General features: G+C 33.1%; 58 protein-coding genes (2 of these 58 only partly in view). 46 read left to right on the top strand and 12 right to left on the bottom strand.

All coding sequences use genetic code 11. The features are described from left to right. Positions 1-76, bottom strand: the 5' portion of a protein-coding gene (locus JHL15_RS14055) for an HlyD family secretion protein (RefSeq protein WP_200246709.1). It extends 971 nt beyond the left edge of the window; 76 of the gene's 1,047 nt are visible here — the first part of the coding sequence; it begins with the start codon at positions 74-76; its stop codon lies off the left edge, out of view. A gap of 3 nt (positions 77-79) precedes the next feature. Beyond that, positions 80-1,417: a TolC family protein gene (locus tag JHL15_RS14050; protein WP_234047776.1), complete on the bottom strand. Its 1,338-nt coding sequence runs from the start codon at positions 1,415-1,417 to the stop codon at positions 80-82. 137 nt (positions 1,418-1,554) lie between these two features. Here JHL15_RS14050 and JHL15_RS14045 point away from each other — a divergent pair, with 137 nt between their 5' ends. Beyond that, positions 1,555-2,355, top strand: a complete 801-nt coding sequence (locus tag JHL15_RS14045) for a helix-turn-helix domain-containing protein (protein ID WP_200246707.1) — start codon at positions 1,555-1,557, stop codon at positions 2,353-2,355. A gap of 304 nt (positions 2,356-2,659) precedes the next feature. Here JHL15_RS14045 and rplI read toward each other — a convergent pair whose 3' ends face one another. From rplI to JHL15_RS14015, 6 genes are all read right to left on the bottom strand, one after another. Further along, positions 2,660-3,166: a 50S ribosomal protein L9 gene (gene rplI, locus JHL15_RS14040; RefSeq protein WP_200246706.1), complete on the bottom strand. Its 507-nt coding sequence runs from the start codon at positions 3,164-3,166 to the stop codon at positions 2,660-2,662. Positions 3,167-3,302: 136 nt separating this feature from the next. Beyond that, complete coding sequence (gene rpsR, locus JHL15_RS14035; protein WP_007844708.1) at positions 3,303-3,605, bottom strand: 30S ribosomal protein S18; 303 nt, start codon at positions 3,603-3,605, stop codon at positions 3,303-3,305. Between the two features lie 30 nt (positions 3,606-3,635). Next, positions 3,636-3,977, bottom strand: coding sequence for a 30S ribosomal protein S6 (rpsF, locus tag JHL15_RS14030; protein ID WP_172278518.1), 342 nt, complete (start codon positions 3,975-3,977; stop codon positions 3,636-3,638). Positions 3,978-4,190: 213 nt separating this feature from the next. Further along, on the bottom strand, positions 4,191-5,540 hold the full coding sequence (locus tag JHL15_RS14025) for a chloride channel protein (RefSeq protein ID WP_200246704.1): 1,350 nt from the start codon (positions 5,538-5,540) through the stop codon (positions 4,191-4,193). Positions 5,541-5,780: 240 nt separating this feature from the next. Further along, a complete protein-coding gene (locus JHL15_RS14020) occupies positions 5,781-7,091 on the bottom strand; it encodes a dihydrolipoamide acetyltransferase family protein (RefSeq protein ID WP_200246702.1) in 1,311 nt (436 codons plus the stop codon). A 63-nt stretch (positions 7,092-7,154) separates the two neighbouring features. Beyond that, positions 7,155-7,982, bottom strand: a complete 828-nt coding sequence (locus JHL15_RS14015; protein WP_200246700.1) for an SAM hydrolase/SAM-dependent halogenase family protein — start codon at positions 7,980-7,982, stop codon at positions 7,155-7,157. A gap of 382 nt (positions 7,983-8,364) precedes the next feature. On the opposite strand from JHL15_RS14015, the gene JHL15_RS14010 reads away from it, so the two are divergent. The 4 genes from JHL15_RS14010 (at position 8,365) to JHL15_RS13995 (ending at position 11,579) form a co-directional block, all read left to right on the top strand. Beyond that, positions 8,365-9,324, top strand: a complete 960-nt coding sequence (locus JHL15_RS14010) for a PhoH family protein (protein WP_200246698.1) — start codon at positions 8,365-8,367, stop codon at positions 9,322-9,324. 142 nt (positions 9,325-9,466) lie between these two features. Next, on the top strand, positions 9,467-9,964 hold the full coding sequence (locus JHL15_RS14005; RefSeq protein WP_200246696.1) for a hypothetical protein: 498 nt from the start codon (positions 9,467-9,469) through the stop codon (positions 9,962-9,964). 212 nt (positions 9,965-10,176) lie between these two features. After that, positions 10,177-10,839 (top strand): outer membrane beta-barrel protein, encoded by a 663-nt coding sequence (locus JHL15_RS14000; protein ID WP_200246694.1) that lies wholly within the window; start codon positions 10,177-10,179, stop codon positions 10,837-10,839. Between the two features lie 83 nt (positions 10,840-10,922). Further along, entirely contained in the window at positions 10,923-11,579 is a 657-nt protein-coding gene (locus JHL15_RS13995; protein ID WP_200246692.1) for a porin family protein, read from the top strand. 61 nt (positions 11,580-11,640) lie between these two features. Here JHL15_RS13995 and ffh read toward each other — a convergent pair whose 3' ends face one another. After that, entirely contained in the window at positions 11,641-13,002 is a 1,362-nt protein-coding gene (gene ffh / locus JHL15_RS13990; protein WP_200246690.1) for a signal recognition particle protein, read from the bottom strand. Positions 13,003-13,462: 460 nt separating this feature from the next. Here ffh and atpB point away from each other — a divergent pair, with 460 nt between their 5' ends. The 37 genes from atpB to JHL15_RS13805 all read left to right on the top strand — a co-directional run bounded on the left by atpB (position 13,463) and on the right by JHL15_RS13805 (position 50,057). Further along, on the top strand, positions 13,463-14,590 hold the full coding sequence (atpB, locus tag JHL15_RS13985) for a F0F1 ATP synthase subunit A (protein ID WP_200246688.1): 1,128 nt from the start codon (positions 13,463-13,465) through the stop codon (positions 14,588-14,590). Between the two features lie 50 nt (positions 14,591-14,640). Further along, a complete protein-coding gene (locus tag JHL15_RS13980) occupies positions 14,641-14,859 on the top strand; it encodes an ATP synthase F0 subunit C (protein WP_007844726.1) in 219 nt (72 codons plus the stop codon). A 104-nt stretch (positions 14,860-14,963) separates the two neighbouring features. Beyond that, positions 14,964-15,458 (top strand): F0F1 ATP synthase subunit B, encoded by a 495-nt coding sequence (locus tag JHL15_RS13975; RefSeq protein ID WP_089026644.1) that lies wholly within the window; start codon positions 14,964-14,966, stop codon positions 15,456-15,458. Between the two features lie 2 nt (positions 15,459-15,460). Next, entirely contained in the window at positions 15,461-16,000 is a 540-nt protein-coding gene (gene atpH, locus JHL15_RS13970; RefSeq protein ID WP_200246686.1) for an ATP synthase F1 subunit delta, read from the top strand. Positions 16,001-16,018: 18 nt separating this feature from the next. Beyond that, positions 16,019-17,596 (top strand): F0F1 ATP synthase subunit alpha, encoded by a 1,578-nt coding sequence (gene atpA, locus JHL15_RS13965; protein ID WP_200246684.1) that lies wholly within the window; start codon positions 16,019-16,021, stop codon positions 17,594-17,596. 86 nt (positions 17,597-17,682) lie between these two features. Then, the gene (gene atpG, locus JHL15_RS13960) at positions 17,683-18,546 is read left to right on the top strand and encodes an ATP synthase F1 subunit gamma (protein WP_200246682.1); all 864 of its coding nucleotides are present in this window, start codon (positions 17,683-17,685) and stop codon (positions 18,544-18,546) included. A gap of 104 nt (positions 18,547-18,650) precedes the next feature. Continuing rightward, positions 18,651-20,009 carry a hemolysin family protein gene (locus JHL15_RS13955; RefSeq protein ID WP_200246680.1) on the top strand — a complete coding sequence of 453 codons (1,359 nt, stop codon included), beginning with the start codon at positions 18,651-18,653 and terminating at the stop codon, positions 20,007-20,009. A gap of 13 nt (positions 20,010-20,022) precedes the next feature. Beyond that, positions 20,023-20,328 (top strand): ATP-dependent Clp protease adaptor ClpS, encoded by a 306-nt coding sequence (locus tag JHL15_RS13950; protein WP_200246678.1) that lies wholly within the window; start codon positions 20,023-20,025, stop codon positions 20,326-20,328. A 144-nt stretch (positions 20,329-20,472) separates the two neighbouring features. Continuing rightward, the gene (locus tag JHL15_RS13945; protein ID WP_200246676.1) at positions 20,473-22,311 is read left to right on the top strand and encodes a T9SS type A sorting domain-containing protein; all 1,839 of its coding nucleotides are present in this window, start codon (positions 20,473-20,475) and stop codon (positions 22,309-22,311) included. Between the two features lie 132 nt (positions 22,312-22,443). Then, a complete protein-coding gene (udk, locus tag JHL15_RS13940; protein ID WP_072406162.1) occupies positions 22,444-23,058 on the top strand; it encodes a uridine kinase in 615 nt (204 codons plus the stop codon). Between the two features lies 1 nt (position 23,059). Then, complete coding sequence (locus JHL15_RS13935; protein ID WP_200246674.1) at positions 23,060-23,413, top strand: FtsB family cell division protein; 354 nt, start codon at positions 23,060-23,062, stop codon at positions 23,411-23,413. Between the two features lie 46 nt (positions 23,414-23,459). Next, the gene (locus JHL15_RS13930) at positions 23,460-24,623 is read left to right on the top strand and encodes a methylmalonyl-CoA mutase family protein (protein WP_200246672.1); all 1,164 of its coding nucleotides are present in this window, start codon (positions 23,460-23,462) and stop codon (positions 24,621-24,623) included. After that, on the top strand, positions 24,623-25,063 hold the full coding sequence (locus JHL15_RS13925) for a DinB family protein (protein ID WP_200246670.1): 441 nt from the start codon (positions 24,623-24,625) through the stop codon (positions 25,061-25,063). The genes JHL15_RS13930 and JHL15_RS13925 overlap by 1 nt, the downstream gene beginning before the upstream one ends. 82 nt (positions 25,064-25,145) lie before the next feature. Further along, entirely contained in the window at positions 25,146-25,529 is a 384-nt protein-coding gene (locus JHL15_RS13920) for a GxxExxY protein (protein ID WP_200246668.1), read from the top strand. Between the two features lie 111 nt (positions 25,530-25,640). Next, entirely contained in the window at positions 25,641-26,711 is a 1,071-nt protein-coding gene (locus JHL15_RS13915) for a class I SAM-dependent methyltransferase (protein WP_234047775.1), read from the top strand. 138 nt (positions 26,712-26,849) lie between these two features. Then, entirely contained in the window at positions 26,850-27,125 is a 276-nt protein-coding gene (locus tag JHL15_RS13910) for a hypothetical protein (RefSeq protein WP_200246666.1), read from the top strand. A 166-nt stretch (positions 27,126-27,291) separates the two neighbouring features. Further along, complete coding sequence (locus JHL15_RS13905; RefSeq protein ID WP_200246664.1) at positions 27,292-28,671, top strand: dipeptidase; 1,380 nt, start codon at positions 27,292-27,294, stop codon at positions 28,669-28,671. 296 nt (positions 28,672-28,967) lie between these two features. After that, positions 28,968-29,984, top strand: a complete 1,017-nt coding sequence (locus JHL15_RS13900; RefSeq protein WP_200246662.1) for a T9SS type A sorting domain-containing protein — start codon at positions 28,968-28,970, stop codon at positions 29,982-29,984. 534 nt (positions 29,985-30,518) lie between these two features. Beyond that, entirely contained in the window at positions 30,519-31,550 is a 1,032-nt protein-coding gene (locus tag JHL15_RS13895) for a T9SS type A sorting domain-containing protein (protein WP_200246660.1), read from the top strand. Positions 31,551-31,629: 79 nt separating this feature from the next. Continuing rightward, positions 31,630-32,337 carry an SDR family oxidoreductase gene (locus JHL15_RS13890; protein WP_200246658.1) on the top strand — a complete coding sequence of 236 codons (708 nt, stop codon included), beginning with the start codon at positions 31,630-31,632 and terminating at the stop codon, positions 32,335-32,337. A 150-nt stretch (positions 32,338-32,487) separates the two neighbouring features. Continuing rightward, complete coding sequence (locus tag JHL15_RS13885; RefSeq protein WP_200246656.1) at positions 32,488-33,234, top strand: electron transfer flavoprotein subunit beta/FixA family protein; 747 nt, start codon at positions 32,488-32,490, stop codon at positions 33,232-33,234. A gap of 43 nt (positions 33,235-33,277) precedes the next feature. Continuing rightward, positions 33,278-34,225 (top strand): electron transfer flavoprotein subunit alpha/FixB family protein, encoded by a 948-nt coding sequence (locus tag JHL15_RS13880; protein ID WP_200246654.1) that lies wholly within the window; start codon positions 33,278-33,280, stop codon positions 34,223-34,225. Positions 34,226-34,333: 108 nt separating this feature from the next. Then, a complete protein-coding gene (locus JHL15_RS13875; RefSeq protein ID WP_034685183.1) occupies positions 34,334-34,933 on the top strand; it encodes a bifunctional nuclease family protein in 600 nt (199 codons plus the stop codon). 22 nt (positions 34,934-34,955) lie between these two features. After that, positions 34,956-36,338 carry a nucleoside permease gene (locus JHL15_RS13870; RefSeq protein ID WP_200246652.1) on the top strand — a complete coding sequence of 461 codons (1,383 nt, stop codon included), beginning with the start codon at positions 34,956-34,958 and terminating at the stop codon, positions 36,336-36,338. A 115-nt stretch (positions 36,339-36,453) separates the two neighbouring features. After that, positions 36,454-37,008: an RNA polymerase sigma factor gene (locus tag JHL15_RS13865; protein ID WP_200246650.1), complete on the top strand. Its 555-nt coding sequence runs from the start codon at positions 36,454-36,456 to the stop codon at positions 37,006-37,008. Next, the gene (locus tag JHL15_RS13860; RefSeq protein WP_200246648.1) at positions 36,974-37,690 is read left to right on the top strand and encodes a hypothetical protein; all 717 of its coding nucleotides are present in this window, start codon (positions 36,974-36,976) and stop codon (positions 37,688-37,690) included. The genes JHL15_RS13865 and JHL15_RS13860 overlap by 35 nt, the downstream gene beginning before the upstream one ends. Positions 37,691-37,771: 81 nt before the next feature. Further along, entirely contained in the window at positions 37,772-38,866 is a 1,095-nt protein-coding gene (locus JHL15_RS13855; RefSeq protein ID WP_200246646.1) for a hypothetical protein, read from the top strand. Between the two features lie 148 nt (positions 38,867-39,014). Further along, positions 39,015-39,410, top strand: a complete 396-nt coding sequence (locus JHL15_RS13850) for a hypothetical protein (RefSeq protein WP_200246644.1) — start codon at positions 39,015-39,017, stop codon at positions 39,408-39,410. Then, positions 39,397-39,816 carry a hypothetical protein gene (locus tag JHL15_RS13845; protein ID WP_200246642.1) on the top strand — a complete coding sequence of 140 codons (420 nt, stop codon included), beginning with the start codon at positions 39,397-39,399 and terminating at the stop codon, positions 39,814-39,816. Before JHL15_RS13850 ends, JHL15_RS13845 begins: the two co-directional genes overlap by 14 nt. A gap of 68 nt (positions 39,817-39,884) precedes the next feature. After that, positions 39,885-41,063 (top strand): acetyl-CoA C-acyltransferase, encoded by a 1,179-nt coding sequence (locus JHL15_RS13840; protein ID WP_200246640.1) that lies wholly within the window; start codon positions 39,885-39,887, stop codon positions 41,061-41,063. A 168-nt stretch (positions 41,064-41,231) separates the two neighbouring features. After that, positions 41,232-41,810, top strand: a complete 579-nt coding sequence (locus JHL15_RS13835) for a Crp/Fnr family transcriptional regulator (RefSeq protein ID WP_200246638.1) — start codon at positions 41,232-41,234, stop codon at positions 41,808-41,810. A 104-nt stretch (positions 41,811-41,914) separates the two neighbouring features. After that, entirely contained in the window at positions 41,915-42,772 is an 858-nt protein-coding gene (locus JHL15_RS13830) for an SDR family oxidoreductase (protein ID WP_200246636.1), read from the top strand. A 179-nt stretch (positions 42,773-42,951) separates the two neighbouring features. After that, complete coding sequence (locus JHL15_RS13825) at positions 42,952-44,442, top strand: MFS transporter (RefSeq protein WP_200246635.1); 1,491 nt, start codon at positions 42,952-42,954, stop codon at positions 44,440-44,442. A gap of 204 nt (positions 44,443-44,646) precedes the next feature. Further along, on the top strand, positions 44,647-46,812 hold the full coding sequence (locus JHL15_RS13820; protein ID WP_200246633.1) for a M12 family metallo-peptidase: 2,166 nt from the start codon (positions 44,647-44,649) through the stop codon (positions 46,810-46,812). Positions 46,813-46,952: 140 nt separating this feature from the next. Further along, a complete protein-coding gene (locus JHL15_RS13815) occupies positions 46,953-47,879 on the top strand; it encodes a mevalonate kinase family protein (protein ID WP_200246631.1) in 927 nt (308 codons plus the stop codon). 11 nt (positions 47,880-47,890) lie between these two features. Continuing rightward, positions 47,891-48,820 (top strand): UbiA family prenyltransferase, encoded by a 930-nt coding sequence (locus JHL15_RS13810; RefSeq protein WP_200246629.1) that lies wholly within the window; start codon positions 47,891-47,893, stop codon positions 48,818-48,820. A gap of 64 nt (positions 48,821-48,884) precedes the next feature. After that, positions 48,885-50,057 carry a proline dehydrogenase family protein gene (locus JHL15_RS13805; RefSeq protein WP_200246627.1) on the top strand — a complete coding sequence of 391 codons (1,173 nt, stop codon included), beginning with the start codon at positions 48,885-48,887 and terminating at the stop codon, positions 50,055-50,057. Between the two features lie 328 nt (positions 50,058-50,385). On the opposite strand, the gene JHL15_RS13800 is transcribed toward JHL15_RS13805, so the two are convergent. Further along, complete coding sequence (locus JHL15_RS13800; protein ID WP_200246625.1) at positions 50,386-50,925, bottom strand: helix-turn-helix transcriptional regulator; 540 nt, start codon at positions 50,923-50,925, stop codon at positions 50,386-50,388. Positions 50,926-51,770: 845 nt separating this feature from the next. Here JHL15_RS13800 and JHL15_RS13795 point away from each other — a divergent pair. Then, the gene (locus JHL15_RS13795; protein ID WP_200246623.1) at positions 51,771-52,880 is read left to right on the top strand and encodes a M14 family zinc carboxypeptidase; all 1,110 of its coding nucleotides are present in this window, start codon (positions 51,771-51,773) and stop codon (positions 52,878-52,880) included. Positions 52,881-52,946: 66 nt separating this feature from the next. Here JHL15_RS13795 and JHL15_RS13790 read toward each other — a convergent pair whose 3' ends face one another. Next, positions 52,947-53,462 (bottom strand): DUF4920 domain-containing protein, encoded by a 516-nt coding sequence (locus JHL15_RS13790; RefSeq protein WP_200246621.1) that lies wholly within the window; start codon positions 53,460-53,462, stop codon positions 52,947-52,949. 144 nt (positions 53,463-53,606) lie between these two features. Here JHL15_RS13790 and JHL15_RS13785 point away from each other — a divergent pair, with 144 nt between their 5' ends. The 3 genes from JHL15_RS13785 to JHL15_RS13775 all read left to right on the top strand — a co-directional run bounded on the left by JHL15_RS13785 (position 53,607) and on the right by JHL15_RS13775 (position 57,558). After that, entirely contained in the window at positions 53,607-55,022 is a 1,416-nt protein-coding gene (locus tag JHL15_RS13785; RefSeq protein WP_200246619.1) for an APC family permease, read from the top strand. A 189-nt stretch (positions 55,023-55,211) separates the two neighbouring features. After that, on the top strand, positions 55,212-55,652 hold the full coding sequence (locus JHL15_RS13780) for a GPW/gp25 family protein (RefSeq protein ID WP_200246617.1): 441 nt from the start codon (positions 55,212-55,214) through the stop codon (positions 55,650-55,652). A gap of 22 nt (positions 55,653-55,674) precedes the next feature. Then, positions 55,675-57,558, top strand: coding sequence for a type VI secretion system baseplate subunit TssF (locus JHL15_RS13775; RefSeq protein ID WP_200246614.1), 1,884 nt, complete (start codon positions 55,675-55,677; stop codon positions 57,556-57,558). A 59-nt stretch (positions 57,559-57,617) separates the two neighbouring features. Here the strand turns inward: JHL15_RS13775 and JHL15_RS13770 are convergent, their stop codons facing one another. Then, positions 57,618-57,671 carry the final stretch of a putative quinol monooxygenase gene (locus JHL15_RS13770; protein WP_200246612.1) on the bottom strand. 246 nt of this gene lie beyond the right edge of the window, so only the last 54 of its 300 coding nucleotides appear in the window; the start codon falls outside the window, past its right edge; the stop codon is at positions 57,618-57,620.

The raw sequence follows: 57,671 nt of genomic DNA, 5'->3' as shown, positions 1-57,671 counted from the left end.
TAATGAGAATCCAGGCTAATAAAGTAATCGTTTTGTTGATCCTTTCTTCTTTTTTAGTCAATTGCTTCTTATTCATAGTTTATAAGTTCCCGATGGTATATTGAAGTTGATAGTATTTTAATTGTCTGTTGATCTTTACAGAAATAAGGTTAGATTGGGTTTCCAAGTAAGTATTATCAGCATCGATAAGTTCTGTTATAAGACTTAATTTATTAGCATATTTTGTCTTTACGATGCGGTAGTTTTCTTTAGCCTGATTAATAGCTTCTTCAGCGATTTTTACTTTTTGATCAGTCTCTTCGAGCTTTTTATAAGCTTCATATACGGAATGTTTCAATCCTTCTTCCTTTTCCTCAATCTGTAATTTTGCAAGATCTATATTTTCCTTTGCTTCTTGCATTTTGTATTTGTTCTTATACAGGCTTTCTATGGGGTAAGTGAGATTAACTCCTATCATGCCTAAGCGATAAGCATAAGGTTCCGGTGGAAAGAACATCATGTTGGGGTATTTGATAAAATATTCTCCACCTGCGGTAATTTTTGGTAAGTAATTAGCCCTTACAATTTTCTGATCTAGTTCCTTTACTGAAAGGTTCTTCTTTGTGATCTCAATATTTTCATTTTTAGCCAAAGCTGATTCTGTAAGTTCATTGATATAAGGAATTTCGGCATTATCAGAAATAAGATCTTCCGTATTGACATGCATTTCCTGATGGTCTTGAATAAAGAGAATTGTTTTTAGTTTATGTTCCGCTATCTGAATATCATTATCAAGCTCCGTCCAGCTCATTTTATGATTAGAAAGTTGGAGTGAAGTTCTCAGAACCTCGTTAAAAGTAACTACACCATTAGCCTTTAAAGATTTTACCTGCTTGATGTTTACCGAATCTTCTTTCATTTTTTGAGAAATAAGATCCTGTTGTTCTTTTAAATGATGGATTTGCAGGAAGGCAGTGATGATTTCCATTTTAAGTGTTCTTTCATCCAAATGAGTTTGCAATTTTGAAATTTCAGTATCAATAAATGCTTTTTTCTCGGTATTTTTAATTCTCCCACCCATATAAACAGGTATAGAGGCTGACAGAGTAAAATCATACATTCCATTGATTATATTATATTCGGTTGCTTTGCCAAATACGCCATTTTCATGCTGGAAAAGATTGGATACCTGAGTGTAGCTGGTGTGAAATTCAATGTCCGGTAATCTTTCCATTTTGAGATCTTTCTCTTTGGTTTCGGACATGTTTTGTTTAAGGTGGCTGATAAGGATATTCTTGTTGTTTTGCAATCCTAATTCTATAGCCTCTTGAAGACTGAGGTGTTGATAATCGATCACTTGTGAGTGTAAGAAACTGCTTATCAATAATAAGCACAACGCAATCCAGTGATACCTGCGTGTGCTAAATATCATTTTCATAAATAAATTAAAGTTTTTTTGCTAAATTGATTTTGATACTGCAAAGGTACGAGCAGCCGATACAGACATGATTTGTTAAAGCAGAAAAAGATTTGTTCATTTACGCCAAATAGAAAAATTCTCTCTACCTTTATCTCATGAATGATAGCCACTTTAAAGCAGTAGAAGAAGATGATGCAGAATTTTATGTTTATCATGTTCTCACTGGAAATATAAAAACAGATATTCATAATCATAGTTCTGCACAATTAGTATATGCAGAGGGTGGTATCGTGCATATTTTTACGGAACTCAAACATTGGTATCTTCCCGCCAGATGTTTTATGTGGATTCCCGCCGGAATTCCCCATTATATTTTTACATCAAGTCCGCAAGTTGATTTATATAATTTTTATTTTAAAAAAGAAAGTGAAGAAAATGGCTTTTTTGATGAAATTAATATCTACTCAGTGAGTCACTTACTTAGAGAGATGATTTTATATACAAAAGGGTGGGATGGGAAAATCACAAAAAATGATGGTGCTAAATATTTTTTCCTCAAAGCATTAAAGGGAATTTTGCCAGAAAAAAGAGATAAGAAACTGGCATTCCCTGTTCAGCATCCTTTTCCTAAGGATGAGACTTTATTAAAAGTAGCAAAGTACATTCACGCCAATCTCGAAAAGAACCTTACCATTGAGTCTACGGCCAAAGAATTCGGAATGAGTACCAGAACATTGTCGAGAAAATTTAAAGAGATTTTGGGGATGAATTACGTCCGTTTTTTGAGAGCTCTACGAATTACCCGTTCATTAGAATTGATGCTCGAAGGAAAGTATAATATGTATGAAATTGCCATGATGGTTGGTTACAATAGTTTGTCGTCTTTCAGTACTATTTTTAAAAAAGTAATAGGAATACCGCCTACAGAGTATCTGCAGAAGTTGAGGGGAGAGTAGATGTTAGGTAATAGGTTACAGGGTTTAGGGTTTAGGGATGCGAGATTCGGGTTTGAGAGTATGAGAGTATGAGAGTTATCTGGTTCCAGAATTGTAACCCAAGTTATTATTTTTGTCCTAACTCCTAACTCCTAACTCCTAACTTTCAACTTTCAACTAATAACTAATAAATTTATCTCATAACTCGAACCTCGTATCTCAATTCTCCTAAATTTTCAACTTCGTAGCAATTAAATATAAAGCAAAAAAAACCACTTCGAGCGAAGTGGTTTTATATGTTTGTGAGAAATAAATTCTCTTTTTATTAAGCTTCTTCTTCAGTAGTTTTAGCTTCCTCCTTTTTAGGAGCAGGAGCTACAACAGGAGCATCAGAAACAACATCAAATTCGAAGTTGTATTCTACATTTCTGTGTAATCTGATAACTGAAGTTACTTTACCAGTTCTCTTAATAGTGTTCCCTGGAATTTTGATGTATTTCTTATCTACTTCAACACCAGCTTTAGCAAGAGCTGCAGAAAGGTCAGCGTTGTTGATAGATCCGAATAATTTATCTCCAGATCCTACTTTAGCAGGAATAGAAATAGTAGTTTTCTTTAATTGATCAACTACAGCGTTAGCAGCAGAGATTAATTTAGCTTCTTCTTCTTTTCTAGCCTCTAATGTAGCTTCTAAAGTAGCCTTGTTTTTAGGTGTAGCTAAAAGTGCAAAACCTTGAGGAATCAAGAAGTTTCTAGCATAACCTGGCTTTACGTTTACTGTATCAAACTCAAGTCCTAAGTTTTCTACGTCTTTTTTTAGGATAATTTCCATTGTTGTTGTCCGTTTTAGAGTTCCGAGTTCCTGGATTTGTATTCCGGGTTACTCTTTCCTTCGTTAGAATTTATTAATTAATTCAGCAACAAAAGAAGAAGGCGAACCTCCTTCTTTTATTTATTTTTTTGTTGTCTTATTTTAATAAGTCAGCTACGTAAGGCATTAAAGCAAGGTGTCTTGCTCTTTTGATAGCAGCAGAAACTTTTCTTTGGTATTTTAAAGAAGTTCCAGTGTATCTTCTTGGTAAAATTTTACCTTGCTCGTTTACGAACTGTAATAAGAAATCAGCATCTTTATAATCTACATGCTTAATTCCAAATTTTTTGAATCTACAATATTTCTTTTCAGATTTTGTGTTGATATCAAGCGGAGTAAGGAATTTTACTTCTGATTCTCCTCCAGCTGAGGCTTGTTTAGCCATTTCATCTATTGCCATATCTTGTCTTTTTTAATAATGGGTTAATAATTAAGCTTTAGCTACTTTTACTTTAGTTCTTCTTGTTACAGCATAGTCAATAGCATGCTTATCAAGTTTTGTAGTAAGGTAACGGATTACTCTTTCGTCACGTTTGAAAGCTAATTCTAAATCAGCAACGATAGTACCTTCTCCTTTAAACTCGATTAAAGTGTAGAATCCGTTCTTTTTTAATTGGATCGGATAAGCTAATTTTTTTAATCCCCAGTTCTCTTTAGCAACGATTTCGCAGTTTTTCTCTTTTAAAAGAGTTTCAAATTTTTTCACTGCTTCCTCCACCTGTGCGTCAGATAGAACGGGAGTTAAAATGAAAACAGTTTCGTAATTGTTCATAATGTTAAATGAATTTGTTAATTATTTCGAGGTGCAAAATTAGTGAAAGTATTTTAAGTATGCAATAGATGGTGAAGATTTGTTCTTTGGAACTGAAAATTGAAAATGGAAAGTTGAAATTAAAAGTTATGAATTATGAATTATGAATTATGAATTATGAATTATGAATTATTTTTCCTAAACCCTAAACCCTAAACCCTAAACCCTACAACCTTATTCCTTCCTAATTTCATTTAAAAAATTCACTTTTATCACATCATAAAGTGAGTGTCTGCTTACGAGAATGGATGCTATGGAAGATACCATTCCTGCCAACATCAAATGAAAAATGAGTGAATGTCTGTCTGTCATCTCAAGGACAATAATAGCAGAGGTAAAAGGAGCTCTTGTGATACCTGTAAGAAAAGCAACCATCCCAGCGAGAACAACGACATTGGTTTCATTCTGGGTAAGATGGATAACTCCTGAAATTACAGATCCAATACTCGCTCCGGCTGAAAGGGCAGGGGCAAAAATTCCACCGGCACCTCCGGAAGTGAAAGATAGGGCAGGACCTAACATTCTTAAGATAGGAACATACCAATCCTCATGTTTGTTTTTGGTAAAAAGAACACGCTCCATGATTTCCTTTCCTGAACCTAAAATTTCTCTATTGATAAAGAAAGCAACTGAAGCAATAATGAGTGCACAACCAACTAAGAACAGTACATTAGCTCTATCTGTTTTGAGGTTTTTCTTTTTCCATGCATTCATTTTAAGCATCATAACAGACAGTTGACTTGCTAGAATTCCGGAAACCCCTGCGACAAGAATAATGGGGAACATAACCATTAAAGAGACATCATTTGTCTTGGGATATCCTAAATATAGATAGGAACCAGCTAATGTCTGGGCTGTTAATCCAGCAATAATGACTGCAGTAAATAAAGCTGTTTTAAAATAATTAATATGGGTTTTCGAAAGTTCTTCCACTGCAAAAACAATTCCCCCAAGGGGAGTGTTAAAAGCTGCTGCAAGTCCAGCTGCAGCTCCTGTCATAATCATATTTTTTTTGGATATTTTAGGCCACCATTCAGGAAGGTATTCATTAACCTTTCTAAATATGGAACCTGCAATTTGAATTGTTGGACCTTCACGACCTACTGCACCACCACCAATTACGAGTATTACAGAGGAGATGATTTTAAAGAAGATAATTTTAATACTTAACAAGCTTCGTATCTTTCTATGTTCTTTAGGGTTGGCTAATTCTACAGCAGCCATTACTTGGGGAATTCCACTTCCTTTAGCATTAGGCGCAAATTCTTTCACCAGCCACCATGATAATACAAAACCAATTGGAGCGATAATGAAGATCATCCATGAATGCCAGTTAAAAATAAAATGTAAAAGATTCTCTCCCCATGCAAATACCTTAGCATACATCACTGCAAAGAAACCTGTAATCACTGAGCCAATCCAAAAAGGAATAGCCTGAAGCAGATTGTACTTCAATTGTTCATTTCGGATATTATCGAAGGATTTTTTGAGACCGCTACGGATTTTAGAAAAAACTCTACGCATTTTATCTCTGGATATGAGGGGAGAAAATGTTTCGTTTATTGATCTTTTTAGAATAGATGGCCCTTGTCATAATGAGACGAACCGGGTTTTGGATAGTACTTAATTTCATCATTTAAAGTTTTTCTAAATTTAATATTATTTGGGAATAAATCCAATAATAAAAAACCTCCGAATTAACTTCGAAGGTTTTATATGGTATAATTTGTAATAAGCATAGAATACTTATTGCCAATGTATTATTTAAATTTCTGTATTCAGATCCCAGTTCTGAAGGTAGTCATGGACATGTTTAAGGAACATTCCACCTAGTGAACCATCTACCACTCTATGATCATAAGAGTGAGACATGAACATTAACTGACGGATTGCGATAACATCACCATCTTTCGTTTCAAGTACTGCAGGCTTTTTAACAATAGCTCCAATTGCTAAGATCGCAACCTGAGGCTGAGGAATAATAGGAGTTCCCATTAAGTTTCCAAAACTTCCTACATTGGAAATAGTATAGGTTGCACCCTGAGTATCTTCTGGTCTTAATTTCTTATTTCTTGCTCTGAAAGCCAAATCATTGATTGCTTTTGCTAATCCAGAAAGAGATAGTTGATCTGCATTCTTAATAACAGGAACAATAAGATTTCCATCAGGAAGAGCTGTTGCCATACCAATATTGATGTTTTTCTTTTTAATGATATTATCACCATTTACAGAAACATTAATCATTGGATAATCCTGAATTGCTTTTACAATTGCTTTTACAAAAATTGGCATGAAAGTAAGTTTTTCACCTTCACGTTTTTCGAACAGGTCTTTATGTTTATTTCTCCATTTTACTACGTTGGTAACATCTGTTTCAATGAAAGAAGTAACGTGGGGAGCAATATGTTTTGCTTTTACCATGTTTTCAGCGATGATCTTTCTCATTCTGTCCATTGGAATGATTTCATCACCTGCTGCAACTGATATAGGAGTAACAACAGGAGTCGTTGCTACTACTTGTGGAGTTGAAACAACTTGTTGAACCGGTGCAGCTTGAGGCTGGTTTCCTCTGTTACTAACGTATGCTAAAATATCTTCTTTTGTAATTCTTCCTTCTAAACCACTTCCTTTAATCGATTTTAGTTCAGATTCAGAAATGTTTTCTTGTTGTGCAATAGATTTTACAAGAGGTGATAAATAAATATCTCCTGAAAATTCAACTGCAGAATTCCCCACTTTTAATGGTTCTTCAATCGTTTTTAAGGTTTCAGTATCAGGAGCTGATACCGGAGCTTCAGTTTTAACTTCTTCTGTAGTTGTATTTCCGCCTTCTCCTTCAATTTCTAAAATAGCAATGGCTTCACCAACTTTTGCAACTTCATCCTTTTGCTTTAAGATTTTCACAATTTTTCCCGAAACTGGTGTGGGAACGTCTGAATCAACCTTATCTGTTGCAATTTCTACTACGGAATCATCCTCCTTCACCTGATCACCCTCATTGAATAACCAAGTGATAATTGTAGCTTCCATAACACCTTCTCCCATGGAAGGAAGCAATAATTTGTACTCTGCCATTTTTATTTTTTAGATTTTGACAAATATATAAAAAAAATCGGTTTTTTTACGGAATATATAATTTTACGAAAATTCTATATAAATATTCCCTCCTACATTCAGTCCAAACAAACTTCTGGCGCCATTTTTTTTGCTTCCCTTATAAATCGTAAGCTCCAATAATTGACTATCATTAAAGATAGCTGCGGATTGTCCGTGAAATTCAGTTTCTCTATTCCAGTCAGAAACAACTTCTGTATGGCTAGAGAATATCTTTGAAAGACTTAAGTTCCTGAATTTGATTGTGAAATTTTCATGCCCTTTGCCTGCAGTTTCAAAAAAATCTTTGCTAATATTTGATATTATATTTCCGAAATTATCAATGTACATTACTTCCCCGATGATCATTTTTTCATTTTCATTATAAACGGGTTTTGGGAATAAAAGTTCTTTTACATTTTTTATTTTTCTACCGATCACTTCAGGTAGGCCACCATTAGCTAAATGTACGGCTGCCGGAACAAATATATCTGTTGAAGTAAAGTTAATAACATCATCAAACCGGTTATTTAGAGTGATTTCATAAATAGCTTCTGGTTTAATATCAAAAAAGATAAGACTTAGCAGCCCGTTATCTGCTGCCAGAAAGTAAGAGCCATCGGCTTTGTATAGGATATTTCTTCGTGACTTATGATAAAAACTGTCTACAGAAACAATGTGAATCGTTCCTTTAGGAAAGTGTTTATAGGCATTTCTTACAATGTATGAAGTCTGTACAAGATTGTATGCCTGGATTTCGTGAGTAATATCAATAATGTTAACCTCAGGATTTAGAGAAAGAATCTTGCCCTTCACAGCTGAGACCCTGTAATCTAAATTTCCGAAATCCGAAGTAAGCGTAATAATTGACATTTTTGTAGTTGTGGAATGATACTAGTGATGCAAATTTATTTAAAATAAAGGAAAATTGAATGTTTATAACTCATAAAAAATAATAAAAAAAAGAACTGAAAAGTGATTTGATCCTTTATTTATTGGTTAAATTATCATATTTCTCACTATTTAGAAATATATTTATAGTAATGCAAAAACCATTATTAAGATCTTCAAAAAAGTACAATGAAGGATGAGATTTATTTTTATAATAGGTAAACTTTAATAAAAATTGTATTTTATGTGGCTAAGTGATAGGTGATTGTGAATTAAAGGTATTTAAATGAAAATTGTGGATAACAAAATGAATACAAGTTTGGAAAAAAACTTTAAATTTAGATTCTAATATAAAAATGCTTACATGTTTGAATTAACATATGATTTGGAAGATATCGATGTGAAAATCTTCTATGGAGTTAATAACCAATATTTCAATTTATTAAAATCAAGCTTCCCAACACTTAAAATTACCGGGAGAGATCATTCTGTTTTTGCAAAGGGAAATCAGGAAGCTTTAGATATACTTAAACAAAAACTTGACGATATTGTAAATTTTATTTCGAAAAATAATTCTATTGAACTTAAGGATGTAGAAAATATTCTGAATATTAAAGATGAGACTGAAAAACAGTTGATTTTTGATCAGGATATTATTGTAAAAGGAGTCAATGGTAAAATTATAAAAGCTAAAACAACCAATCTTAAAAAGCTAGTCAAAGAAACAGAGAAAAAAGATATGGTTTTTGCTATAGGACCTGCTGGAACCGGTAAAACCTACACGAGTGTGGCTTTAGCAGCAAGAGCTTTAAGAGATAAAGAAGTTAAAAGAATTGTTCTTACAAGACCTGCAGTAGAAGCAGGGGAGAGTTTAGGATTTTTACCAGGTGATCTTAAAGAAAAGCTGGATCCTTATTTACAGCCTTTATATGATGCTCTCAGAGATATGATTCCTCATGAGAAATTAGAAGGTTTTATGGAGAAAAAAGTAATCGAGGTTGCTCCTTTAGCCTTTATGAGGGGGAGAACTTTAGATGATGCTTTTGTTATCCTGGATGAAGCCCAGAACACTACTCATGCACAAATGAAAATGTTTCTAACTAGAATGGGGATGAATGCTAAGTTTATCATTACAGGAGATCCTACGCAGATTGATTTACCAAGAAATCAGCAATCAGGATTAAAAGAAGCAATGAGGATTTTGCATGGTGTCAATGAAATAGGCTTTGTTCACCTTACTGAAGAGGATGTTGTAAGGCATCCGGTTGTGAAAAAAATTATTCTTGCTTATAACGAAGAAGAGAAGAGATTGAGAAATGATTAATATCGATCTATATTGATTATTCAATATTATTAATATAAACCACTTATTTATTAAGTGGTTTTTTTTATCCGGGTTTATCCGGGTTTTAGAATAAGAAATAAATGTTAATTTTGCAGTATCAACTAAAACAAACTATTCGAAAATGAAAAAACTATTATTATTGGGCGCTTTTGCGTTTTTAGGTAGTGCAGTTCATGCACAAGAGGGTTTTAAACTAGGAGGACATATTGGGATTCCTGTTGCTGATGCTAGTGATGTGTCATCATTTACTTTAGGTGTAGATGCATCTTATATGTGGAATATTACAAAAGGGCTAGACTTAGGGGTTGCTTCTGGATACTCGCATTTCTTTGGAAAAGATAACTTTGATGATTTCGGGTTTATTCCGGTAGCTGTTTCAGGAAAGTACAAGTTTTCAGGCGCTCCTATATTTGTAGGATTAGATCTGGGATATGCGATTTCTGTAAAAGATGGACTTGATGGAGGTTTCTATGCACAACCAAAATTCGGTTATCAGATGTCTAAAGGAGAGTTGTATATAGGATACCAAAGTATTAGTAACAGACGTGATTATGGCTGGTACAGATCAAGCTGGACAATTGGAGCTGTAAATATTGGTTACAATTTCTTTCTTAAATAAAATTATTACAAATACAAAGGTTTTTGAACTCCAATTGCATAATTGGAGTTTTTTTATTCAAAAGTTTGTGAAAAAAATAATTTGATATAATCACTGCATTTTATTCTTGAAAAAAACGAGTAGAAAAGGATGATATTAATCACATTAACAAATTTTAATATTCGATAGACCCACTGTAAATTTGCTCTAAGAAAGTATTAAAATTTTTTAAAATGAAAAAATTATTATTAGCGAGTGCTATTGCACTTTTCGGTTTATCTAATGCTCAGATTGCAAAAGGAACTGCATATTTATCAGGACAAGTTGGTTACTCTCAAAATGAAAACAACAATAACGATACTAAAGTAGAGAGCTTCAAAGTTCTTCCAACTGTAGGTTATTTTGTTGGGACTAACTTAGCTGTAGGTTTAGGAGTAGGTTACAAAAATGACAAAACTACTACAACTACAACAGGTACTATTGGTGCTACAAACTTTGTTAACGAAAACAAAAATACTACATCTGCATTTGTAGTAGCTCCTTTTGTAAGAAAATATTGGACTATTGCTGATAAATTGTATATCTTCGGTCAATTAGAAGTTCCAATGGAATTTGGTCAGTACAAAACAGAAAAAGAAGCAACGACTACTACAGGTTCAACTGTAACAAGTACTTCTACTTCTGACAAATCTAACTATACTTCTATCGGTGTTAACATTAAGCCAGGTTTAGATTATTTCCTAAACAAAAACTGGTCTATTGAAGCTACTATCGGTGAGTTTGGTTACAATACTAACAAATTGAATGTTGATGGAGCTAAGAGAGTAAATGATTATAAATTCGGATTGAACTTATCTTCTGTAACTTTCGGAGTTAAATATGTTTTTGCTAAGTAATTAACAAAACATTTATAAAACAAAGGCCCTAAGAATTTATTTTTAGGGCTTTTTTTTAACAATTTATTTTAAATATAATAACTATGAAAAAGATCTTATTAGTGTCTGCATTGGCATTTTTTGCAAGCATGAACGCACAGACAAAGTTTGGAGTGAAAGCAGGATATGCTTTGTCTAAATTAAATTCTAATGAAAACAACATTGAATTTGAGGGAATCGAAGGAAGCCTGAAATCAAAATCAGGGTTTTATGTAGGAGCTTTAGTTGAACATAAATTCAACAATAAGTTTGCTGTTCAGGGAGAAGTGGAATATGCAAATTTAGGAGGGAAGGCAAAAGTGTCTCTTCCTGGCGGTGTTACAGTAACTGAAAATTTGAATTTTAATAGAATTGTAATTCCTGTATCAGCAAGATATTATGCAACTCCTGAACTAGGAATTTACGCTGGTCCGTATGTGAGCTTTAAAACCAATACGACAGCAAAAATCAAAGTAAGTGGAGCTATGGCTAATCCACAGGGGATTAAAGAGGGAGAGGAGTATCTTGAAAGAGCTTTCAATGATAATTTCAAATCTACAGATTTTGGACTTTTCTTTGGTGCTGATTATAATGTATACAAAGGATTATTTGTAGATGCGCGTTATAGTTTTGGACTAACAAATATGCTTAAGAATCCTGTACAGGATGAAAAAATGAAAATGAATTTCTTCCAGCTTGGATTGGGATATAAATTCAAATAAAAACATAAACAAAAAAACTCTCAGAATTTCTGAGAGTTTTTTATTTATTATAATTGATGGTTTATTTTCCAAACATTCCACCCATTCCAGGCATATTCGGCATTTTGCTCATCATCTGCATCATTTGTTTTCCTTGAGGCCCCTGCATCATCTTCATCATTTTACCCATTTGATCGAATTGTTTCATCAATTGATTTACATCTTCGATCTTTCTTCCTGCACCTCTTGCTATTCTTTGCTTTCTCTGAGTATTAATGATAGATGGTCTTCTTCTTTCCTCTGGTGTCATAGAATGAATAATAGCTTCAATATGTTTAAATGCATCATCACTGATTTCCACATCTTTGATTGCTTTTCCAACTCCCGGAATCATTCCCATTAGATCCTTCATGTTACCCATTTTCTTGATCTGATTGATTTGTTTTAAGAAATCATCAAAACCAAACTCATTTTTAGCAATTTTTTTATGAAGTTTTTTAGCTTCTTCTTCATCAAATTGCTCCTGAGCTCTTTCTACTAGGGAAACAACGTCTCCCATTCCTAAGATTCTGTCAGCCATCCTTTCTGGATAGAAAAGATCTAAAGCTTCCATTTTCTCACCCGTAGAAATAAACTTGATTGGTTTTTCAACTACAGAACGGATCGTTAAAGCAGCACCCCCTCTTGTATCACCATCTAATTTGGTAAGAACAACACCGTCAAAATTCAAAGCATCATTAAATGCTTTTGCTGTATTTACAGCATCCTGACCTGTCATAGAGTCTACAACAAAAAGAGTTTCTTGAGGTTTGATGAAGTAATGAACTGATTTGATCTCGTTCATCATTTGCTCATCAATAGCTAAACGCCCTGCTGTATCCACGATGACTACATCATGGTTATTTTCTTTTGCAAATTTAATTGCATTTTCAGCAATCGTAGATGGGTTGGTTGCTCCTTCTTCTGTGTAAACAGGAACTCCAATCTGACCTCCTAAAACTTTAAGCTGATCAATTGCTGCAGGACGATAAACGTCGCAGGCAACCAATAGAGGCTTTTTATTTTTCTTAGTATGTAAAAAATTCGCAAGTTTTCCGGAAAATGTAGTTTTACCAGAACCCTGAAGACCTGCAATTAGAATGACTGTCGGTTTTCCTGAAAGATTAATTCCTTCCTGGGATCCTCCCATTAGATCTACTAATTCATCATGAACAATTTTAGTCATCAATTGTCCTGGTGTAAGAGATGTAAGAACGTTTTGCCCTAAAGCTTTATCCTGTACTCTTTTTGTAAGATCTTTTGCTACTTTATAATTAACATCGGCATCTACCAATGCTCTACGAATTTCTTTTACTGTTTCCGCAACATTGATTTCCGTAATTTTTCCACGTCCGGAAATATTATGAAGCGCTTTGTCTAATTTATCCTGTAAACTATTAAACATATGTGTTATAAATTATAGTTTGCAAAAATAAGGAATTTTTAATAATATATATTATATACAACATGGAGATTTGTTTTGCTTAATAAATTATAATTCTATTTTTGCAAAATGAATATTTGGAATAGTTTCATTATTGTAATTTTAATAGTAGTCCTTAATTGTGTTGTTTATATACTATTTAAAAGATATTTGTATGGTAAGCCTGATGCAGGAATGAAGTTTCTTGTGGTAAACCTTTCCAAAGATATTGTTTGGCTTATTATTTCTTTACTGATAATTGATAAAACAAAAGCTGATTTTTTGTTTATTGTGATCTGCTTTATCATTGCTTCATTCCTTATATATTTATCTATAATAAAACTGATTAACAAATCTTGACTTTTTTGATGATAAAAATCAATTTTTAATATTGGTAAAGTTTAATAAAATCGATATATTTGCACACGATTAAAAAAGAGATATGAACAAGAAAATTTCTTCATTATTTTTCGCATTTTTATTTGTGTTTATTAGTGGTTTAGCTAATGCACAGCACGAGTCTGAAGGTGAAAAGGCAGCTGAAAAAGTAGAGCATACAGAAGCGGAGAAGGGCTTTAATGCTACCAAAATGATCATGGAACACATTGGTGATTCTAACGAATGGCATTTATGGACTACCAAAGATGATAATGGGGAAGAGCATCATGTTTCAGTTCCATTGCCAGTAATTATTAAAGATAATGAAGGATGGCATACTTTCCTTTCTAGCAATATCGCTCACGGTCACGAACATGATGGTTATACTTTAGAAGAAGGACAAGTAGTTTCTACTAAAGGAATTCAAAAAGCAACTTTATTTGCATTAATAGGAGGGAAACAAAAATCAAGTGATGTTTATTTTGATCTATCTATTACTAAGAATGCTGCATCAATGTTCTTGTCAGTGATTTTTATGCTGATTGTATTTATTAGTATGGCTAGAAACTATAAAAAATCTCAATTGCCAAAAGGTCTTGGGAAATTAATGGAGCCCGTAATTGTATTTATCAGAGACGAAGTAGCTATACCAAATATTGGATCGGTAAAATATAAAAGATATATGCCTTATTTATTGACAGCATTTTTCTTTATCTGGTTTAATAACCTTTTTGGATTAATTCCTTTCTTCCCTGGTGGATCAAACCTTACAGGAAATATAGCAATTACTGCTGTTTTGGCAATTATTACTTTGTTGATTACTTTATTCAGTGCTAATAAAGATTATTGGAAACACATATTTATGCCACCAGTGCCTCTATTGTTGTATCCAATTATGGTTCCAATTGAGATCATTGGAATCTTTACAAAGCCTTTCGCTTTAATGATGCGTCTTTTTGCTAATATTACAGCTGGACACATTATGATCTTAGCGATTATATCTTTGATATTTATCTTCAAATCTCCATTCTTAGGATTTGCATCTGTACCATTAGCATTATTTGTTTCTGTATTGGAACTATTAGTAGCTGCGTTACAAGCTTATATCTTTACTGTGTTATCAGCATTGTTTATTGGTATCGCTGTTGCGGAACATGAACATGAGCATGGACATGAAGAACACGCTCACTAATAAAGAGCTTTAATTTTAAAATAATTTTTAACTAATATAATTTATTTATTATGGATTTATCAACTGGAGCAGGATTAATTTACGTAGGAATTGGTTTAGCAGTATTAGGAGTAGGTCTTGGTATTGGTAAAATCGGTGGTCATGCAATGGATGCTATCGCTAGACAACCAGAACAAGCTGGTAAGATTCAAGGAGCAATGCTTATTGCTGCTGGTCTTATTGAAGGTGCTGGTCTTATCGCGATCATCTTTGGTGCTTTCATCAAGTAATTATCCTCAAAGAAAATATTCTTAGCAGTGAAGCGGTTGGCTGCTGCTAAGAATTTTAAAAAGATATCCATAAAATTATCACATTAAAAAAAGAATTTACAGATATGGGAATTATTGAACCTGGAATTGGACTTTTGTTTTGGATGACGCTTACTTTTGTTATCCTGTTGTTTCTTTTAGCAAAATTCGCTTGGAAACCAATTGTTAATGCAGTAAATGACAGAGAAACTTCTATTGTTGATGCATTAAATCAAGCTAAATTGGCTAAAAAAGAAATGGAAGATCTTAAAGCTGACAACGAAAGAATTATTCGTGAGGCTAAAATCGAAAGAGATGCTATCCTGAAAGAAGCAAGAGAAATTAAAGATAGAATTGTAGGAGAAGCTAAAGATGTTGCTAAATCTGAAGGAGATAAATTAATCGAAGCAGCTAAACAAACCATCGAAACTGAGAAAAATGCTGCAATGGCAGATATCAAAACTCAAATTGGTGCTTTATCTGTAAACATTGCTGAATCTATCTTAAAGCAGAAATTGGAGAACAACGAAGCGCAAAACGAATTGGTTCAAAATTATTTAAACAAATCTAATCTTAACTAATAATGCTTACATCTAAAGTAGCTAAAAGATATGCACAAGGTTTACTGGATTTTACAAATGAATCCGGCCAAACGGCTACTGTGTTTTCTGAAATGAAAGATGTAGTGAAGTTAATGTCTGAATCAACTGATTTGAACAAGTTCTTCCTTACTCCTTACATTGATGCTAAAAAGAAGACAGAAGTAGCAAATGAGATTTTCAAGAGTTTATCACTTTCTTCTCGTAATCTAATAACATTGGTTATTAAGCAGGGACGTGAAAACCAATTGAAAAATATCGCTCAGGAATTTATCAATAAAGTGGAAGACATCAATGGAGTACAAAGAATCATTCTTACTACTGCAACTGAACTTTCAAAAGAAAATATAGATCAAATTTTGAAATCTACCAACTTGGTGAGTAACACTTCAAATTTCGATTTGCAGGTAAATGTGAATCCTAAAATTTTAGGAGGATACATTTTAAGAGTAGGAGATCAACAGATCGACGCCTCTGTGAAAAGTAAACTAAATCAGGTTAAAAAAGATTTTCAATTAAATTAAGACAAAAACAACCATACAATGGCAGAAATAAATCCGGCAGAAGTATCTGCGATCTTAAAACAGCAATTGGCCAACTTCGATACTCAATCAAACGTTGAGGAAGTAGGTACAGTTTTAACCATCGGTGATGGTATTGCTCGTGTATACGGGTTAGAAAACGTACAATACGGAGAGTTGGTTAAATTTTCTAGTGATGTAGAAGGTATTGTACTAAACCTTGAAGAAGACAACGTAGGTGTTGCTCTTTTGGGAGAAAGTAAATTAGTTAGAGAAGGAGATACAGTAAGAAGAACAAATAGAATTTCTTCTATTAAAGTAGGAGAAGGAATGTTAGGAAGAGTAGTAGATACTCTTGGTAATCCAATCGATGGTAAAGGTCCTATTACTGGGGATTTATATGAAATGCCATTGGAAAGAAAAGCGCCTGGAGTTATCTTCAGACAACCAGTAACAGAACCTTTACAAACAGGTATTGTTGCGATTGACTCTATGATTCCTGTAGGAAGAGGTCAAAGAGAGCTTATCATTGGTGACAGACAAACAGGTAAAACGACTGTTGCTATTGATACGATCATCAACCAAAAAGAATTTTTTGATGCAGGAAAACCTGTATATTGTATATATGTTGCAATCGGGCAAAAAGCTTCTACAGTAGCTCAAATCGTTAAAACTCTTTCTGATAAAGGAGCTTTAGCTTATACTGTAATTGTTGCTGCTAATGCATCAGATCCAGTTCCAATGCAGGTGTATTCTGCTATGGCAGGTGCTTCTATTGGAGAGTACTTCAGAGACACTGGTAGACCAGCTCTTATCGTTTATGATGATTTATCTAAACAAGCTGTTGCTTACCGTGAGCTTTCTCTTCTATTGAGAAGACCACCGGGACGTGAGGCTTATCCTGGAGACGTTTTCTATCTTCACTCAAGATTATTGGAAAGAGCTGCAAAAGTAATTGCGGATGATAACATCGCAAGCCAGATGAATGACTTACCTGAGTCTTTAAAGCCTTTAGTAAAAGGTGGTGGTTCATTAACTGCACTTCCAATCATTGAAACTCAGGCTGGTGACGTTTCTGCATATATTCCAACTAACGTAATTTCAATTACAGACGGACAGATTTTCTTGGAATCTGACCTATTCAACTCTGGGGTTCGTCCTGCGATCAACGTAGGGATCTCTGTATCGAGAGTAGGAGGTAACGCACAGATCAAATCAATGAAAAAAGTTTCTGGTACATTAAAACTTGACCAGGCTCAATATAAAGAATTAGAAGCATTTGCTAAATTCGGTTCTGACCTTGATGCATCTACTTTAGCTGTAATCTCTAAAGGGGAAAGAAACGTGGAGCTTCTTAAGCAACCAGTTAACTCTCCACTTCCAGTGGATAGCCAGGTAGCAATGATCTATGCAGGTACTGAGAACTTATTAAGAAATGTTCCTATCAGAAAAGTAAAAGAATTCCAAACGGAATATATCGCTTTCTTAAGATCTAAGCACCCTGAAACTATGGCTGCAATTAAATCTGGAAAAATCGATAACGAAATTACAGACGTTCTTAAGCAAGCTGCTAACGATTTAGCTTCTAAATATAATTAAAAAATTAGTTGATGGTTTTTGGTTGATAGTTGACAGAAATTTCTCAAACTAGCAACCAACAACCGACAACCAACAACTAACCCAATATGGCAAACTTAAAAGAAATACGAGGAAGAATCAGTTCAATTTCATCTACGATGCAAATTACACGTGCTATGAAAATGGTTTCTGCTGCGAAACTAAAAAAAGCACAGGATGCAATCGTGATGTTAAGACCTTATTCTGAAAAACTACAAGAAATCATCCAGAATGTAAATTCTAGTTCAGATCCTGATCAGGTTTCTATTTATGCTCAAAAAAGAGAGGTTAAGAGAGTTCTTTTTATCGCTGTTACTTCAAACAGAGGTCTTGCAGGTGCTTTTAACTCGTCTATTGTAAAAGAGCTTAACAATCAGTTTCAGAATAATTCTCAATACGATATTGAAGTTCTTACAATCGGTAAAAAAGCATATGATGCTGTGAGAAGAAGCCGTACTGTATATGCTAATGAAAGTGCCGTTTTTGATAATCTAAACTTTGATGCTGTTTCTAACCTTACAGAAGGAGTAATGGATAGCTTCAAAGAAGGAAAGTTTGATGAGATTTATCTGATTTATAATAAATTCATCAATGCAGCTACTCAAGAAGTAACTAAAGAGCAGCTTCTTCCAATCTTGATGCCTGAAACTACAGAACCTCAAGTAGAAACAGATTATATTTTTGAGCCGAACAAGAATGAAATTTTGGATAATTTGATTCCAAAATCTATTAAAACTCAGGTTTTCAAAGCTGTTTTGGATTCAGTGGCATCTGAACACGGTGCGAGAATGACTGCAATGCATAAAGCAACAGACAATGCTCAGGCTTTGAAGAATGATTTAGTAATCTTCTATAACAAAGCAAGACAGGCTGCTATTACGAACGAGATCTTAGAGATCGTTTCCGGAGCAGAAGCTTTGAAAAATTCGTAAGAAAAATATTCAATAAAATACTCAAGCATCGATATACTCGATGCTTTTTTTGTTATTTTTATTTTATATATCTTTGTAAAAATAAATTTTATATAAATTTCTAAATGGACTCGGACATAGTCAGGCTTTTGTTAGCCTTGTTTCTTGTATTACTTAATGGCTTTTTTGTAGCCGCTGAATTTTCAATTGTTAAAGTTCGTTACTCGCAAATTCAAATAAAAGCCGCAGAAGGTGACTCTATGGCTAAGCAAGCAGAACACATCATAAAACATCTTGATGAGTATTTATCTGCAACACAATTAGGAATTACATTAGCTTCCCTTGCTTTGGGTTGGGTAGGAGAAAGCGCCCTGCATCATATTGTTGAGAATATTTTTGTATCAATTAATTTTGAATTGAGTGCTGCTTCAATTACTTCAATATCTTTAATTATCAGTTTTGTTCTCATTACTATTATGCATATTGTATTTGGAGAGCTTATCCCTAAATCAATTGCTATTAGGAAATCTGAGGCAACAACTATGGCTACTGCGGTTCCTTTGAGAATTTTCTATACTATTTTTAAACCATTTATCTGGTTAATGAATTCGATGTCTAACGGAGTCTTAAGGTTGATGAAAATTCACCCTGCGTCAGAACAGGAGATTCACTCAACGGAAGAGCTTCAGCTTTTGGTAAAGCAAAGTGCTGATAGTGGAGAGATTGAAGAAGAGAACTACGAGATCATTAAAAATGCATTTGATTTTACGGATCATTCTGCAAAACAGATCATGGTTCCAAGACAAAATATTACATCAATAGATTTTGAAGAAGATATAAGTGATATTATCAACAAAATAATGGATAGTGGATACTCGAGAATTCCGGTGTACATCAATTCCATTGATAATGTGATAGGTATCCTTTATACAAAAGAAATCATCAGAGAATTTGTTAAGCGAAAAGGCGAATTAAATCATGATGATCTAAAAACCTTGATGCGTGATGCATTTTTCGTAGTTGGAAGTAAGAAGATCTCGGATCTCCTGAAGATTTTCCAGCAAAAGAAACAGCATTTAGCCATCGTTATTGATGAATTTGGTGGTACTGAAGGGATCATCACATTAGAAGATATCCTTGAAGAGTTGGTAGGAGAGATTCAGGATGAAGAAGATGATGAAGATAAGATTGTAGATAAAATCGGAGATAATATTTATTGGGTACAGGCTACTCAGCCTTTAGAAGAAATCAATGAGTTTTTGCCTAAGAAACTTGCTCCTTCAGAAGAAAGTGAATACAATACTCTGGCAGGTTTTATTTTGCATGCTTTAGAGGATATTCCTGTAGAGAATCAAGAGTTTGACCTCGAAAATTATCATTTTAAGATCTTAAAAATGAATAATAAGAGTGTTGAACTTGTTGAATTGGTCTATCAGGGACCCAATGTAATTAGTGATTTAGCCGATAAATTAGGAGAAGTTTAAATAAATTTTCAAGATGATTTTTTATAACAGCATAAAAGATTACGAAAATCCCAAACGACAATATGAAGAAGAAGTTCTTGTATTGGATGAGACGGATGATGTCTATAAGTTGATCGTACATAACGATGATGTTCACACTTTTGATTATGTGATCGATAGTTTGGTAGAAATCTGTAAGCATACATTAGAACAAGCTGAACAGTGCACTATTTTGATTCATTATAAGGGTAAATGTACCGTAAAAACAGGCTCGATGGAAGTATTGAAGCCAATGCATGAAAAATTAATTTCCAGGGAATTAACAAGTGAAATAGTATAAAACAAAAAGCCGAACAGAATGTCCGGCTTTTTTTTATGATATTTTTAAAACTATTTAATTTTTTATTAAATTTTTGTTAAAATTGTGATTTCTAATTCAATAATCTTTATTATTTTAGTAAAACACAAACTTAAAAAATATCTTATGAAATTAAAAATTAGTTCTTTGGTTTTTGGTTGCTTACTGACATGCTCTGGGTTAGCAGCTCAAGAATCTTCTTTAGAAGCCTCTGCAAAAAAATGGATCAATGAAAACTCCACAAGTCTAGGAATTAAAGCTGACCAACTGACACTCAATTTTGTGAAAAAAGGAAGCTCTGGAGAAACATTGCGCTTTCAGCAGTTCGTAAAAGATGTACCTGTTTTTCAATCTGAAATTTTAGTTCATTTCAATAAGGAAGGTAAAATTACCTACACTTCTAGTGAGAATCTAAAAAAGAATATTGAGGAAATAAATACAATCCCTTCTCTTAAGGCTTCTGAAGCTCTTCAAAAAGCACATATTGCTTCAAAAACAAAAGGTAGAATTACTCTTGAAGAAAATAAACTTTTTGTTTATTCTACAAAAGCCGGTGAAACTAAACTGGTGTACAGAGTACTTACTAGTTCTCATGATAATCCTGGAAGTTGGGAAACAATTGTAGATGCGCAAAATGGAAATGTAATCAGTACAGAAGATATTGCATTCTATCATCACGACAAAGATGAAACAAAACCAGGGAAAAAAAATACAAAAAAAGAAATAAGCGCTAAAAAAGCTTTCGTAGCAGGTTCCGGATACATTTTTAACCCGGATCCCCTTTCTAAAATGCAGGTTGCTTATGGAGGACAGTATGTAGATGGAAATGATACTACTAATGCCAGCCTGGATGCTGCAAGAACATTGGTGACAATTCCTGAAGTAGATGTTGTTGCAGGTGTATACAAACTAAAGGGTTCTTATGCCGAAATTAAAGAATTAGAAACACCATCTACAGGCTTATTTACTCAGGCGACAAACCAATTCCTATTTAATAGAAATGATCAGGGATTTGAGGCTGTAAATGCATATTGGCATATAGATAATAGTTTGCGATATATCAATGAAACATTGAACATTGTATGTAAACCATTAACTAACGAAGGCATATTGTGGTATGATCCACACGGAGTAGATGGGGATGATAATTCTTATTACAGTAATGGAAGGTTGGTCTTCGGAGAAGGCTGCGTAGATGATGCTGAAGATGCAGACGTTATCTTACATGAACTTGGACACGGAGTACACGATTGGTTAACTAATGGCAATCTATCTCAAGTTCAGGGATTAAGTGAGGGGTGTGGTGATTATTGGGCGCAATCATATAGCAGAAGCCTTAATCAATGGCCTTCATCTGCACCACAATACAACTGGATGTTCAGTTGGGATGGACATAATACTTGCTGGGCAGGAAGAATTACAAATTATACTGTTCTTTACCCAGGAACAGGTGCTATTCACACAAGAGGGCAAATATGGGCATCCGCTCTGATGAGAATCTATGACCAGATAGGTAGAGCAAAAACCGATAGAGCATTCCTGGAAGGACTATCTATGACGGGAGCGAGTACTAATCAAGAACAAGCGGCTACTGCCGTTAGACAGGCTGCTATTGATATGCTTGGGCAATTTGGATTTACTTGTGGAGATATCAATATTATGACCCAAGAATTTACTGCTGCTGGATATACTTTACCTGCTTATAATTGTCAGTTAAGTGTTGACGAAGTTTCTAAAAAAGAAATTGTTGCTATTTATCCAAATCCGGTACATGATGTATTGAATATTTCTTTAAAAGTAAATAAAGAAGAAAAGGTAGAAATCTACAACATGGAAGGAAGAAAAGTTTTGGATGCTACTATTAAAAATGGTAAAAATGCAATAAATGTTACGAATCTTTCAACGGGTGATTATATCCTGAATATAAAAGAAATCAATTTATCAACTAAATTTATAAAAAAATAAGATTTAAAAATCTATAGTAAAAACCGGCACTATATTGCCGGTTTTTTTATTGCGGAAATTACCTGTCTATTAGTTTACTTGCATTCAAGTAAAATAGTATATTTGTACCAACTATATAGAAACCCAAATAGAATGCTTGTAATAGGAATTGCAGGAGGAACAGGATCCGGCAAAACTACAGTTGTTGATAAAATACTTCAACAGCTTGATATCGAAGGAATGAACATCCTTTCTCAGGATAATTATTATCATGATAACCATAATCTTACATTGACTGAGCGGGAAGCTTTAAATTATGATCATCCCAAGTCTATAGATTTTGAATTGATGTTGAAACATGTGAAAGCTTTAAAAAATAACGAGCCTATTGAACAGCCAATTTATAGCTTTGTCACTCATTCCAGAACCGGAGATCACGTTACTGTAGAACCTAAAAATGTATTGGTAGTAGAGGGAATTTTAGTTCTTACTAATAAAGAGTTATTGAAAGAATTTGATTTGAAAGTTTTTGTTCACGCAGATTCTGACGAAAGGTTAATCAGGAGAATTAGAAGAGATACCCAAGAAAGAGGAAGAGATTTAAGCGAAGTTTTACACCGCTATCAAACTACTTTAAAGCCAATGCATCAGGAATTTATTGAACCTTCAAAAAATGAGGCGGATCTAATCATCCCCAACATGAAGCAGAATTCCGTAGCGATTGATTTTTTAACTACTGTTATAAAGAACTCGTTGAGAAAACACTAAAATGGCAAATAAATTAATTAAAGACATACAACCAAAATCGGAAGTTGTAAAAATGCTTCAGAAATATATCATAAACAGATATTTTATTACCATTTGTCTGTTTCTGGTCTGGATGATTTTCTTTGATAAGACCTCATTTTTGGTAATTAATGAACTTAATGGTGAAATCAGTAAATATCAGGAACAATTGCAGTATTATAAAACGGAATATGAAAAAAATGATACGTTTTATAAAAAGCTAATGAACAACAAATCTGAAAAAGAAAAATACGCTAGAGAAAATTATTTTATGAAAAAGCCGGATGAAGAGATCTTTATTCTGGTGGTGGATAGTACCAATATTCCAAAGAAATAAAATTCATAATTTATTACTCTTAATTCAATTCATAACTTTCAACTCAATGTCGAATACAAATATCCTTCCTGACTGGGAAAATTTAGTCAAAAAGCAACTTAAAACAGAAGATATTTACACCATTCTGAAAAAAGAAAACTTGGAAGGGATAGTTGTAAGACCTTTCTATAATTCTGTACAAAAACCTTTGGTAAATCTTCCCAGAGTTGAAGAGAGTACCCATTTGGTGGCTGGATATCATGAAAGCCTTGAAGATGATGTTTTTGCTTTTCTTTTAGATCAAAACGTAGAAAATCTGGAAGGGAAAACTATTTTTATTAATAATAAAGATCTTGCAGAACATATCAGTCCAAAAGATGAAGATCAATATTTTTCATTAATCGATGTCTTTGATGAAAAACAAGGAAAGATTAATGAACAACTCGTTAAAGAATTATTGGCCAAGGACTTTAGAAGAAATATTTGTATCGATGTATCGCTTCATCAAAATGCTGGTGCTGCAATTTATCAACAATTAGGAATTGCTTTAGCTAAAACTAAGGAACTTGTTGAGATTTTTGGGGCTGAAATTTTAAATAAATTAATTTTCAAATTAGCGATTGGAGGAAATTATTTTTTCGAAATGGCTAAAGTAAGAGCATTCAAATTGGTTTTTAATCAGCTTTCAAAAGAATATAATTTAAATGACATTCCTTATATTTTTGCTGAAACTTCTTTAAGAAATAAGGCTGTTTCAGATAGTGAAAATAATCTTATTCGATCTACATTGGAGCTTGCTTCTGCTATGATTGGGGGAGCAGATGCCGTATATACCAATAATTATCTTATTAAAGGAAGTACAGAAAATTCGCAGGAAATCTCTTTCAAACAGCAGATTGTATTAGCGTATGAAAGTATAATTAATGTTTTTGAAGACGCTACTAACGGGAGCTATTATGTAGAAGATTTAACGCATCAGATTGCAGAAAAATCCTGGGCATTATTTTTAGAAATAGAAGATGAAGGAGGGTATTTAGAGTTGCTTAAACAGGGGATTGTTCAGAAAAAAATTTATAACCAGGCTGTCAGAGAGCAAAAATGGGTTGAAGAAGGTAAAATTAAACTGATAGGAGTAAATCTTTATCCCAAATTAGAAGTTAAAAGATCTATTGAAGAGCTTTACGACGAGAAAGAGATAAAAGCAGTACGTTGGGCAGAAATGTTTGAGTAATGAATGAAAAGTTAATTGATCTGTTTGAATATACCCATCACTACAATCGGGAAATCATTAAGCTTATCGCTGATCAGATTTTGAAAGTGGATGAAAAGACTATATCCTTGATCAATCATACGATAAATGCTCAACAGATCTGGAATTCCAGAATATTAGGAGAACAACCTTTTGAAGTCTGGCAGATTAACACATTTGATGATTTGCAGGAAATTAATCATCACAATTTTATGATAAGTACTCAGATTGTTCAGAATTTTAATTTAGATAACAGAATAGGTTATCAGAATTCAAAAGGAACAAAGTTTGAAAACAGTATTTTTGAAATGCTTTTCCACATAATAAACCATTCCACCTATCACCGGGGACAGATCAATTCCCTATTAAAACAAAATGGTATTGAACCATTATTGACAGATTATATTTTTTACAAAAGATAATGTTATTGTTGTAAATCTTGTTCCCCACAGATTTCACAAATAACACAGACATGTAGGTTACTACATATATTATTTTACACAAATGAATGAAAATGAAATCAGCTTTTATGTCAGGAAATCTATATTTTCTGTATATAATGAGCTTGGACCAGGCTTATTAGAGAAGGTTTATGAAAAAGCATTAGTTCATGAACTAGAGAATAATGGTTTGCATACTGAAACACAAGTTCATATTCCAATAAAATATAAAGATATTTTTATTGAAACAAGTTTCATTGCTGATATAATTGTTGAAAACAAAGTGATTATCGAAATAAAGTCTATTCAGGAAATTAATAATGTTCATCATAAACAGCTATTAACCTATTTGAAACTGACTGGCTTTAAATTAGGAATATTAATTAATTTTAATACCGATTATATTGCTAAAAGTATAATTAGGAAAATAAATGGAATTATTGATTAATATTTTTTAAAATCTGTGTTATTTGTGAAATCTGTGGGATATAAAATACTAAATCAAGACGTTCAAAATTTCATCACTGCAAATCTAGATAAGGATTTACATACTTTATTATTGAAAAAATCTCCCTTTCCGGAAGTTACTATGCAGGAGATTGTTCAGCAAATAAAAGGAAAACAGGTTGCTCATAAAAAATTCCCTTTTTTACTACAAGAAGGAATTATTTTCCCTCCACAACTCAATCTTGAACAGTCGTCTTCTGAAAAGACAGCAGTTTATAAATCATCATTTTTAAAGGGAAAGAGATTTATTGATCTTACCTGTGGCTTTGGAATAGATGCCTATTATCTGTCTCAAAATTTTGAAGAAATAACACTTATAGAACAGAATACAGATCTTTTAAAAATTGTTGAGCATAATTGGACTGTCTTAGGAAAAAGGGCAGAATTTATTAATGTAAAGCTTGAAGACTTCCTTAATAAAAATAAAGAGAATTTTGATGTGATCTATCTGGATCCAGCCAGAAGGGATAGCAGTAAAAATAAAGTTTTTCTTTTAGAAGATTTATCACCTGATATTCTGGAAATTCAGGATCATTTACTTTCTATTTCAAATGAAATTGTCATAAAGCTTTCACCATTAATTGACTTGAAATATTTAGTTTTTGTTTTAAAAAATGTTTCCAAAATTGCCATCATTGCAGTAAAAAATGATGTGAAAGAGGTTGTTGTTTACTTGTCTCATGAAGATCCTGGGAAAGTTATATGTCATTCAGTTAATTTGGAAAGTGGTGAATCTGATTTTATATTTCAGTTTGGTGAAGAAGAAAATGCCCATTCTGAATATACTGAGCCAGAAAGGTTTATTTATTTACCCAATAACTCTATTTTAAAAGCAGGTACATTTAATCTCATTTCTGAAAGGTTTGGTGTACAAAAGCTTCATCCCAATACACATATTTATACTTCAAAAGAAAAAGTGGAAAATTTTCCAGGAAGAATTATTGAAATGGAAGTAATTGAAAATAAACAAATTAAAAAGAAAGAACAATACAATATCATTTCCAAAAACTATCCTTTGAAACCTGATGAAATTAAAAAGAAATATGGTATAAAAGATGGCGGAGAAAGATACCTTATTTTTACACAGTCCAAAAAAGGCAAAATTATTTTAAAATCAATATAAAAATGTTGCCAAAAGATGCAAGATTTCTTAATTTTGGGCAATCTAAAATTTGAGCATGAAATCGCAGACTATTTAGATGATTCAGAATAGACTAAATAGTACGATTCCATATGACCTTTAAAAAAATAAATTTTACATATGAAAAAATTAATTATATGTTTAGCCATTGCAAGTGTAGCGGTAAGCTGTAAAAAAATACAGGCAGGAGGAAATAAGAATACTTTGAAACTTGAAGAAGGAGCAGAAAGATATTCTGATGATGTACAAGGAGGCGGAGAAGCACATGGTCATGAGGCAGCAGCAGAACACAAAGAAGATGTTGTAGCTGAAAAACATGAAACTGAAGCTCCAAAAACAGATAGTGCAGCTGCTAAAAAACCTGCAGAAGCTGAGAAAGCTAAAGCTGAACACTAATTATTAGTAAAAAATATAAAAATGTCTTACATCATTGTAAGACATTTTTGTTTTTAAACCCGATCATTACTTAATTTCAAACAAATATCAGTCTGTCGGAAAATTCTTTCTTTTTGCTTGCCCCTGCAGACCATTTTTTTTAATTTTAACAAAACAATTTTTTACAATGCAAGAGACATTAAATTACATCAACGAAAACAAACAACGTTTCGTAGATGAATTATTTGAGTTATTAAGAATTCCTTCTATTTCAGCAGATCCTGCGTATAAAGATGATGTATTAAAATGTGCAGAGGTTTGTGCGACACATCTTAAAAATGCAGGAGCAGATAATGTGGAAGTATGCAAAACAAATGGTAACCCTATCGTTTTTGGAGAGAAAATTTTAGATAAAAACCTACCTACGGTTTTGGTATATGGACATTATGATGTTCAACCTGCGGATCCACTAGAGTTATGGAAAAAGCCACCTTTTGAGCCCTATATAGAGAAAACGGAACTACATCCTGATGGTGCTATTTTTGCAAGAGGTTCTGCAGACGATAAAGGACAGTTTTTTATGCATTTGAAAGCATTTGAGGCGATGATGAAAACTAATGCTCTTCCTTGTAATGTTAAGTTTATTTTAGAAGGTGAGGAAGAAGTAGGATCAGTAAGTTTAGGAGATTTTGTTAATGAAAATAAAGAGAAATTATCTTGTGACTGTATTTTAATTTCTGATACTCATATTTATAGTAATGAACAGCCAACTGTAACTACTGGTTTAAGAGGATTGAGTTATGTAGAAGTAGAAGTGGAAGGACCAAACAGAGATTTACACTCCGGATTGTATGGAGGAGCTGTTCCTAATCCTATTCATGTTCTTTCAAGAATGATCGCAAAATTAATTGATGAAGATGGACATATTACAATTGATGGGTTTTACGATAATGTAGATGTTGTTTCAGATGAAGAAAGAGCTGAAATGAATAAGTTAAAGGATAATCCTGATGAGTTTAAAAAAGCAATTGGACTTAGTAATATAGAAGGTGAAAAGGGATATACAACTTTAGAAAGAACATCTATTCGCCCGACTTTAGATTGTAATGGAATTTGGGGTGGTTATACAGGTGAAGGAGCAAAAACTGTTATTCCTTCAAAAGCATTTGCAAAAATTTCAATGCGCTTAGTTCCGTATCAGACTCCGGAAGAGATTACAGAAAAATTCACAAAATATTTCGAGAAAATTGCTCCAGATACTGTAAAAGTAAAAGTTACACCACATCATGGAGGTATGCCATATGTTTTACCAACTGATACTAAAGAATTCTCTGCGGCAAAACAAGCTATGGAATCTGCCTTCGGAAAAGAGGTCTTACCATACAGAGGTGGGGGAAGTATTCCAATTACATCAATGTTTGAGAAGGTTTTAGGTGCGAAATCTGTTTTAATGGGATTTGGTTTAGATTCGGACGCGATTCATTCTCCCAATGAACATTATGGATTGTTTAATTTCTATAAAGGAATTGAGAGTATTCCATTATTTTTCGAAAACTATTCAAAGTAATACATATATTTACTAAAGTAAGTAATAACTAAAGCAATAAAATTTCTAGAAAAGGAATACTTAAGAGTATTTCTTTTTTTTATGAAGCTATTTTTAACAAAATAAGTTATTATGCTTTATTTTATTCATTATAATTGTTTTTTTATAGATGGTATATTTATATCACTTAATAGTGTAATAATTATTGATTTAATTGTTTATTTCATTGATTGTTATTGATTATTTATTTTCTTGATTAAAATTTTTTTTAATCAAGAAAATAAAATATCTTTACGTAGTTAATAAAAAATTATATCATGAAGAAAGTTTTACTATTTGGCGTACTTGTTACGTCATTCATTTCCATTTCAGCTCAAGTTTTGGAATCCGATAATTACAATGCCTATACTTTAGGAAATGTAGCAACTGCTACTGATGGTACTACAGTGGGACAAGGTGGAATGTATTTATCTAGTGGTACAGCAGCCAATTATCAAATTGTTACAGGTGATGCAACACATGGAAAATATCTACAAGTAACAGGAGGAAGTGACGGAACTGGTGCTTCCCAACGTTCGGTTTTTAAGAGTGGATTAGATGCAGCATGGGCAACCAGAACTGCAGGAAATAATATTATTAAAGGTAGTTTTGAAGTTTATACAGGAACATCAACTAATCAGCATGCATCTGGAATGGTCGTTTATGGTGATACAGATGGGATTGTTGGAATTAGATATAACTCACAAACTAAGCTTATTAATGGAATGGCTTATTTAGATGTTCCTGGACAAAGTGGTTTTTATAATATTACTGGTATTTCTACTACAACCTATCCAGCTAATACTTGGGTTTCATTAGGATTCAGTTATAATAAAACTACGGGTGCTATTACTTACCAAGTTGGTAGTGCAGCGCCTATTACACTAGCTGTAAATGGAGCTACAACTGTGGGTGGTTTTGATCCTTTTGAACTAGATGTTTTAAGTAGTCCTACTAGAACTTCAGCGACGTCTCCAGCAAATACAGGCCCTACAACTTTTGGTATAGATAATTACTCTGTATGGGCTTCAAATAATAGTACATTAGGAACATCTGATATTAAAAATACAAAATCTGCAATTATTGCAATTGGACCTAATCCAACTGCTGATTACCTTAATATTCTCACAGATCTTAAAATCAATAACCTTGAAGTATTTGATATTTCAGGAAGAAAACTTCCTGTTACCTTACAAGGAAATAAAGTAGACGTTAAAAATCTTAATCCTGGAAGCTATATTCTAACTTTTGAAACCAAAGAAGGAAAAACAACTGAGAAATTTATTAAAAAATAAATTATATTTTAAATCTTAGATATATATAGCGCTCCAATTGGAGCGCTTTTTTTTGTTCTATAGAATTTGAATGAATAGTAAAGTTAAAAACAAATTGTCTGTATAACAAACAGAGTTAAACGTGTGGTTTTTTTAAAAATTTTTGTAATTAAAGAAGGAATGTGTAAAATGTCAATCTTTTCAATTTTGATATGTATTGTTCTTACGTATGGTATTTGCTATTAAAAAATACCTAAAATCAAGTAGAAATATTTACTGCTTTTCAAGTATTGGTAATCTCTTAATACCCAAATAGCTTTGTAGCTCTTATATGAGCTAGTTATAGAATTAAACAATTATAAATAGTTCTTTCAAAAAAAAGAATGATTGAATAAAGGATTGTGATTTAATTCATTGTTTATGTTTTGTGTTTTTTTATTTCATAGGCAACCATTTTGTGTTTTTGTTGTCTTATTAATAAAGACGATTCATAAAAAGAATTTTATTCTAATAAATGAGTGGTATTGATTGTAATATTAATTAAAAATTATATTTATGAAAAGAGTTTTATCAGTTAGTGCATTTTTATTTGTCGTATGTCAGACATTAAATGCCCAATCGCTACAAAGCGATAATTTTAACTCCTATGTCATAGGAAATGTTGGAGTAAGCATTACCCCAGGCTCTCCAAGTGTTCCAGCCACAGGGCAAGGTGGCTTTCGTACAGATTTTGCAGGAGGAGCTAATACAGACGCACAGATTGTAAATATTGATGCTTCTCATGGCAAATCTTTACAGCTAATGGGAAGTGCGAATGCAACAGACCAAAAATATATGTGGAAGGATGGGTTACCAGCTGCATGGGCTGCAAGAACACCAGGAAATGATATTATTTCATTGGAATTTAACCTATATACGGGAAGCGTCACAGGTGGTGTAGCGAGAGGAACTGTGATGGTTTACGATCAAACAACCCATAAAACGTTGCTTGGAGTAGGATATGAATACGCTACACAAAGAGTTATAGGGATAGCATATTACAAGAATACAACAACAGGGGTAACCGGGAATATTCTATTTTATTTAGAGCCTAATACCTATACTTATCCTGCTAATACATGGATTACATTAAAGGGTACATTTAATAAAACTACAGGAGAGGTTACGTGGACGGGCCCAGGAGGTGTGGTTCGTACTCCACCAGCAACGTATTTACCAGCTGCCGCGGGTGTAGATCCTTATGAAATGGATTTTACTTCAATAGTTGGTACGGGAAATACGGTAGCCCATATCACTTCTTTTGACAATTATACGCTAACCGCAACAAATAACGCAGTGTTAGGTACAAGAGAGGCTGCGGTGGAAGAAAATGATATTTCAGTTTATCCTAATCCTGCAACTGATTTTATTACAGTACAATCAAAGTCACAGGTTACTAAAGTTGAAGTTTTTGATACGGCTGGAAGAAGTATAGATGTTAAACTTGATCGTGATAAAGTAGATGTAAAGAATCTTCTTCCGGGAACATATATCCTCAATATTGAAACCAAAGGAGATGTTTTTTCTAAAAAATTCATTAAAAAATAGATTACTGATAAATCTTTGTACATATAAAACGCTTCAATTGAAGCGTTTTATTTATTTTAGAGAAATTAAAGTAAAACGTATGATTGAAAATAAAGTAGCCTATATAACAGGAGGAACCAAAGGGATTGGTTTTGGAATTGCTAAGATTTTACTGGAAAATGGAGTGTCAGTTGCTTTTTCAGGGAGAAAGAGAGAGGATGTAATGGCAGCTGAGAAAGAATTGTTACAATATTCCAATCAGGTTTTGGGAATTGTTTCTGACGTAAGAAGTCTTGAAAGTGAAGAAGAGGCTATTAAATATATTGTAGAAAAATTCGGAAAATTAGATTTCGTTATTGCGAATGCCGGATTAGCTGTATTTAAGCCTGTGGATGAGTTAACTTCCGAAGAGTGGAATACTATGATAGAAACTAATTTAACTGGTGTTTTTTATACGTTAAAAGCATCGGTAGGTGAGTTGAAGAAAACAGAAGGTTATTACATTACGATTTCAAGTCTGGCGGGTGCTAACTTCTTTGAAAACGGGACAGGTTATAATGCTTCGAAATTTGGAGTGGTAGGCTTTACACAAGCAGCCATGATTGACTTGAGAAAATACAACATTAAAGCAACAGTGATTATGCCAGGATCTGTAGCAACAAACTTCAATGGAAATGTGGTTTCTGAAAAGGATGAATGGAAAATTCAACCTGAAGATATGGGGAATTTGGTATTGGATATTTTGAAAATGAATCCAAGGGTTTTACCGAGTAAGATAGAGTTTAGGGCGACAAAACCAGCTAAGTAAATACATTTAATGTATTGAATAATAAAATCATAAGTATTATGCATGCATAATATATTTTTTATTTATATTTACAGAAATTAATCAAACAAAATCTCTGCGTAATCGTGTAAAACGTTTATGCAATAAAAAGAGAAAAATAAAATAGTACACATGAAAATATTAGTTTGTATTAGTAGTGTTCCGGATACTACTTCCAAAATTAACTTTACAGCAGATAAATCTGCTTTCGACAAAAATGGAATTCAATGGGTAATTAATCCATTAGATGAATTTGCGTTAACAAAAGCGGTTAAACTTCAGGAGTCTCAAGGAGCTACAGTTACAGTAATTAATGTAGGAGATACTGCTACAGAGCCTGTAATAAGAAAAGCATTAGCAATTGGTGCAAATGATGCGGTAAGAGTAAACCTTGAGCCAAAAGATAGTTATTCTACAGCGAAAGAGATTGCAGCTGTTGCTCAGAATGGAGGATATGATCTTATCCTTTGTGGTAAAGAATCTATTGATTATAATGGAGGTTCTGTGCCTGGAATGGTAGCTCAGTTATTAAATCAGCCATTTGTAAATGCATCTGTAGGTTTAGATGTAAACGGAAGTGAAGCGACTGCTGTAAGAGAAATTGAAGGAGGTAAAGAAACTATTTCTGTAAAGCTTCCTGCTGTTATTGCGGGTCAAAAAGGATTGGTAGATGAAAAGGATTTGATTATTCCTAATATGAGAGGGATCATGTCTGCAAGAACAAAACCTTTACAAGTTGTTGAGCCTACTTCTTCAGAAGTAAAAGTTCAGGGAGTTTCTTATGACAGCGTTCCTCCAAGAGCTGCTGTGAAAATGGTTTCTCCTGATAATCTGGATGAATTGGTAAGATTACTTCATGAAGAGGCTAAAGTAATATAATCTCTTTCAATCATTAAATTTTTTAATCTTTAAATTTAAAAAAATGGCAGTATTCGTATACGCAGAAAATATAAATGGAGTTTACAAAAAAGCAGCCTTAGAAGCAGTTTCTTATGCTAAGGCAGTAGCTGATCAAGCTGGTGATACCGTTACCGCAATCTCTGTAAACCCTACTGATTCTTCAGATTTATTATACAAATATGGAGCATCAAATGTTATTAATATTAAGGATGAAGGCCTTAAGAACTTTTCAGCAAAAGCATTTGCACAAGCAGTAAGTGAAGTAGCTGATGGAAATATTATTGTTTTCCCACATACTACAGACGCTTCTTCTGTAGCACCGATGTTGGCTGTAATGAAGAACTATTCTTTGATTACAAACGTATTGGCTGCTCCTGAGAGTCTTTCTCCATTCCAGGTGAAAAGAAGAGCGTTTTCAGGAAAAGGATTTATGCATGCTAAAGCTGAAGGAACGGGAGTGATCATTACTGTTTCTCAAAATGCTTTTGGTGTTAAAGAAAATGCAGTTTCCGGTTCTGAAGAAGTAAAAAATCTATCTGTAGTTAATGAAGATACTAAAGTAGTTTCTCACGAACAAAGCTCTGGTAAATTAGATCTTAAGGAAGCTGAAGTGGTAGTTTCTGCTGGTAGAGGAATGAAAGGTCCTGAAAACTGGGGAATGATTGAAGATTTAGCTAACGTTCTGGGAGCTGCTACAGCTTGTTCTAAGCCAGTTTCTGATATCGGTTGGAGACCTCATACAGAACACGTAGGACAGACTGGTAAAGCGATTTCACCTAATCTTTACATTGCAGTAGGTATTTCGGGGGCAATTCAGCATTTAGCTGGAGTAAACTCTTCTAAAACTATTGTTGTAATTAACAGTGATCCTGAAGCTCCTTTCTTCAAATCTGCTGATTATGGAGTAGTAGGAGATGCTTTCCAGATTATTCCTGCACTAACAGAGAAAATTAAAGCTATTAAAGGATAAAATTTAGTTTTATAACAAATAAAAAAATAAAAGTTCGGGCTTATCCGAGCTTTTATTTTTGTCTAAAAAGTAAAACCTACAATAAAAAATTAATTTATCTTTGTAGTTATGGATTATAAACAGCTAATTATTCGAGGAATATCGTACAGCCAGACCCAATCAGGGGCGTACGCTTTGTTATTGGAACATGAAGAAACACACATAAAATTACCTGTTGTTATAGGAAATTTCGAAGCCCAATCCATTTCTCTTGGTCTGGAGAAAGATATTCACCCGCCACGTCCTCTTACACACGATTTATTTACAAAATTTATAGTTTCAGCGAATTATGAATTAGTTTCGGTCATTATTTATCAGATCGTAGATGGAGTTTTCTTTTCAAATATCAACTTCAAAAATAAAGTAACAGAAGAAGAATTGATTTTGGATGCCAGAACTTCTGATGCTGTTGCTATGGCAGTACGATTTGATGCACCTATTTTTACAACTCAACAAGTCTTAAATGAAGCAGGAATCCTTTTAGAATTGGAAGATGTTTCCAAAGAAGAACAATCATTTTCTGAAACCGTTCAGACAGAAGATAATTTAAGATCTCTTTCTATGGAAGAGCTTCAGAAATTATTGGAGGATGCCGTAAAAGAAGAAGACTATGATACTGCCTTGGAGATTCAGGAAGAAATCAAAAGGAGGAAAAAGAAAATTGACTAAAAGAGATATTTATAATTAAACTATGAATTTAAAATTACGACTTACCATCCTCAGCTTTCTGCAGTTTTTTGTTTGGGGAGCATGGCTGATTACGATGGCTAATTTTTGGTTCGGCACAAAACATTGGGAAGGGGCTCAGTTTGGAGCCGTTTTCGGCACAATGGGGATTGCTTCTATATTTATGCCTACCATTACAGGAATTATAGCCGACCGATGGGTTAATGCGGAACGTATATTTTCGGCTTTGCAAATTCTTTACGGTATTGTTTTATTTATTTTACCACATACAGGAGACCCTAATTCTTTCTTTTATGTAATGCTTGCTGCTATGTGTTTTTATATGCCCACAATTGCTCTGGCCAACTCTATTTCCTACACTATATTAAAGAATAGTAATCTGGATGTCGTAAAAGATTTTCCTCCTATTCGTGTATGGGGAACAATTGGCTTTATTGTAGCAATGTGGATTACTAACCTTACGGGAAATAAAGCTACGGAAGGACAATTTTATATTGGTGGAGTTGTAGCTATTTTTCTGGGGATCTATGCATTGACTTTACCAAAATGTCCACCGCAGAAATTAATTGATAAAAATGCGCCTTTGTCAGAACAGCTGGGTTTGAATGCATTTAAACTTTTTGCGAACTATAAAATAGCATTGTTCTTTTTATTCTCGATGCTTTTGGGGGCTGCGTTACAATTAACAAATGCATATGGTGATGTTTTCCTAAGCGAGTTTGCCCATTTTCCAAAATATGCAGATTCTTTTGTAGTACAGAGATCAACTATTATTATGTCGATCTCCCAGGTTTCAGAAACTCTATTTATTCTTGCCATTCCTTTCTTTTTGAAAAAATTTGGAATTAAAAAAGTGATGCTGATGTCGATGTTAGCATGGGTTTTAAGGTTTGGATTTTTTGCATATGGTGTTCCGGACGGATATGGATTAGCTTTAATCATTCTTTCCTGTATTGTCTACGGAATGGCATTTGATTTCTTTAATATCTCTGGTTCTCTTTTTGTGGAAACAACGACAGACAAGAAGGTTCGTTCTTCTGCGCAAGGTCTGTTTATGATGATGACGAATGGTTTTGGAGCTGTTTTTGGAAGTTATATGGCTGGTTGGGCTATTGATAAGTTCTTCACGCGTAAATTTACTAATGCTTCAGATTTATCTGCCTACTTAGAAACAACACCAGATAATCCGACTTTTTTAGGAATTCTTAAGAACTCTTTTAATGCAGCCGTAAATTCTGACGGAACTTTATCTTCCATTGTAATGGTAAAAGATTGGCAACAGATCTGGTTGTCTTTTGCAGCTTATGCATTGATACTTGCCATATTGTTTGCTCTTTTGTTTAAACATAAGCATGATCCTAAAGAACTTGCGAATGTAAATCATTAACTTTATTTATCATATTATCAATATATTAAATGCACTTTAGAAAATAAAGTGCATTTTTTTTATTTTTAAGGCAACCTTTTGTAATTTTTATCGTCTTACATATAGAAACTAATTCATGAGGAATTTAGAAGAAAACTTTACACTTGCTAAAAAGAAAGATAGAAGAGCTCAAAAGGCTCTTTATGAAGCTTTCTCTGGTAGGATGTTGGCTATAGCTAATTCATATACCAATAATATTCATGATGCAGAAGATATATTGTTAAATGCATTTTTAAAATGTTTTACAAAGTTAGATGAATGTAGAGACTCTAAGAGCTTTCCATTTTGGTTAAGAAAAATTGTAATAAATGATTCTATAAGCTTTGTACGGAAGACAAAAAATGTTTTGTATGTAGATATAGAAATTGCGGACGATTTTTCTGATGAGAATTTCGAAGAAGGATTGGAAGAAATTAATCTTGAAGAAATATTTTCTAAAATGCCACCTGGCTACAGGATTATCTTTAATCTGTATGTTTTTGAAGAGAAAAAACATCAGGAGATTGCGGAAATGCTGAATATCTCTGAAGGAACAAGTAAGAGCCAATTAAACAAAGCAAAAAAATGGCTTGTTGAATTTTTTAAAACAAAAGAAAATGAGAAAAGAAATACTGAAACAATTAAAATCTGATTACGAAAGTATAGAAATAAAGCCTTCCAATGATCTTTGGGATAGAATAGACCATAGATTGGAAGAAGCGACTGATTTGCCTTTAAAACAGCCTTTTCAGTGGTGGAAATATGCTGCAGTTGTGTTGCTCTTGATTTCTTTTGGAGGATACCTTTATTTGGACTCAAAACCGGCTAAGGATAATAGGGTAGTTACAAAAAATGATACATCAGAAAAAACCTTACTTCCCAAAAAACAGGCTAATGAAAGTGAACAATTAGCTTCAGAAAAAGTGCAAAATAAAAATAAAATAACTGCATTGAATGAAAAAAGTGATAATGCGACTGGACCTGAAAAAGATATCATTAAAACTTACCGGAAAGATCTGAAATTGTCCCATACAATTCCTGTAAATGAAGAAGAAATAATCAAAGAGGACCTTGCTAATGTTTCTCATGTGCAGGAAAAAAATAATGATCAGATTGTTGAAAAGCCAACTATGATTGCAGCAAAGAAAAAGGCTAGTTATATAGATGCGGATGATTTGCTATTGGGAAGAGAAATTGATAAAACCCGTGAGGAGAATCATAACGGAAATAAAAAAATGGGCGTAGTGGATATGGAGAAGATCAAAATTAAAGGTCCCAATTCTTTTAAAATACTTGGAATGACTGTGTTTTCAGACTCTTCCGATACTAAATAATTTCTAAAATTTTTAATACGAAATACTGTTCTTACAATAGAACAGAGGTAAAATATTGTCTAAAAAATACCATTATATACTATGAAAAACAAAATTACTTTACTGGCTGCTGTACTGGCTTTTTCTTATAGTTTTGCACAAGAGAATCCACCAATGGAGTCCCAGATGAAAATTTATTCAAAAAAAATCGATAGCATTGTAGTTTCTGAAAAATCTAATATGAACACAGAACTTGATATCGTTGATAAAGATTTTAAAGAAAATAAAATTACCTCTGAGGAAAAGAAGAAAAAGAGAATAGAAATAGCCGTAAAGTATGAACAGATTATCAATGAAAAAGTAAGTACACAACAATCTGAACTGGAAAATGCGACAAAGGAAATGGTGAAAAACTCAGTTTTGCAAAAGCCAGATACTTTAAATGCGAATAAAAATGAAATGCAGTTCGGATTCGATGGTATTAAAGTAAGGCTCAACAAAAACAAAAAGACACCCAAAGATTATCTGCATACATTAGAATTTTCTATAAACCTGACGGGAACTACGCTTACTCCTAAAGATAAACCGTTTAAATTTTATGATAAAGATTCTGACGTAAAAAATACGATTGTCAATTCTTCAAGCTACACATTGAGATACGAGGATCAGATTGGAAGTTTTACAAGTCCTTTTTTTTATAGAGTAGGTCTTGGTGTAAGAATGGATCGGTTTGTACCAAAATACGGTAAGGTATTTACACAGGAAAACAAAACTTTATTCATTGAAGATTTTACAAGAGGAAATTTAAAAGAAACAGCCCTTACTAATTCTTATCTTTTTGTTCCTGTTGACTTTAGATTTGTTTTAAATCCTAAATATATAGAATATGAGGGTGTTAAGTATCTTGATAGCAGGAAAAAAGAGTTGAGTATCATTGCAGGTATTTATGGAGGTGTGAAAGTTGGAAGTGTAATATACAATAGGTTTTCAACAGAAAACTCAAAACGGATTGTAGAAAGAGAAAGAGCAATGCAAGGTGTTAATACTTTTATTTTCGGTGGAAAGTTTGGGATTAGCTACGCGGGAATCAATTTATTTATACAAAAAGATTTTACTCCCATTTTTAACAATGATGCCAGGTTAAGGAATAAATATGGATTACAAATTGGAATTGAAATTGCCAATATTAATTTTTGATTAAATAGATAAATTTGTTTTTTATTGTTAAATTGATAATTTTTCAATAGGTTTTTAGCGACTAATAATGCTTACGTTTGAAAAATATGTTTTTAAAACACACTGATTTAAAGTGTGTTTTTTTTTGTATTTTGGCATTTTAAGAATTATGAAAAATATTCAGTTAATAGGAGTGCTATTAGTAATTATGGGAAGCTTTTTACCATTGGTTCATGTACCTATTATCGGAAATTGGAATTACTGGAAGTTAGATCATTATTTAGCAATAACGTGTTGGATTCTTTCGGCTTGTGCACTGTTTGGAGTACTTAATAATCGATCAAAAATGGTACGAATTATTGGAGGTTTGCTAATTATATTGTTCATCTTTACGTTGGTGGCTGTTAAGCTTCAATCTTTAGATTATTTCAGTTTTCTGCCTTTTAAGAACTGGAGGGAAACCTTTGCGGGCATAGTAAAGCTAAAATGGGGCTGGATTATTGAATTTTTGGGAGCTTTCTTATTATTGATAATAAAAACACAACAAAAATATGAAGCATCTTAACACTGTATTATTCGTAATGCTATGCTTGAGTTTTTCTCTGGTAAAATCTCAGCAAAACATGTTTTTAACATCAGATAACCCTGCTAAATGCCAAAATATTAAGACAGGAAAATTTTTACGTGTAGATATCCCTGTTGATAAATGGGTGATGGTGGTACAGGATAATGTGCAGACAGAATATTATAACGATGGTAAAGATTATGTAAAATCACGTATAGATTTTGTTGATGATTGTAGCTATAAGGTGACTGTCATCGGTAAATCTGATGAGAAATATCCTGTTAAGCTAGGTGAGGTAATGGTGAACAGAATTTTAGAAACCGATCGTAATTTTATAAAATTAACATCAGAATATAATACTAAAATATCTGAATTTGTACTTGCTAAAGTTGAAGAATTGAATTAGTACTGTAATTAAAAATAAAATGAAGCCGTAAGGTTACATATATCAATATAAAAAAATAAATCATACACATGAAAGAAGTATTCATCGTTTCCGCAGTAAGAACACCAATGGGTAGTTTTATGGGAAGTTTATCAGCTGTTCCGGCTACAAAGTTAGGAACTGTTGCTGTAAAAGGAGCATTAGACAAAATTGGTCTTGACCCTAAAATGGTTCAGGAAATCTACATGGGGAACGTTTTACAGGCAGGAGAAGGACAAGCACCTGCTCGTCAGGTAGCATTAGGAGCTGGGCTTTCTATTGAAACTCCATCTACTACAGTAAATAAAGTTTGTGCTTCAGGAATGAAAGCTGTAACAATGGCAGCGCAGGCAATTAAAGCAGGAGATGTAGATGTAATTGTTGCCGGAGGAATGGAAAATATGTCTTCAGTTCCACATTATTATAATGCAAGACTAGCTACTAAATTAGGCGATGTGAAAATGCTTGACGGAATGGTTTTAGACGGTCTTACAGACGTTTATAATAAAGTTCATATGGGAGTTTGCGCAGAAAAATGTGCAACCGATTATTCTATTTCAAGAGAAGATCAGGATCAGTTTGCTATTGAATCATATAAAAGATCTGCAAAAGCATGGAGTGAAGGTAAATTTACTGATGAGGTGGTATCTGTTGAAATCCCTCAAAGAAAAGGAGATCCAATAATTTTTGCTGAGGATGAAGAGTATAAAGCTGTTAATTTTGACAGACTTCCAACACTTCCAACAGTATTCAAAAAAGAAGCTGGAACAGTAACAGCAGCTAATGCTTCTACTTTAAATGATGGTGCATCTGCATTGATTCTTGTATCTAAAGAAAAAATGGAAGAGTTAGGTCTTAAGCCATTAGCAAGAATTATTTCTTATGCTGATGCTGCTCAGGAACCTGAAAACTTTACAACTGCACCAGCTAAAGCTTTACCAATTGCTCTTAAAAAAGCAGGATTGGAACTTACTGATATCGATTTCTTTGAGTTCAATGAAGCTTTCTCTGTAGTAGGATTGGCAAACAATAAAATTTTAGGACTAGATGCTGCGAAAGTTAATGTAAATGGTGGTGCTGTAGCTTTAGGACATCCACTGGGAAGTTCTGGTTCAAGAATTATTGTTACATTGATTAATGTATTAAAACAAAACAATGCGAAATATGGCGCTGCTGCTATCTGTAATGGAGGAGGGGGTGCTTCTGCAATTGTTATTGAGAATATGTAATATTCAGATAAATCACTTAGATATACTAAATTGGAGCCCGTAAAGCTCCAATTTTTTTATTGTTGATATCTAACTTATTTATCTTTTATAATGAAATTAAAGCTAATAAAAATGAGCTTTAATTTTGTATTTAATGATTATCTTTAAAGTATTATTTATGGTTACTCAATGTTCGATCATTTTATCAATTATTTAAAAGACAAAATAACTCTTTCTGATGATGAAATAGAGTTAATAAAAAGTGTATCTGCTTTAAAGAAATTACGCAAGCATCAATATTTATTGCAAGAAGGAGATGTTTGGAATTTTAATGCTTTTGTTGAACGGGGGTTGGTAAAGACATTTTCAATAGACTCTAAAGGGCAGGAGCATATTATGAATTTTTCACCGGAAAATTATTGGACTGGTGACAGGGAAAGTCTTACATCAGGAAATCCTTCTGAATTCAATATCATTGCTATAGAAAATTCCGAAATTGTGCTTATAAAAAAAGAGGAATTTAAAATGATTTGCCGTCGGATTCCTCAATTAAATGATCTGGTTAATGAAATATTACACAGAAGTTTTCTTGTTTCCCAAAAAAGAATACATGCTAATATTAGCCTATCTGCTGAAGAGAAATATCAGGATTTTATTCAAAAGAATTTATCCCTTGTCAATAGGATTCCCCAACATATGATTGCATCTTATCTTGGTGTATCTCCTGAAACACTTAGTCGGATCAGAGCACAAGCCTCAAAAAAATAAAAACTATTGATAATTGTCAATAGTTTTTTCCTTTAAATATCAATGATAAACCTTTGTTTATGGAGGTAATTTTGTCTCAATATTTAAATAAAAAATTTAAAGATATGAGCAAAACAATTTTCATTACCGGAACAAGTACCGGATTCGGAAAATTAATGACAATTACTTTATCTGAAGCAGGACATAATGTGATAGCAGGAATGCGTGGAACAGAAGGTAAAAATAAAGAAATAGCTGAAGAGCTTGCGAAATTACCCAATGTAGAAGTAGTAGATATAGATGTAACGGATGACACATCAGTAAAGGAAGCATTTGAAACCACATTGGCTAAACACCCAGTGATTGATGTATTGATCAATAACGCAGGCCTTGCGGGATTTGGTTTAGTAGAAGCTTATTCAGTAGAACAAATTAAAAAACTTTTCGAAGTTAATTTCTATGGAATTATCCGTACTTATCAGGCAGTTCTTCCAGGTATGAGAAAAGCAAAATCGGGACTGATAATAAATCTCACTTCAGGAGCCAGTGGTCATACAATGCCTTTTATGGGACCTTATCTGGCATCAAAATTCAGTGTTGAAGCAATTACTGAAGCTATTCAGGATGAGTTGTCTCAATTTAATATCGAAAATGTAACGATCCAACCGGGTGTGTATCCAACAGAAATGAATTCTGGAAGCAAAGCAGGTGTACAGGCTGATAAACCAGAAATTATAAATGAATATGAACCTGTTGCTTCAGAGATGTTCAATAGTATCGGAGCAGGATTATTTGGTAAAATGGCAGAATTCAATATGGATCCGCAGGTAATTGCAGATGGAGTATTAGATCTTATAAATATGGAAAAAGGAACCCGACCTTTACGTTATCCGCTGGATGCAATAGCCCAAGGGACAGATATTGAATTCATTAATACCAGAGCTGAATTAAAAGCAAAATGGGTTGCAAAATATACGGGCTAAGAAATGTATATGTATAGTGAGAGTAATTGATATGCATGATTTTATTCTGCATAGAACAAAGTTTGAACGGCGTATAAAGCATTTAAATAAGATATAATCTTTAGCAATACTCTAATTAATAAAAAAAACCATTGAATATTCAATGGTTTTTCTATTTTTGTGCATCTAATATATTTGAAATGTCCGAAACAGAGAATCAAAGACCAAAAAATATAAAGAATAATCCAAAGATAATGAAGGCTTGGGCTGTTTATGACTGGGCCAACTCAGTATACTCTTTGGTTATTACTTCCACTATTTTTCCAATTTATTATTCCATTCTTACTACAGCATATGAAAAGAAAGAATATGTAGTAGAAACCAAACAATGGATTGATGTCCCTGTAAGACATTTAATAAAGATCTTTGGAAAAGAATACCAACCGGATGCTGTCTATGGGTACTCCTTAACTATATCTTTTTTCATAGTGGTTTTGCTGTCTCCATTTCTGTCTTCTTTAGCGGACACCATTGGAAATAAAAAATCATTTTTACAGTTCTTCTGTTATTTAGGGGCTACTTCCTGTATGGGATTAGCTATGTTCACAGGGATGCATAATGTCTTTTTGGGACTGCTCTTTAGTATTACTGCGAGTGTAGGATTCTGGGGTAGTTTAGTTTTTTATAACTCATTTTTACCTGATATTGCGACACAGGATAAGCAGGATGCCTTATCTGCAAAAGGATATGTTTACGGATATATTGGTTCAGTAGTACTTGTGGTGATCTGTTTAGTATTGATTCAGGTATTTGCTAAAGGAGCAGCTCAACAGTTATTATTCACAAGAATCAGCTTCCTGTTAACAGGGGCATGGTGGTTTGGCTTTTCTCAGTATACATTTAAACATTTACCGCAGTTCGGAAATGTAAAGGATAATCTTCCTAAAGACCTTGTATTGTTGAATTATAAAAACATATTTAAAAAACATGAAGAGCAGGGTGGCTTCTTTGAGGTTTTAAAGGATAATATGAGCTTTTATAAGGATATTGCCAAAGAAAGTTTCCACGAACTTTTTAAAGTAGGAAATGAGCTATTCAAAGATAAAAATCTGAAATTTTTCCTATCGAGTTTTTTCTTCTACAGTGTAGGAATGCAGACTATTTTCCTTATGGCAACATTATTTGGGAAAAGTGAAATCAATCTGGCGCAGGATAAATTGATCGGAACCCTTTTGGTAATCCAGATTGAAGCTATCATCGGGGCGATAATATTTTCAAGATTATCAAAGAAAATTGGTAATAAAAATGTGATCTCTATTGCTATTGTTTTATGGATTATAGCTTGTTTATGGGCTTATTTCTTAAACAAAGAAAACCCTACAGTAGAATACCAGTTCTATGGAGTTGCAGCTGTAGTTGGTTTAGTAATGGGTGGGCTTCAGGCAATGTCAAGATCTACATATTCTAAACTGTTACCGGAAGATTCTATGGAAAATACGACATATTTTAGCTTTTATGATGTGTTGGAGAAAATAGCAATTATTATTGGTACATTTATTTTTGCAACATTAATTGAGCATTTTAATAATATGCGTATTGCAGCACTTTCTATGACATTATTTTTTGGTGTAGGATTGATACTGATCCGCTTTCTTAAAGTTAAAATGTTAAAAGATCGGGATACTTTATAAACAGGCCAATATACTTACAATTAAAAGACGTTTTTTGAACGTCTTTTTTTTTATTGCTGATTTTTAAAAAATTAATGAATTTATTAGGAATATTTATGTGTTGGGCTATATTTCTGTGTGTTTTAATCTTTTATTTAAGATAATTTGTGATTATTAATCACTTAGTAAGGATTTTTTTTGTTTATTTGTAAAAAAATAATAATAATGATAAAAAAAATTCTACTTCTTAGTATTTCATTATGCTTTATGCTGGGTTTTTCTCAGAAATTGAGGCCCGTAGCCCAAAAAGTATTAGAATATCATAATCAAGGAAAAAATTTTGTAAAATATGATTTATTTGAAGTGAATAAGACTTCAAATAAAATAGCGGAATATAAAAGGGCTGCTACTGATATTACAGCATTAATTGTTAATTCTTCTGATCTTAAGAAACTTGTAAAAGACAAACCTGAATTTATAGAAATGTCTTTTCCGTTTGAAGGGGATAAAAAAATAACAATTGAACTATATAAAAATCAAATTTTCACGGATAACTTTAAAGTTACAACGAATAAAGGTGAAATTGTACAATATAATCCTGGTGTTTATTATAGAGGAATTGTAAAAGGAGATAATACTTCAATAGTGGCTTTCAGTTTCTTTGATAATGATGTAGTAGGAGTAGCCTCAACATCTGATTTAGGAAACGTTATACTTGGGAAAGTAAAAAATTCTGAAGATTTCGTGAGTTATTCAGAATCAAAATTAACAGGTGCCAATCCTTTTGTTTGTGGGGTGGACGAACTAAAAGAAAATCAGACTCAAAAAGTGGCATTCGACCCTAATACAACTCATAAAGCAATTACAGAAAACTGTGTCAGAATCTATTATGAGGTTTGTTTTGCTCCTTATCAGAATAACGGCTCCAATACAACTACAGTAACCAACTGGCTTACGGCAGTTCATAATAATATAGCTACCCTTTACAATAATGATGATATTAAAGTAGCATTAAATGAAATTTATATCTGGACCACTGCGGATCCTTACACCGGAACACCAGGTGGTAATCTTAGCAGTTTCAGAACCAATAGACCTACTTTTAACGGAGATTTAGCTCACCTTGTGAATGCACCTGCAACTACAAGTATTGCTTATCTTAATTCGCTTTGTACAGGAAATAAATATGCCTATTCGGGTATTTCTCAAACCTACTCAAATGTTCCAGTTTATTCCTGGACAATCCAGGCGATGACTCATGAAATGGGACATAGTTTAGGTTCTCCACATACTCACGCTTGTGCCTGGAATGGAAATGGAACAGCAATTGACGGATGTGGAGCCCAAGCCGGATACAGTGAAGGATGTACAGGACCAATTCCTGCTACCACGGTAAAAGGAACGATTATGAGCTACTGTCATTTAGTATCGGGGGTAGGAATTAGTTTCAGTAATGGATTTGGCCCTCAACCGGCAGCATTGATCAGGAATACGGTAGATTCTAAACCGTGTTTAGGAACAAACTGTACAACAGCCTGTACTATTTCTATAACCGGAATGAATGTTTCTAATATTACTACAAGTGCAGCTAGTGCTACATTTACAGATGCTACATCCACTTCCTGGAAATATAAATTGACAACAATGGATGGAACTATGGTTACTTCAGGAAATACAACAACTCCAAATGTTAGTTTAACAAATCTTCAGCCAGCAACATATTATAAACTATTTGTAGGTTCAAGTTGTTCAGGGGCAAATGCTTTTCAAAGATCTCAAATATTCCTAACGGATGCCAACTGGTGTGGAGGTACTTTATTTACAGATACCGGAGGAGTGAACGGAGCATATGGAAATAATGAAACAATCGTAAAAACATTTTACCCTAATTCTGGTTCAGCCCTTACCATGAATTTTACAGAACTTGACTTGGAAGAAGATTATGATTACCTATACATTTATAATGGTCCGTCTACTTCTGCGCCTTTATTTGCTAATGGAACCTTAACAGGGAATACCTTACCTGGATCATTTACTTCTACACATTCTACAGGTGCAATTACGGTAAGGTTTGTATCGGATCCTGCAGAAACCGGAAATGGCTGGAAAGCAAATTTCTCGTGTGCAGTTTTGGCTGTAGAAGATGTTAATACAAAAGACAGTTCGGTGAACATTTATCCAAATCCTGCAAAAAATATGATTGTGATTTCAGCTAATGAAAACCTGAAATCCTATAAAATGTATGATGAAGCTGGAAGGCTAGTCTTATCAGGATTCTCATTAAAAGGGAATAAATTAGAAGTTAATCTTTCATCGATCCAAACCGGAAATTATGTAGTTTCTGTAGAAACTGACAAACAGACGGTTACCAGGAAACTAATAAAACAGTAATCTAAATAAAAAGCCTGATCATTTCAGGCTTTTTTTATTTGTACCAGAGAAATCTTTAAAGAAAAATAATGTAATTCGGCCTGAGTTTTGCTAATATTCAGCAGAATAATTTTAACTTTGCAAAAAGATTTATTGTCAAAATGACGAACCCTCTATTTTACGCTAAAATAATTCTGTTCGGAGAATACGGAATGATAGAAGACTCTCAAGGTCTTGTAGTTCCTTATAGCTTTTATAAAGGAGCTTTGAAATTCTCAGATCTGAACTCTGAATTTGAACTGAAATCCAACCAACATCTTCAGAAATATGCTGATTTTCTTGCAGACCTTGATGTTTCTGATGACTTTAAACTCAATATTGAAAGTTTAAAAAAAGATATATCCAATGGACTTTTCTTTGATTCCAATATTCCTCAAGGATATGGAGTGGGAAGTTCAGGAGCTCTAGTAGCTGCTATTTTTGAAAGATATTCATTAAAAAAGCTAGATCCTGAGAGTATTTCTAAGGACAATCTTAAAAAATTGAAAGCTGTTTTTGGTCAGATGGAAAGCTATTTCCATGGTAAAAGTTCAGGAATGGACCCTCTGATTTGTTATATGAATCTGCCTATTCTTATTGAAAATAAAGAGAATCTGGATAGAGTTTCTATTCCGGATGGTGAAAAGGGAAAAGGAGCAATCTTTCTTATTGATTCAGGGATGACAGGTGAAACAGGACCTATGATTCAGATTTTCTTTGAAAAAATGAAGACAGAAGGTTTCCGTAAAACATTGAAGGAAGAATTTATCCGCTACAATAATGCATGTATAGAATCTTTTCTGAAAAAAGACATGAATCCTTTCTTTAGAAACCTTAAAAAATTATCTCACTGGGCTTATGAGCATTTTCGTCCCATGATTCCTGAGAGTATTTTTAATATCTGGAAAAAAGGGTTGGACTCTAATGCTTATTATCTTAAACTGTGTGGAAGCGGAGGCGGAGGTTATATTCTTGGATTTACAAAAGACTATGAAAAAGCAGAAAAAATGCTTGATGGTTTTAACAAAGAGGTAATTTACAGATTCTAAATAGGTTGGGAATGAATTCTGAAAAAGAAACTTTCCAATCAAAAAACTATATATCTAAATCTTTATTCTATAGATTCTCACAATTCGTGGGCTTTCTTTTGGGTGCTAGATTTTTCGTGGCTGCTTTACTGACTTTTGCCCTTTATGTATCAACATTTTTTTTGTTTAATCAAGAGGAAAGCTTTAGAAGATTTGTATTTGATTTTAAAGTTCATGGGATTATTTTCTGTACGGTATTAACTATTCTGGCAGGAGGTATTATCAATCAGTTTTACGATTTTGAGAAAGATCATATCGTAAAACCTTTCCGAACGAGAATACAGAGCTTTATTGCTCAGAAATATTTTCTTTACGCTTATTTAATACTGAGTGTTATCTCCCTGGGAGTTGCTTGGTTCATTTCACATAATGTCTTTATTTTCTTTCTTATTTATCAGTTCTTTATGTGGTTTTACAGCCATAAATTAAGCCGCATCTTATTCCTCAATAATCTTACTTTTGTAAGTCTTACTCTTTATCCTTTTTTTGGAATGATGGTATATTATGAGACCTTTTCGAAAAAGGTTCTTCTAATGGCAATCTTCCTGTTCCTTATTCTTTTATGTATTGATATTGTAAAAGATACCCTAACAAAAAGTGTAGATAAAGCTTTCGGATATACTACAATTCCTAATTATTTTAAAAATAAAACCACGAAAATCATTATTATTTTTCTGCTTATAGTCACTATGGCTGTATCCATGAAACTTATTATGAAAACAGGAATATCCGGGTTTATGGCCTATTATTTTGCTGGCGGAATGTTTGTCATGATCTTGTGCATCTATCTACTACTGAACTATTCGAGAAAAAGCAAGTTCATGACCCTGAACATCTTAAGACTTTGGGTTTTTGTAGGGATCATTGCCATGCTTTTAAATGGAATTGAAAGCAAATTTTAAAAAATATTTTTTAAAAAGACTAAGGTTATTAGTACCTTTGCAAAATTAAATTTAATAAAAAGGAATGCCCATTTTTAACGATACTAAAGTTGCATTTGCAGACAAAACAGATGCTCAATTGAGAAAAGCATACTGGATGTTTAAGATGATTGAACAACCAGCTTTAACAAGTGTTGGAACTTCTATTCTTAATTTTACAGTTCATCATAATTTTCCGTTTGTTACAGGAATTGTGAAGAATACTTTATTTGAACAGTTTTGCGGTGGTGAAACGAGAGAAGAAAGTATGAAGGTTGTAAAACAACTGTTTAAAAGAGGAGTTGGAAGTATTTTCGATTATTCAATTGAGGGAAAAGAAGATGAAGAAACTTTTGATGCAGTATGTAAAGAGATTAAGGATATTGTAAGGTTTTCAGTAGGAAATCCTGCTATTCCTTTTATTGTTTTCAAGCCTACTGCTTTTGGTAGAATTGACCTATATGAAGCTGTTGGCAAAAATGCAGAATTAACAAGCAGCCAGAAGGAAGAATGGGAAAGAGTGGTAAAAAGATTCGATGAAGTTTGTAAACTTTGCCATGAAAATGATAAAAAAGTAATGGTAGATGCTGAGGAAACTTGGATGCAAGACGCTGCAGATCACCTTTGTGAAGAAATGATGGAGAAGTACAATCAGGAGAAACCGATTGTCTGGAATACCATTCAGATGTACAGAACAGGGAGATTAGAATATATGGAAAGTCACCTGCAAAGAGCAAGAGAAAAGAATTACTTTATCGGATATAAAATAGTTCGTGGGGCCTATATGGAAAAAGAAAGAGCAAGAGCTGAACAGAAAGGATATGCTGATCCTATTCAACCTAATAAAGAAGCTACGGATAAAAACTATAATTCCGGAATTGACTTTGTTATGGGGCACTTGGACAAAGTTTCTGCATTCTTCGGAACGCATAACGAAATTTCATCAGAACTTGTAATGGATAAGATGAAAGGGAAATCTCTTGAAACGGGCAATCCACATGTCTATTTTGGGCAGCTTTATGGGATGAGTGATAATATTACATTTGCTTTATCAGATAAAGGGTATAATGTGGCTAAATATCTTCCTTACGGACCTGTAAAAGATGTAGTACCATATCTTACAAGAAGAGCCCAGGAGAATACCTCTGTAGCAGGACAAACGGGTAGAGAACTAGGTTTGTTGAAGAAAGAATTAGATAGACGAAAAAGCAATAGATAAATATTCTATTGTTATACATAAATAAACCCCGCAAATTAGCGGGGTTTATTTATGGAGTATATTGTATTAAAATAACCTATTTTATTCTTTTTATAAATTAAATTCATTTTTATTAGATTTAAAATGAATTATTTATTATTATTTTGTATATTTAGTTATTGATTTCAATTTTTAAATAAAAATATTGAAGATCTTAGAATATTTGTAGAGCATTTCATTTATATCTTATTCCTTTCGTTTCAATTTTAAAATGTAATTTCTAAAGCAATAGCTTTAGTTTTCTTCTTCAAATATTTTTAACCTGATCAATTTCCTTGATCAGGTTTTTTTAAGGCTCAAAACTCTCGAATTTTCCGTTTTCATAGAACAAAACGATTCTTTTTATCTTATTGCTTTGATTTTCAATTACTTGATTAATTATTTGATCATTAGATTTTTCTAATCGCTGAGAATCCTCTATTTTCTGTTGAGCTTGAACCTTGTAAGGTATAGGAGATTCTCGGGTTGCTTGTTTTTGGCTGAATATTTCAGTTTCTTCAACTCCAAAATCTTCATCCGTATTCATCATCGTAAATAAATCCGGAAGTGAAGTGGGTTTAGCTTTTTCATCAACTATTTCCTCTACTATCTGTTCTGAATTTTCGGGTAAGGCAGACTTTAGCATTTCGCCATCTCCATTTACTAACCAGTCCCAAAGGATCTCAGGGAAGTGGGATTTTATTTTTATAATAAACTCCAGAGAAGGTTTATTCCTGCCTGAAGTAATATGAGAAATAGAAGAACGTTGTACATCGATCTCATCAGCAAATTCAGAAGGTGTGAGCCTTGAGTACTCAATAACTTTGGAAATTCTTTCATTTAAACTCATAAAAATAAGCTTTTAATCATTTTACAAATGTAAAGATAAAGTTTACAAATGCAAAATACAAATGTAAACGACTTTAAAGTTTTCCAGTATACAAAAGTAAATAGCATATTTAATTGATAAACAACTAATTATATTGTTAATAAAATTTTCATCTGATTATTATTCAACAATATATCCTCAAAATCTGCTTTTTGATAAATCACTTAAAGTAATTGATGAGGTAAATGGGATAACAATAAAATTTCAGTTATATAATTTAGCTAAACATCCTATTGGAAGACATTATAGCTCTTTTCTCTGCATATCTACCATACATAGAGTGGGAGATAAGCTAATGAGTTGATTATATAGATAAACGACAAATTATAAGTGATAAAACAGGCAAATAAATCCTCATAAAAGCCTTTGATAAGCTCATTTTAACATTTACATATGTTAAAGCTCTAGATACACTGTATTATATCTTTAATGAAAAGTTAGCTCGTTTTATAATATGTAAATTCGGCTGAATTTTAAGAGAAAAATAAATAAATAATCCACAATTTACATTTGTATATAACATGTGAAATCAATGTTTTCCCCATTTTTTTATGTTTAAAAGAATTACACTCAATTGTTGATAAATAGGGTATTTGTCACTTAAAGTAAATTTAAAATTTAAATATAAGTAAAGGTTATAAGTAATTGAATTTTAAATATTTAAAATGTATTCATTTAATTATTAGCAATCCACAATTTTATCCACAGACATTATGGCAATTTACATTGTTTAACAACATTACAAATGTTAATTTCTTTTTTTCCTTAGAAATGGCTATTTTTGACTCTTGTAAATTACTATCCGGATGAACTTTGAACAGCTTTACCTTCCAAACCCTGATTTCCCTAATCGCTATATTTCCCCTGAAAAATTATTTTCTTACCTACAGACGAATCTCAGAGATTACATTCACGAGATTGGAAAATCTTATTTGCAGAAGCCTATTTTTAAATTAAGTATTGGAAGTGGAGATATAAAAGTGTTAGCCTGGTCACAAATGCATGGAAACGAATCAAACGCAACTCATGCTATGCTGGATCTATTGGTAACTTTAGATAAAGCTCCTGAATTGAAAGAAGCTCTCTTGAGTAGTATTACATTGGATTTTATTTTTATGCTAAATCCAGATGGTTCGGAAAGATGGACGAGATTAAATGCGGCAGATATAGATCTTAATAGAGACTTTCATAATGAAGCAAGCACAGAGATCAAGTTCCTTAAGAATATGGTATCCCAAACTAAGTATGATTATGCACTGAACTTACATGAACAAAGAACCATATTTACTACGGACGGAATCCATCCCGCTACACTTTCGTTTTTGGCTCCATCTGAAAATGAAGAGCGTACGGTTACTCATAACAGAAAGAAGTGTATGGCAGTTATTGCCAGCGTTTATAATCATTTGAAAGAATTGATTCCAAATCAGATCGGAAGATACTCTGATGAGTTTTATCCTACATCGACCGGAGATAATTTCATCAAAGCAGGAATGCCTACTATATTATTTGAGGGAGGTCATTTCATAGATGACTATACCAGAAAGGGAACAAGAAAGTATTATACGATAGCTCTATATTATGCTTTAAAAGCAATCAGCGAACTCAACTCTGAGATTGCCGGTTGGGAAACCTATTTGGATATCCCTGAAAATAAAGAAAGCCATTATGACATTGTTTATAGAAATGTAAAGCTGAATACGGATCATCACTGTGTATTAGATATCGCTGTACAGTATAGAGAGATCAAGGAGGAAGGACAAGAAGACTTATCTTTCATTCCTTTTGTTATGGAAGTTGGAGATGTTACTAAAAGAAAAGGGTGGTTGGAAATAGATTGTACAGGAAAGAGGTTTGTATGTTCTACTAAATATCCAAAACTGGACGAAAAAGTGGATTTTACCATAGAAGATTAAAAAAGCGGAACAACTTAATTGTTCCGCTTTTGTTTTATCACTTTGTATTTTACAATACAGGTATTATTAATTGACTACCTTGATTCCATTGGCTACAAATCTGATCTCTTCTTTTGGAGTAGTAATAGCATCTATTTCAGATTGTGGTTTTTTGGCATCTTCTGCATAATGTTTCTGCTCATCAATAGAGATTACCTTTCTTTCAGCATTTCCTTCTAAAACTACATTTTTACCTTTTAATGCAGTAGGAACAAAGAATGCATAATCTTTCATTTTTACAAAGAACTGAGAGTTATCTTCAGTCTGGATCGTAAGCCAACATCCTTTTTTCTCACAAACATCGGTTACTTTTCCTTTAATGGCTACGTTCTCAACTTTTTTATTCTCTTTTTTTAGCTTTTTACCTAGTTTTTCAACAGTAATAGCCTTTGATTCTACGGATGAACCAACACCTGCTCCATACGTGTCACCTACTAAAGCATTCCCAGCTGGTGGAGAGAACTTCTTTTGAGATGTCTCTTGTGCAAATGCTATCGTAGATGCACTGACAGTTACTGCAAATAATATGGCTTTGAATTTCATTTTTAATATTTTTTTCAAAAATAACAATAAAAATTGAATTAATAAGTTAGATATATTTGATAAAAAACAAGTGTATTATTAAATTTTAAACATAATTCAAAATCAATAACATATTTGTTTATATTTGGAAATTCTAAACAACTTATGCAGAAAAAACTAAAACTGTGGGATGCCATTATGTTAGTGATGGGTTCTATGATCGGAAGCGGAATCTTTATAGTAAGCGCTGACATGATGCGGAATCTGGGTTCAGGTTATTGGCTGATTATTGTATGGGTGATTACAGGAATCATGACGGTAGCTGCAGCGATAAGCTATGGTGAACTTTCTGCACTATTTCCTAAAGCCGGAGGTCAATATACATACATTAAAGAGATCTTTGGCAAGAGAATGGGCTTCTTATACGGTTGGGGACTTTTCACAGTAATACAGACAGGTACCATTGCTGCTGTAGCAATGGCTTTTGGTAAATTCACAGCTTATCTGGTTCCTGCTCTTAATGATGCAGAGGCTATTTTTCAAAGTGGGGAATTTAAAATCACGTGGATTCAGATATTAGCAATCGCAGTGATTATGTTGCTGACATACATTAATACAAGAGGTGTAGAAAGCGGGAAGATATTGCAGAATATTTTTACGGGATCTAAAATTATTGCTTTGCTTGGATTGATTGCAGCAGGGTTTATTTTAGTGGATATATCGCATCTTTCCGAAAATTTTGGATTTGGTTATGATTCTTTCAATAATCTAAAAAAAGACATCAGCGGAAACTTTCTTAAACAGGGGTGGGAACCTATAGGAGGAATGACTTTGTTAGGAGGTATTGCTGCGGCAATGGTAGGCTCTGTTTTCAGTTCTGTTGCCTGGGAAAGTGTAACTTTTGTCTCTGGAGAAATTGACAATCCAAAGAAGAATGTTGTGAAATCGATGATCTTTGGGACTTCTGCAGTAATGCTTCTTTACATTGCAGTTAATTATGTATACTTAAATGCTTTGGACAGAGATTCAATTGCATTTGCAGCGAATGACAGGGTAGCAGTGGCTGCTTCTCATAATATCTTTGGAAGTGCAGGAACGATCATTATTGCTTTATTGGTAATGATTTCTACTTTTGGGTGTAATAATGGATTGATCCTGGCGGGAGCCAGAGTTTTTCAGACGATGGCCAAAGATGGAATGTTTTTTCAGCCTGCTGAAAAAAATAATAAAAATGAAGTTCCTGGAAATGCACTTTGGATGCAGGGAATTTGGGCCTCTATACTATGTTTGAGTGGTCAATATGGAAACTTATTGGACATGATCTCGTTTGTGATTGTTTTATTTTATATGATTACCGTTTTTGGGGTTATCTATTTAAGAGTGAAGCAACCAAATCTTGAGAGACCTTATAAAACTTGGTTATATCCCATTACACCAATCATTTATTTACTGATAGGATCTGGTTTCTGTATTTTATTATTGATCTATAAACAGCAATACACATGGCCTGGTTTTGTCATGGTTTTGCTGGGACTGCCTGTTTACTATTTTATCAATAGAAATAAAAAAACAAATGAGTAAAGAATAAGAGTAAATCTTTTTGCTTATAAGGATATAATATCTGTTCAGGTCTTTCAAATTATTTGAAAGACCTGAATTTTTTAAACAATATTTTTATTTCTGTATCATATATTATTTACTGAAAATGTTTAAATTGGTATTTTGTTTTATGCACATGAAAAAATAAAGTAAAAACAGAAAAGTTGATATATGGACACACCAAATTACAGAATGCCTTTTGTTCCATCAACACTAATGTCCGAAGGGGGAAGTATCGATACCTGCGATATGGGTGAAAGCATTGCCCATAACATTATGTTGCTGATAACAACTAAAAAAGGAGAAAACAGATATGATGAAAATTACGGAAATGACGTATGGAATCTTGAATTCGACAATGGAGTTACAAGTGCTGTTTGGGAAAATATTTTTATTAAAAGTCTAAAAAGACAGATACAAGAGTATGAGCCGAGAATTGTGCAGCCGCAAATTGACGCGAATATACAAATTGTAGAACATAACTATGATACCAAAGAACATACGGAGATCAAGAAAAAAGTACGGATTGCTATTAATGCCAAAATGGAAGCTACAGGCGATCTTTTTAGTTTTTCCACAGAATTGTTTCTGAGCCCGATGTCTATTGATTAAATGTTTATTGTAATTAAAATTTATGAATTTAGATCAGAATATATATTCAAAAGAATCTGTAAAAGCAAGAATGCTTCAAAATGCAACTAAAGTCTGGGGATTAAAGAGCCCACAGTCTCTGGATCCATTTGTGAAATTATTGATAGATGCATTCAGTACTGAGATCTTTAAAGCGAATAATGAGATACAAACAGTAAATGCCCGCATTTTAGAGAAATTGGCAAAATTACTGACCCCTTCTATTTATACACATCCTATCCCTTCGCATGCTATTGCATTTACACAACCTTCGGAATCTTATGAAGTATTGTTGGAGCATACAGAGTTTTTTTTTAGAAAACAGATGACTTCTACTGTAAAGTCGGAATCGGATAAGCAGATAAATATTCCTTTTACACCTATTGGGAATGTAAGGATCAATAAAATCCAGACCTCAATCATGTTTGTTGGAAACACGTGCTACAGTATTGATGAAAGATTGAATAAAATTCCTGTAGCGAGATTTCAGGGAAAACCTGAAGACTATCGAAAGGTTACCATTGGAGTAGATGTGTCTAAATATGTGAGTGAGAACTTTCCCAAATACCTAAGTATATTTTGTTCAAATCCTGCTTTCGAGCATTTAGATTTTGTGTATAAGCTTTTACCTTATCTGACGGTTACCAGTGATAGCAACCCGTTATTTATACGAGAAGGGCTATCTTATCTTAAAAATACTCAGGCAGAAGGATATGAGCAGATGTTTCGTGAGCAGTCTATCAAAACAAAAACGATAGAAGATATTAAAAGTATTTACCATCATAAGTTTATCGAAATAACAGGATTGTCAGACAGCCTGTTTTCTGAACCGGGGAAACTTCCGCAAAACCTGGATTTCCTTGAAGGTAGAGAAGAAATTCAAAGACATATTGAAGGAAATAAATATTTATGGTTAACCTTTGAATTTCCACCACAATTTTCGGCTGAAATTTTAGATAATTTTTCATTTGTATTTAATGCTTTTCCGATTTATAACAGAGGTTGGAAGAAAACAGAATATAGTCTTGATATCATGGGGAATAATATTCCTCTGGTAACGGACGAAGGAGAGCACTTCTTATATGTGGATGAGGTTCAGGATGGAGAAGGAAGAAGATATACAGAAATACCATTTACTCCGGCCGATGATTTGAAAAAAGGACTTTACACCGTAAGGAAAGGTGGGATGGAACGGTTTACGAATCGGAATGCAGTAGATATGATTGCTAATGTTCTGGAGCTGACAAGAGATGAAATCGCTGCATTTTCTCTTTTAAACAGGGATAATGTAAAAGGAATATTGAGTGAAATGTCTGATAAAATGAAGTCGATGGTGCAAAAGGTAAACAATGCCAAAAGAAGTATTAAGCAAGAGCTTAATTACGTGATTATGGAGCCTGTTGAGAAAACAGACCATACCTATGCTTCTTTCTGGATTACCCACTGTACATTGGCTAATCATATGCGTCCCGGAACAGAGCTTTCTAACCAGTTAAAATCACAATCTTTGGTACTTCTTACAGAAACTATTGGTGGTGCAGAAGAGCAGAAAGGAACAGATAGCATTCAGGCTTATAAATATGCTCTCACCACAAGAGACAAAATCATTTCATTGGAGGATGTAAAAAATTATTGCAGAATGGTTTTAAAAGATGAAGTGAAAGAAGTAAGAGTGAAGAGAGGAACCATGATCAGTAACAAACCAAAAGAAGGATTTGTTCGTACTGTTGAAATTGAAATTATACCTCAGAATTATTCTTTCTATGGAAGGGCATATTGGGAAAATATGTCTAATATGCTTCGAAACCAAATTATTTCCAAAGCCATAGATGGTATAGAATATTTAGTAAATATAAGTAACGAAGATGTAGATTTCTTCGAGAATTAAAATAGAAAAGTTCCGGAATACGACTTGTTTTCCGGAACTTTTTATTTTTAGACAAATGATTACGAAATTTTATCCATCAGAATTACTTCTCTACTTTCCAGTAATGGAACAAT

Origin of the sequence: Chryseobacterium paridis (assembly GCF_016595215.1) — a bacterium.
In the GTDB taxonomy this organism is placed as follows: Bacteria; Bacteroidota; Bacteroidia; order Flavobacteriales; family Weeksellaceae; genus Chryseobacterium; species Chryseobacterium paridis.
Note: the sequence above shows the minus strand (reverse complement) of the source record. Positions and strands in the feature narration are given on the sequence as shown.

Bases quoted from the DNA above. Each gene is read 5' to 3' on its own strand.
- JHL15_RS13780 (WP_200246617.1), top strand. From the start codon at position 55,212: ATGGACACACCAAATTACAGAATGCCTTTTGTTCCATCAACACTAATG.
- JHL15_RS13980 (WP_007844726.1), top strand. From the start codon at position 14,641: ATGGATTTATCAACTGGAGCAGGATTAATTTACGTAGGAATTGGTTTA.
- JHL15_RS13930 (WP_200246672.1), top strand. From the start codon at position 23,460: ATGTCGAATACAAATATCCTTCCTGACTGGGAAAATTTAGTCAAAAAG.
- JHL15_RS14045 (WP_200246707.1), top strand. From the start codon at position 1,555: ATGAATGATAGCCACTTTAAAGCAGTAGAAGAAGATGATGCAGAATTT.
- JHL15_RS13830 (WP_200246636.1), top strand. From the start codon at position 41,915: ATGAGCAAAACAATTTTCATTACCGGAACAAGTACCGGATTCGGAAAA.
- JHL15_RS13925 (WP_200246670.1), top strand. From the start codon at position 24,623: ATGAATGAAAAGTTAATTGATCTGTTTGAATATACCCATCACTACAAT.
- JHL15_RS13885 (WP_200246656.1), top strand. From the start codon at position 32,488: ATGAAAATATTAGTTTGTATTAGTAGTGTTCCGGATACTACTTCCAAA.
- atpB (WP_200246688.1), top strand. From the start codon at position 13,463: ATGAACAAGAAAATTTCTTCATTATTTTTCGCATTTTTATTTGTGTTT.
- JHL15_RS13935 (WP_200246674.1), top strand. From the start codon at position 23,060: ATGGCAAATAAATTAATTAAAGACATACAACCAAAATCGGAAGTTGTA.
- JHL15_RS13920 (WP_200246668.1), top strand. From the start codon at position 25,146: ATGAATGAAAATGAAATCAGCTTTTATGTCAGGAAATCTATATTTTCT.
- JHL15_RS13975 (WP_089026644.1), top strand. From the start codon at position 14,964: ATGGGAATTATTGAACCTGGAATTGGACTTTTGTTTTGGATGACGCTT.
- JHL15_RS13875 (WP_034685183.1), top strand. From the start codon at position 34,334: ATGGATTATAAACAGCTAATTATTCGAGGAATATCGTACAGCCAGACC.
- JHL15_RS13805 (WP_200246627.1), top strand. From the start codon at position 48,885: ATGCCCATTTTTAACGATACTAAAGTTGCATTTGCAGACAAAACAGAT.
- atpG (WP_200246682.1), top strand. From the start codon at position 17,683: ATGGCAAACTTAAAAGAAATACGAGGAAGAATCAGTTCAATTTCATCT.
- JHL15_RS13790 (WP_200246621.1), bottom strand. From the start codon at position 53,462: ATGAAATTCAAAGCCATATTATTTGCAGTAACTGTCAGTGCATCTACG.
- JHL15_RS13880 (WP_200246654.1), top strand. From the start codon at position 33,278: ATGGCAGTATTCGTATACGCAGAAAATATAAATGGAGTTTACAAAAAA.
- JHL15_RS13850 (WP_200246644.1), top strand. From the start codon at position 39,015: ATGAAAAATATTCAGTTAATAGGAGTGCTATTAGTAATTATGGGAAGC.
- JHL15_RS13895 (WP_200246660.1), top strand. From the start codon at position 30,519: ATGAAAAGAGTTTTATCAGTTAGTGCATTTTTATTTGTCGTATGTCAG.
- JHL15_RS14050 (WP_234047776.1), bottom strand. From the start codon at position 1,417: ATGAAAATGATATTTAGCACACGCAGGTATCACTGGATTGCGTTGTGC.
- JHL15_RS13800 (WP_200246625.1), bottom strand. From the start codon at position 50,925: ATGAGTTTAAATGAAAGAATTTCCAAAGTTATTGAGTACTCAAGGCTC.
- JHL15_RS13795 (WP_200246623.1), top strand. From the start codon at position 51,771: ATGAACTTTGAACAGCTTTACCTTCCAAACCCTGATTTCCCTAATCGC.
- JHL15_RS13825 (WP_200246635.1), top strand. From the start codon at position 42,952: ATGTCCGAAACAGAGAATCAAAGACCAAAAAATATAAAGAATAATCCA.
- JHL15_RS13855 (WP_200246646.1), top strand. From the start codon at position 37,772: ATGAAAAACAAAATTACTTTACTGGCTGCTGTACTGGCTTTTTCTTAT.
- JHL15_RS14005 (WP_200246696.1), top strand. From the start codon at position 9,467: ATGAAAAAACTATTATTATTGGGCGCTTTTGCGTTTTTAGGTAGTGCA.
- JHL15_RS14020 (WP_200246702.1), bottom strand. From the start codon at position 7,091: ATGGCAGAGTACAAATTATTGCTTCCTTCCATGGGAGAAGGTGTTATG.
- JHL15_RS13955 (WP_200246680.1), top strand. From the start codon at position 18,651: ATGGACTCGGACATAGTCAGGCTTTTGTTAGCCTTGTTTCTTGTATTA.
- rpsF (WP_172278518.1), bottom strand. From the start codon at position 3,977: ATGAACAATTACGAAACTGTTTTCATTTTAACTCCCGTTCTATCTGAC.
- JHL15_RS13815 (WP_200246631.1), top strand. From the start codon at position 46,953: ATGACGAACCCTCTATTTTACGCTAAAATAATTCTGTTCGGAGAATAC.
- JHL15_RS13905 (WP_200246664.1), top strand. From the start codon at position 27,292: ATGCAAGAGACATTAAATTACATCAACGAAAACAAACAACGTTTCGTA.
- ffh (WP_200246690.1), bottom strand. From the start codon at position 13,002: ATGTTTAATAGTTTACAGGATAAATTAGACAAAGCGCTTCATAATATT.
- JHL15_RS13910 (WP_200246666.1), top strand. From the start codon at position 26,850: ATGAAAAAATTAATTATATGTTTAGCCATTGCAAGTGTAGCGGTAAGC.
- JHL15_RS13890 (WP_200246658.1), top strand. From the start codon at position 31,630: ATGATTGAAAATAAAGTAGCCTATATAACAGGAGGAACCAAAGGGATT.
- JHL15_RS13835 (WP_200246638.1), top strand. From the start codon at position 41,232: ATGTTCGATCATTTTATCAATTATTTAAAAGACAAAATAACTCTTTCT.
- JHL15_RS13845 (WP_200246642.1), top strand. From the start codon at position 39,397: ATGAAGCATCTTAACACTGTATTATTCGTAATGCTATGCTTGAGTTTT.
- rplI (WP_200246706.1), bottom strand. From the start codon at position 3,166: ATGGAAATTATCCTAAAAAAAGACGTAGAAAACTTAGGACTTGAGTTT.
- JHL15_RS13860 (WP_200246648.1), top strand. From the start codon at position 36,974: ATGAGAAAAGAAATACTGAAACAATTAAAATCTGATTACGAAAGTATA.
- atpH (WP_200246686.1), top strand. From the start codon at position 15,461: ATGCTTACATCTAAAGTAGCTAAAAGATATGCACAAGGTTTACTGGAT.
- JHL15_RS13900 (WP_200246662.1), top strand. From the start codon at position 28,968: ATGAAGAAAGTTTTACTATTTGGCGTACTTGTTACGTCATTCATTTCC.
- JHL15_RS13995 (WP_200246692.1), top strand. From the start codon at position 10,923: ATGAAAAAGATCTTATTAGTGTCTGCATTGGCATTTTTTGCAAGCATG.
- JHL15_RS13840 (WP_200246640.1), top strand. From the start codon at position 39,885: ATGAAAGAAGTATTCATCGTTTCCGCAGTAAGAACACCAATGGGTAGT.
- JHL15_RS13945 (WP_200246676.1), top strand. From the start codon at position 20,473: ATGAAATTAAAAATTAGTTCTTTGGTTTTTGGTTGCTTACTGACATGC.
- JHL15_RS14000 (WP_200246694.1), top strand. From the start codon at position 10,177: ATGAAAAAATTATTATTAGCGAGTGCTATTGCACTTTTCGGTTTATCT.
- JHL15_RS14015 (WP_200246700.1), bottom strand. From the start codon at position 7,982: ATGTCAATTATTACGCTTACTTCGGATTTCGGAAATTTAGATTACAGG.
- JHL15_RS13810 (WP_200246629.1), top strand. From the start codon at position 47,891: ATGAATTCTGAAAAAGAAACTTTCCAATCAAAAAACTATATATCTAAA.
- JHL15_RS13775 (WP_200246614.1), top strand. From the start codon at position 55,675: ATGAATTTAGATCAGAATATATATTCAAAAGAATCTGTAAAAGCAAGA.
- JHL15_RS14010 (WP_200246698.1), top strand. From the start codon at position 8,365: ATGTTTGAATTAACATATGATTTGGAAGATATCGATGTGAAAATCTTC.
- udk (WP_072406162.1), top strand. From the start codon at position 22,444: ATGCTTGTAATAGGAATTGCAGGAGGAACAGGATCCGGCAAAACTACA.
- JHL15_RS13785 (WP_200246619.1), top strand. From the start codon at position 53,607: ATGCAGAAAAAACTAAAACTGTGGGATGCCATTATGTTAGTGATGGGT.
- atpA (WP_200246684.1), top strand. From the start codon at position 16,019: ATGGCAGAAATAAATCCGGCAGAAGTATCTGCGATCTTAAAACAGCAA.
- JHL15_RS14025 (WP_200246704.1), bottom strand. From the start codon at position 5,540: ATGCGTAGAGTTTTTTCTAAAATCCGTAGCGGTCTCAAAAAATCCTTC.
- rpsR (WP_007844708.1), bottom strand. From the start codon at position 3,605: ATGGCAATAGATGAAATGGCTAAACAAGCCTCAGCTGGAGGAGAATCA.
- JHL15_RS13870 (WP_200246652.1), top strand. From the start codon at position 34,956: ATGAATTTAAAATTACGACTTACCATCCTCAGCTTTCTGCAGTTTTTT.
- JHL15_RS13950 (WP_200246678.1), top strand. From the start codon at position 20,023: ATGATTTTTTATAACAGCATAAAAGATTACGAAAATCCCAAACGACAA.
- JHL15_RS13820 (WP_200246633.1), top strand. From the start codon at position 44,647: ATGATAAAAAAAATTCTACTTCTTAGTATTTCATTATGCTTTATGCTG.
- JHL15_RS13865 (WP_200246650.1), top strand. From the start codon at position 36,454: ATGAGGAATTTAGAAGAAAACTTTACACTTGCTAAAAAGAAAGATAGA.